The organism is Moorena producens 3L, assembly GCF_000211815.1.
Classification (GTDB): domain Bacteria; phylum Cyanobacteriota; class Cyanobacteriia; order Cyanobacteriales; family Coleofasciculaceae; genus Moorena; species Moorena producens.
Window position 1 is genome coordinate 76,783 of the sequence record NZ_GL890927.1, and the last position, 57,671, is coordinate 134,453.

General features: G+C 44.7%; 46 protein-coding genes and 2 pseudogenes (1 of these 48 running past the window's edge). 25 read left to right on the plus strand and 23 right to left on the minus strand.

Translation table 11 applies throughout. The features are described 5' to 3' along the window. Window positions 1-1,174: DUF1822 family protein (locus LYNGBM3L_RS16015; RefSeq protein WP_207554309.1), on the plus strand; the 1,174-nt coding region annotated here is incomplete at its 5' end. Between the two features lie 189 nt (window positions 1,175-1,363). On the opposite strand, the gene LYNGBM3L_RS45825 is transcribed toward LYNGBM3L_RS16015, so the two are convergent. Further along, window positions 1,364-1,537: a hypothetical protein gene (locus LYNGBM3L_RS45825; protein WP_158026648.1), complete on the minus strand. Its 174-nt coding sequence runs from the start codon at window positions 1,535-1,537 to the stop codon at window positions 1,364-1,366. On the opposite strand from LYNGBM3L_RS45825, the gene LYNGBM3L_RS16025 reads away from it, so the two are divergent. The 3 genes from LYNGBM3L_RS16025 to LYNGBM3L_RS16035 all read left to right on the plus strand — a co-directional run bounded on the left by LYNGBM3L_RS16025 (window position 1,517) and on the right by LYNGBM3L_RS16035 (window position 6,321). Further along, on the plus strand, window positions 1,517-4,006 hold the full coding sequence (locus tag LYNGBM3L_RS16025; protein WP_008185265.1) for a CHASE2 domain-containing protein: 2,490 nt from the start codon (window positions 1,517-1,519) through the stop codon (window positions 4,004-4,006). The two genes, LYNGBM3L_RS45825 and LYNGBM3L_RS16025, sit on opposite strands and share 21 nt — an antisense overlap. A 300-nt stretch (window positions 4,007-4,306) precedes the next feature. Beyond that, on the plus strand, window positions 4,307-5,077 hold the full coding sequence (locus tag LYNGBM3L_RS16030; RefSeq protein WP_008185267.1) for a hypothetical protein: 771 nt from the start codon (window positions 4,307-4,309) through the stop codon (window positions 5,075-5,077). 839 nt (window positions 5,078-5,916) lie between these two features. Beyond that, window positions 5,917-6,321, plus strand: a complete 405-nt coding sequence (locus tag LYNGBM3L_RS16035) for a hypothetical protein (RefSeq protein WP_008185272.1) — start codon at window positions 5,917-5,919, stop codon at window positions 6,319-6,321. Between the two features lie 468 nt (window positions 6,322-6,789). On the opposite strand, the pseudogene LYNGBM3L_RS38455 reads toward LYNGBM3L_RS16035, so the two are convergent. Beyond that, window positions 6,790-7,041: pseudogene (locus LYNGBM3L_RS38455) on the minus strand (BrnA antitoxin family protein); the annotation flags it as partial. A gap of 2 nt (window positions 7,042-7,043) precedes the next feature. Next, window positions 7,044-7,166: pseudogene (locus LYNGBM3L_RS36625) on the minus strand (BrnT family toxin); the annotation flags it as partial. 118 nt (window positions 7,167-7,284) lie between these two features. On the opposite strand from LYNGBM3L_RS36625, the gene LYNGBM3L_RS38460 reads away from it, so the two are divergent. Beyond that, window positions 7,285-7,497, plus strand: a complete 213-nt coding sequence (locus tag LYNGBM3L_RS38460; protein ID WP_131827105.1) for a hypothetical protein — start codon at window positions 7,285-7,287, stop codon at window positions 7,495-7,497. 85 nt (window positions 7,498-7,582) lie between these two features. On the opposite strand, the gene LYNGBM3L_RS16045 is transcribed toward LYNGBM3L_RS38460, so the two are convergent. After that, on the minus strand, window positions 7,583-7,783 hold the full coding sequence (locus tag LYNGBM3L_RS16045; RefSeq protein WP_008185280.1) for a hypothetical protein: 201 nt from the start codon (window positions 7,781-7,783) through the stop codon (window positions 7,583-7,585). A gap of 635 nt (window positions 7,784-8,418) precedes the next feature. On the opposite strand from LYNGBM3L_RS16045, the gene LYNGBM3L_RS40900 reads away from it, so the two are divergent. After that, on the plus strand, window positions 8,419-8,610 hold the full coding sequence (locus LYNGBM3L_RS40900; RefSeq protein WP_131827106.1) for a hypothetical protein: 192 nt from the start codon (window positions 8,419-8,421) through the stop codon (window positions 8,608-8,610). 206 nt (window positions 8,611-8,816) lie between these two features. Here the strand turns inward: LYNGBM3L_RS40900 and LYNGBM3L_RS50415 are convergent, their stop codons facing one another. Continuing rightward, window positions 8,817-9,113, minus strand: a complete 297-nt coding sequence (locus LYNGBM3L_RS50415; protein ID WP_131827107.1) for a hypothetical protein — start codon at window positions 9,111-9,113, stop codon at window positions 8,817-8,819. A 50-nt stretch (window positions 9,114-9,163) separates the two neighbouring features. Here LYNGBM3L_RS50415 and LYNGBM3L_RS16050 point away from each other — a divergent pair, with 50 nt between their 5' ends. Further along, complete coding sequence (locus LYNGBM3L_RS16050) at window positions 9,164-10,012, plus strand: M20/M25/M40 family metallo-hydrolase (protein ID WP_044493468.1); 849 nt, start codon at window positions 9,164-9,166, stop codon at window positions 10,010-10,012. Between the two features lie 62 nt (window positions 10,013-10,074). Here LYNGBM3L_RS16050 and LYNGBM3L_RS43685 read toward each other — a convergent pair whose 3' ends face one another. Further along, window positions 10,075-10,218 carry a hypothetical protein gene (locus LYNGBM3L_RS43685; protein ID WP_154659817.1) on the minus strand — a complete coding sequence of 48 codons (144 nt, stop codon included), beginning with the start codon at window positions 10,216-10,218 and terminating at the stop codon, window positions 10,075-10,077. 441 nt (window positions 10,219-10,659) lie between these two features. Here LYNGBM3L_RS43685 and LYNGBM3L_RS43690 point away from each other — a divergent pair, with 441 nt between their 5' ends. After that, on the plus strand, window positions 10,660-10,800 hold the full coding sequence (locus LYNGBM3L_RS43690; RefSeq protein ID WP_154659818.1) for a hypothetical protein: 141 nt from the start codon (window positions 10,660-10,662) through the stop codon (window positions 10,798-10,800). Between the two features lie 61 nt (window positions 10,801-10,861). Then, complete coding sequence (locus LYNGBM3L_RS16055; protein ID WP_008185288.1) at window positions 10,862-11,380, plus strand: Ntn hydrolase family protein; 519 nt, start codon at window positions 10,862-10,864, stop codon at window positions 11,378-11,380. A 293-nt stretch (window positions 11,381-11,673) separates the two neighbouring features. Here the strand turns inward: LYNGBM3L_RS16055 and psb28 are convergent, their stop codons facing one another. Further along, on the minus strand, window positions 11,674-12,009 hold the full coding sequence (gene psb28, locus LYNGBM3L_RS16060; protein WP_008185291.1) for a photosystem II reaction center protein Psb28: 336 nt from the start codon (window positions 12,007-12,009) through the stop codon (window positions 11,674-11,676). Window positions 12,010-12,491: 482 nt separating this feature from the next. On the opposite strand from psb28, the gene trpS reads away from it, so the two are divergent. Both trpS and LYNGBM3L_RS16070 read left to right on the plus strand, forming a co-directional pair. Then, complete coding sequence (gene trpS, locus LYNGBM3L_RS16065; RefSeq protein WP_008185292.1) at window positions 12,492-13,502, plus strand: tryptophan--tRNA ligase; 1,011 nt, start codon at window positions 12,492-12,494, stop codon at window positions 13,500-13,502. A gap of 279 nt (window positions 13,503-13,781) precedes the next feature. Next, window positions 13,782-14,717 carry a methylenetetrahydrofolate reductase gene (locus LYNGBM3L_RS16070; protein WP_008185294.1) on the plus strand — a complete coding sequence of 312 codons (936 nt, stop codon included), beginning with the start codon at window positions 13,782-13,784 and terminating at the stop codon, window positions 14,715-14,717. A gap of 159 nt (window positions 14,718-14,876) precedes the next feature. Here the strand turns inward: LYNGBM3L_RS16070 and LYNGBM3L_RS16075 are convergent, their stop codons facing one another. From LYNGBM3L_RS16075 to rpoB, 5 genes are all read right to left on the minus strand, one after another. Beyond that, entirely contained in the window at window positions 14,877-16,238 is a 1,362-nt protein-coding gene (locus tag LYNGBM3L_RS16075) for an NB-ARC domain-containing protein (protein WP_008185296.1), read from the minus strand. A gap of 491 nt (window positions 16,239-16,729) precedes the next feature. Next, window positions 16,730-17,152: a hypothetical protein gene (locus tag LYNGBM3L_RS16080; protein WP_008185298.1), complete on the minus strand. Its 423-nt coding sequence runs from the start codon at window positions 17,150-17,152 to the stop codon at window positions 16,730-16,732. A gap of 295 nt (window positions 17,153-17,447) precedes the next feature. Further along, complete coding sequence (locus LYNGBM3L_RS16085) at window positions 17,448-21,389, minus strand: DNA-directed RNA polymerase subunit beta' (protein WP_008185299.1); 3,942 nt, start codon at window positions 21,387-21,389, stop codon at window positions 17,448-17,450. A gap of 218 nt (window positions 21,390-21,607) precedes the next feature. Further along, window positions 21,608-23,485: a DNA-directed RNA polymerase subunit gamma gene (locus LYNGBM3L_RS16090; RefSeq protein WP_008185301.1), complete on the minus strand. Its 1,878-nt coding sequence runs from the start codon at window positions 23,483-23,485 to the stop codon at window positions 21,608-21,610. A 46-nt stretch (window positions 23,486-23,531) separates the two neighbouring features. Next, a complete protein-coding gene (gene rpoB / locus LYNGBM3L_RS16095) occupies window positions 23,532-26,921 on the minus strand; it encodes a DNA-directed RNA polymerase subunit beta (protein ID WP_008185303.1) in 3,390 nt (1,129 codons plus the stop codon). Between the two features lie 298 nt (window positions 26,922-27,219). Between rpoB and LYNGBM3L_RS47495 the strand changes: the two genes are divergently transcribed. Continuing rightward, a complete protein-coding gene (locus LYNGBM3L_RS47495) occupies window positions 27,220-27,393 on the plus strand; it encodes a hypothetical protein (protein WP_229414524.1) in 174 nt (57 codons plus the stop codon). 283 nt (window positions 27,394-27,676) lie between these two features. Here the strand turns inward: LYNGBM3L_RS47495 and LYNGBM3L_RS16100 are convergent, their stop codons facing one another. Beyond that, on the minus strand, window positions 27,677-28,489 hold the full coding sequence (locus tag LYNGBM3L_RS16100) for a TatD family hydrolase (protein ID WP_008185306.1): 813 nt from the start codon (window positions 28,487-28,489) through the stop codon (window positions 27,677-27,679). A gap of 108 nt (window positions 28,490-28,597) precedes the next feature. Next, window positions 28,598-28,921 (minus strand): 30S ribosomal protein S20, encoded by a 324-nt coding sequence (gene rpsT / locus LYNGBM3L_RS16105; RefSeq protein ID WP_008185308.1) that lies wholly within the window; start codon window positions 28,919-28,921, stop codon window positions 28,598-28,600. A 247-nt stretch (window positions 28,922-29,168) separates the two neighbouring features. Between rpsT and hisD the strand changes: the two genes are divergently transcribed. After that, the gene (gene hisD, locus LYNGBM3L_RS16110) at window positions 29,169-30,494 is read left to right on the plus strand and encodes a histidinol dehydrogenase (protein WP_008185310.1); all 1,326 of its coding nucleotides are present in this window, start codon (window positions 29,169-29,171) and stop codon (window positions 30,492-30,494) included. Between the two features lie 94 nt (window positions 30,495-30,588). On the opposite strand, the gene LYNGBM3L_RS16115 is transcribed toward hisD, so the two are convergent. Continuing rightward, on the minus strand, window positions 30,589-31,857 hold the full coding sequence (locus LYNGBM3L_RS16115; RefSeq protein ID WP_008185313.1) for an FIST signal transduction protein: 1,269 nt from the start codon (window positions 31,855-31,857) through the stop codon (window positions 30,589-30,591). A 1,976-nt stretch (window positions 31,858-33,833) separates the two neighbouring features. Between LYNGBM3L_RS16115 and LYNGBM3L_RS36635 the strand changes: the two genes are divergently transcribed. The 6 genes from LYNGBM3L_RS36635 (at window position 33,834) to hpsL (ending at window position 40,665) form a co-directional block, all read left to right on the plus strand. Next, complete coding sequence (locus LYNGBM3L_RS36635; RefSeq protein WP_044493471.1) at window positions 33,834-34,073, plus strand: Calvin cycle protein CP12; 240 nt, start codon at window positions 33,834-33,836, stop codon at window positions 34,071-34,073. Between the two features lie 294 nt (window positions 34,074-34,367). Next, a complete protein-coding gene (locus LYNGBM3L_RS16125; RefSeq protein ID WP_008185315.1) occupies window positions 34,368-34,961 on the plus strand; it encodes a DUF3177 family protein in 594 nt (197 codons plus the stop codon). A 441-nt stretch (window positions 34,962-35,402) separates the two neighbouring features. After that, a complete protein-coding gene (locus tag LYNGBM3L_RS16130; protein ID WP_063747936.1) occupies window positions 35,403-35,702 on the plus strand; it encodes a DUF7734 family protein in 300 nt (99 codons plus the stop codon). 383 nt (window positions 35,703-36,085) lie between these two features. Beyond that, a complete protein-coding gene (gene glmM / locus LYNGBM3L_RS16135) occupies window positions 36,086-37,558 on the plus strand; it encodes a phosphoglucosamine mutase (RefSeq protein WP_008185319.1) in 1,473 nt (490 codons plus the stop codon). Window positions 37,559-38,088: 530 nt separating this feature from the next. Beyond that, entirely contained in the window at window positions 38,089-38,832 is a 744-nt protein-coding gene (locus LYNGBM3L_RS16140) for a glycosyltransferase family A protein (protein ID WP_008185322.1), read from the plus strand. Window positions 38,833-38,913: 81 nt separating this feature from the next. Next, window positions 38,914-40,665, plus strand: a complete 1,752-nt coding sequence (hpsL, locus tag LYNGBM3L_RS16145) for a hormogonium polysaccharide biosynthesis protein HpsL (RefSeq protein WP_008185324.1) — start codon at window positions 38,914-38,916, stop codon at window positions 40,663-40,665. A 106-nt stretch (window positions 40,666-40,771) separates the two neighbouring features. Here hpsL and LYNGBM3L_RS16150 read toward each other — a convergent pair whose 3' ends face one another. Further along, window positions 40,772-41,377 carry a PEP-CTERM sorting domain-containing protein gene (locus LYNGBM3L_RS16150; RefSeq protein ID WP_008185326.1) on the minus strand — a complete coding sequence of 202 codons (606 nt, stop codon included), beginning with the start codon at window positions 41,375-41,377 and terminating at the stop codon, window positions 40,772-40,774. A gap of 1,153 nt (window positions 41,378-42,530) precedes the next feature. Between LYNGBM3L_RS16150 and hpsN the strand changes: the two genes are divergently transcribed. Beyond that, on the plus strand, window positions 42,531-43,511 hold the full coding sequence (hpsN, locus tag LYNGBM3L_RS16155; protein ID WP_008185328.1) for a hormogonium polysaccharide biosynthesis glycosyltransferase HpsN: 981 nt from the start codon (window positions 42,531-42,533) through the stop codon (window positions 43,509-43,511). Here the strand turns inward: hpsN and LYNGBM3L_RS43695 are convergent. After that, window positions 43,468-43,623, minus strand: a complete 156-nt coding sequence (locus LYNGBM3L_RS43695) for a hypothetical protein (RefSeq protein WP_154659819.1) — start codon at window positions 43,621-43,623, stop codon at window positions 43,468-43,470. The two genes, hpsN and LYNGBM3L_RS43695, sit on opposite strands and share 44 nt — an antisense overlap. 565 nt (window positions 43,624-44,188) lie before the next feature. On the opposite strand from LYNGBM3L_RS43695, the gene hpsO reads away from it, so the two are divergent. Beyond that, complete coding sequence (hpsO, locus tag LYNGBM3L_RS16160) at window positions 44,189-45,361, plus strand: hormogonium polysaccharide biosynthesis glycosyltransferase HpsO (RefSeq protein WP_008185330.1); 1,173 nt, start codon at window positions 44,189-44,191, stop codon at window positions 45,359-45,361. 212 nt (window positions 45,362-45,573) lie between these two features. On the opposite strand, the gene LYNGBM3L_RS16165 is transcribed toward hpsO, so the two are convergent. The 6 genes from LYNGBM3L_RS16165 to LYNGBM3L_RS16185 form a co-directional block, all read right to left on the minus strand. Next, window positions 45,574-46,980 carry a glycosyltransferase family 2 protein gene (locus LYNGBM3L_RS16165; RefSeq protein ID WP_008185332.1) on the minus strand — a complete coding sequence of 469 codons (1,407 nt, stop codon included), beginning with the start codon at window positions 46,978-46,980 and terminating at the stop codon, window positions 45,574-45,576. Window positions 46,981-47,236: 256 nt separating this feature from the next. Then, window positions 47,237-49,015: a fatty acyl-AMP ligase gene (locus tag LYNGBM3L_RS16170; RefSeq protein ID WP_008185335.1), complete on the minus strand. Its 1,779-nt coding sequence runs from the start codon at window positions 49,013-49,015 to the stop codon at window positions 47,237-47,239. A 523-nt stretch (window positions 49,016-49,538) separates the two neighbouring features. Beyond that, window positions 49,539-49,718: a hypothetical protein gene (locus LYNGBM3L_RS47500; RefSeq protein WP_229414526.1), complete on the minus strand. Its 180-nt coding sequence runs from the start codon at window positions 49,716-49,718 to the stop codon at window positions 49,539-49,541. Window positions 49,719-49,805: 87 nt separating this feature from the next. Further along, window positions 49,806-50,147, minus strand: coding sequence for a hypothetical protein (locus LYNGBM3L_RS47505; protein WP_229414528.1), 342 nt, complete (start codon window positions 50,145-50,147; stop codon window positions 49,806-49,808). A gap of 22 nt (window positions 50,148-50,169) precedes the next feature. Beyond that, window positions 50,170-50,940, minus strand: a complete 771-nt coding sequence (locus LYNGBM3L_RS16180; RefSeq protein ID WP_008185345.1) for an aspartyl/asparaginyl beta-hydroxylase domain-containing protein — start codon at window positions 50,938-50,940, stop codon at window positions 50,170-50,172. A gap of 291 nt (window positions 50,941-51,231) precedes the next feature. Beyond that, the gene (locus LYNGBM3L_RS16185; protein ID WP_008185347.1) at window positions 51,232-53,058 is read right to left on the minus strand and encodes a fatty acyl-AMP ligase; all 1,827 of its coding nucleotides are present in this window, start codon (window positions 53,056-53,058) and stop codon (window positions 51,232-51,234) included. On the opposite strand from LYNGBM3L_RS16185, the gene LYNGBM3L_RS43700 reads away from it, so the two are divergent. The 4 genes from LYNGBM3L_RS43700 to LYNGBM3L_RS16200 all read left to right on the plus strand — a co-directional run. Then, on the plus strand, window positions 53,047-53,217 hold the full coding sequence (locus LYNGBM3L_RS43700; RefSeq protein ID WP_154659820.1) for a hypothetical protein: 171 nt from the start codon (window positions 53,047-53,049) through the stop codon (window positions 53,215-53,217). The two genes, LYNGBM3L_RS16185 and LYNGBM3L_RS43700, sit on opposite strands and share 12 nt — an antisense overlap. A 266-nt stretch (window positions 53,218-53,483) precedes the next feature. Continuing rightward, window positions 53,484-55,199, plus strand: coding sequence for an aminotransferase class I/II-fold pyridoxal phosphate-dependent enzyme (locus LYNGBM3L_RS16190; protein ID WP_008185349.1), 1,716 nt, complete (start codon window positions 53,484-53,486; stop codon window positions 55,197-55,199). A 478-nt stretch (window positions 55,200-55,677) separates the two neighbouring features. Continuing rightward, window positions 55,678-57,267: a B12-binding domain-containing radical SAM protein gene (locus tag LYNGBM3L_RS16195; protein ID WP_044493448.1), complete on the plus strand. Its 1,590-nt coding sequence runs from the start codon at window positions 55,678-55,680 to the stop codon at window positions 57,265-57,267. 321 nt (window positions 57,268-57,588) lie between these two features. Then, on the plus strand, window positions 57,589-57,671 hold the beginning of the coding sequence (locus tag LYNGBM3L_RS16200) for an SDR family oxidoreductase (RefSeq protein WP_008185353.1). Its footprint extends 763 nt past the window's final position; the window shows 83 of its 846 coding nt (coding positions 1-83); its start codon is at window positions 57,589-57,591; its stop codon lies beyond the right edge, outside the window.

The following is a 57,671-nucleotide window of genomic DNA, read 5'->3' on the forward strand; positions in this document are numbered from 1 at the left end:
ACTCCCTATTATTACTCAACTAAAAATGCTAAATACATCTACAGAACTGATTTCATTTCCAGCATTAACCGAAACCCTAACGCTGGAATTAGAACAACAACAAAAAGCCCTGGATATAGCTAACCAGATGGCAGAAAAATCAGGAATATTAGCTATCTATCTCCAAGAATTAGCCTTACTAGTGTTTGAAGATTGGCTGGAAAAACGGGAGCCAAGTTTACGGGTAGAACGGGCAGCTAATGGGTTAGGATACTCGGAATTATCTCAAGCTATTGCTAAAGCTATTAATGCTGTGTGTAATCTACGAGTAGGAGATTTTAAGATTTGCCTTATTCCTAGCTTGGGATTTAGTGACCCGTTGGTAAATCTGCCTCAAGGGATTGTTACTATTCCCCAATTTACTGCTCATTTTTATGTGGTGATTGCCATTGATGATGACTTAGGTATTGCTGGGATTAAAGGCGTAAATCGATACGACCAGCTAGTCAAAGATATTAGTAATCTAGCTGTTGGCTCTGATCATAATTACGAGCTCCCTTTATCTAGGTTTACTATGAGTGGAGACGACTTACTACTGGATTTACAATGTCTATCTCCTGAGGAAATTCCTTTACCAGAGATACCACAGCGCGAGCCTAATTATGTTAGAGACGTAATCGAAATCCTGAATCAACGAGCGATTAATGTGGGACAATGGTTATATAATCAAATTGATGACCTAGCTCAAGAGTTATCTTGGCAGCTATTACCAGCACCTTCCCCAGCATTGCGGTTTCGTCCTACCCCAGCCCAAGAATTAGCTGAGATTATAACTATTATTGATATCGAAATTCCTGCTGCCGCTGTTCGTAGTTATCGAGATTTTCAACTAGCTGGAATTCCACTGCGCCTTTATGCTGTAACTTGGCAATTACCCCAGTCTGAACCAGAGGGAGATTGGACTATAGTGCTAATCCTGGGAGCTAGCCCAGGTAATACTCCACCTTCGGGGATAAAATTGCGTATTACTGACTTTACCATGGTCTTGGATCAACAGGAATTTACCACTGATGATGACTATTTATTTACTCAGTTTGTGGGAGCTAATCATGAAAAGTTTCTAGCTACAATTACCACTGCTGAGGAAACAGTACAAACCTCGATGTTGTTTGAATTTAAAGGGAGTAGGGAGTAGGGAGGTAAGCTATCAGCTATCAGCTATGAGTTATCAGCTATCAGCTATCAGCTATCAGCTATCAGCTATGAGTTATCAGCTATCAGCTATCAGCTATCAGCTATCAGTTATCAGCTATCAGCTATCAGCTATCAGCTATCAGCTATCAGCTATCAGCTATCAGCTATCAGCCATTGGCCGTAGGCCAAGCTACACCGAAAAGCTTTTGAATAAAATAAGCTGACGGCTGACCACTGACTGCTGACTGCTGACTGCTGACTGCTGACTGCTGACCGCTGACTGCTGACCACTGACCGCTGACCGCTGACCACTGACCGCTGACTGCTGACTACTATAAGTAACATGAAAAGTAAAATTTTTCACCTTAAAGTCATCAAAATCAAGTCAGGTTGTAACTTTGAGTTATCTTGGGAAAACGGTAAGACTATTGCTGCCATAGTAGATTATCCTCAAGACCTTGATCAAGGTTACCAAGACTGGAAATATGCTTACATTAATTGTTACAAAAATTTGCGAGGAAAAGTCCCAAAAAGTGGTAGACTTACCCTTATGAAAGATCCGGCTGGGCTGTTGCGGGAAGCAGAAGCTAGGTTTTTATCAATATTTCATAATTGGTTACGGGATGGAGAGTTATATGAAATTCGTGAGGAAATTGCTAAGGCAGCTACGGATTCGTCTATTAATCGTCGGTATTGGGTTGATATTCTCCTCACCTGTAATTGTCCTGAATTAACTCGCTTACCTTGGGAAGCTTGGGAAATTAGTACTACTACTAGGACGAATTTATCGGGATTCGGAACTATCCGGATTGCTCGGGTTTCTAATACTATCCATGCTGGGATTAGTCATGATAAAATTATTCCTTCAATCCGTCGCCGAGCCAGAGTTTTGGCTATCTTGGGTGATGAAAAAGGATTAGACTTTGAAGAAGACCGCAAGGCGTTAGCTCACCTGTCTAAGCTAGCTGACATAAAATTTATTGGTTGGCAACCAGGAAAAGACTCTACTAGTCTTAAGCAGGAAATTGTTAAGGAAATTGCTAATCCTAGGGGTTGGGATATTTTATTCTTTGCTGGACATAGTAATGAAACTGCCTGTACTGGTGGAGAATTACATATTGCTCCTGATGCTTCTCTAGGAATTAATGAGATTCAACAATCCCTCCAACAAGGGATAGCTAATGGCCTGAAGTTTGCTATTTTTAATTCTTGTGATGGTATCTCGATTGCGGAATCCCTAATTGCTTTAGGGTTACCTCAAGTGGCGGTGATGGCAGAACCTATTCACAATCAGGTGGCTCAAGTTTTTATTGTCCAGTTTCTCAACAGTTTGGCTGAGTATAAGGATGTCCATGAAGCCCTAAGGGATGCTTGTGCTTTTCTTAAAGACCAACAAAATCTTACCTATCCTTCTGCTTACTTAATCCCTACCTTATTTCGCCATCCCCAATCAGTACTGTTTCGCTTGGAACCATTCGGTTTAGGGCACAGTCTCAGAAATTGGTTGCCCACTAAGAAGGAAGCCCTGTGGTTATCGGCATGGTTAACCGTTAGTTTAATCCCGGATTGTCAGGATTTACTGTTAGAATCTCGTCTATTGTTACAGGCTGGTTACCGTCAGGTTACTCAGCAGGTGGAGTGGCAAGCTAATCCTTCTCCAGTTAAGTCTCCAGTTCGGTTAGTTCAAATTGATAACAAGTCTCTTGAACAGGACAAGGTTAAATTGGTTGATGGCAGGTATATGGATTATGGTTACTTAGCAAGTATTTTAGATAAATTAGTTACCAGTAATGCTAGCATAATTGGATTTGATTATATCTTAGATCAAGACCAACAACAGCCCGATAATAGTAAACAGTTACAGCAATCAGTTAATGAAGCGATTAAAAATAATACCTGGTTAGTTTGGGCAGCAATTGAAGCTGATCATCCTGCTGATTATCAGGGAGTGAGTGATAAAATCGCTAACCTCAATCAAACCATGGAGGGAGATATTACAACCTATGATTGGTATGTGGAGTTACCTAGCAATAATTGTGATAAACGTTGTCCGTTTAGCTATTTACTAGTTCTTTCCTATTGTTTAGCTGATCAAGATTCCAGCGCTACTCAATTAGCTATGGGATTACCTCAGACTCAACACAGTAATCAGGATTTTAGAACTTCAGTGATTGATTGGGTTAATGATACCAAGACACAAGCCCATACACAAGTGGCTTGGTTGGGGAGGGTCAAACGTCCTGCGATCGCATATTTCTTAGAATGGTTTCAACCGATTATTGACTATTCCCTGCCTCCAGAGCAGGTTTATCAAAGAATTTCTGCTTGTGAGTTATTAGGCACCTGTTCTGAAGATGCTCTAGCTGATGATATCAGCCTTAACCAGACCATTGTGATTGTTGCTTCAGGAGGATATCAACAAGCAGGAATTGATCAAGAAGGGGAAGATAATCATCTGCTTCCCCTTCCGGTCGCCTTCTGGCGTAGTTCACAGGGTTGGCAAGACTGGTTCGATAGCAAACCATCATTTACTGGTGGTGAAGCCCATAGTTACATTGCCCACCATCTTTTTTCCCAGCATCTGGTGATACCAATTCCTAATGCTTTGATGATTTTGCTAACCGCTGTTTTAGGTAAGGGATTTAGGTTAATTAAACAGAATTCTCCGGAGCAACAGCAATGGTGGTTTAGCAATATAGATAACGCTTGGTTGCTTTATTGGTTAGTTTATTGCTTGGTTTCACTACAAGTTTATATCTCCTTAAAGGTGCTGCTACCTACTTTGATGCCTTTAGTAGTGTTTAGTACCTATAGCGTTACGAAAAGGGAGTAGGGAGTAGGGAGTAGGGAGTAGGGAGTAGGGAGTAGGGAGTAGGGAGTAGGGAGTAGGGAACAATATAGCAATTATTATACTATTACAAAGCTTATCCTGTTAAGGCAAAAGGCAAAAGGCAAAAGGCAAAAGGCAAAAGGCAAAAGTAAATAATAGTTTACTGTAATCAGCTCAAATATACCGTTTTTCATAACTATCATGTACACAATATTTTTTACCAATTTCCGATTCCATATTCCCGATTACCGATTCCCAAAAAACCAATAATTTGTACTTTACCCAATTGAAAAATACTGTATTATGATTAAATTAATCCAAAACAAATCAACCCTGGCACTAACAGTGGTCGTGCTAGTCTGTTCTTCTGCACTGCCCCTTGATGCCATAGTAAAAAGACCTCAGTCTGGTCAGAATTTATCCCAGTTTAAAGGCCAGCTAGTTACCTTAAAATGGGGTGATATCTGGGATATATTGCGACGTGACAAAGGTAAAGGGGGCTCAAGAGGGAGCTCAAGATATGATAATCCTATCGAGCAAACTCTCTGCATGCTCACCCCTGGTCAACTACCAGATCGTGACCCAAATTCTAATCATAAAGGAAGCTTAGAAATTTGGAGTGAGCAACCCCTATTCCTATGGCAAGGAGAAATGAAAGGTATTGAGGTGCGTGAGTATCGTACTGAAAAACAATTGTGGGAGCAACCGTTAGAGCCTACTACTAATAGTATCCTTTATCAAGGGGAGCCTTTAAAACCAGGTAAAGATTACTATTGGCGGAATACAATTCCTTTAGAACAACTTCCTACTAAGAGAAGTTTTCGTCTAATGGATGACGAAAAGCGTAATCAAATCACCACTGACTTAAATGAATTAGAAAGTAACCTGAAAGCTGAAGATGCCAGTGCTGATAAGATTGCTCTGAAACGAATTAACTATTTCATAGACAAACAACTTTGGTCAGATGCATTACGGGAAATTTATCTGATGCCTAATCCTCCGGCTGAGGTAACTGATCTTATTGATAAGATTAACAATAAGGCTCATGATTTTTGTAAGAAGGAGCGTGAATAGCAAGTAGGGTGGGCATTGCTGATTAAGATCATGATTGAACGCGGATCAATGAAATGGGCAATGCCCACCAATCCACCATCATCGTAGGGTGGGCATTGCTGATCAAGATCATGATTGAACGGCGAGCAATGAAATGGGCAATGCCCACCAATCCACAATAATCGTAGGGTGGGCATTGGTTCAGAAACCGGCCATGGGTACCCTGCTTGGTGGGCATTGCTCAGATAAATTTGGGCAGGATTTGGGTAAGTAAACCGGCAATGCCCACCCTACAGAATGCTGAATAATATAGCGCTACACACAATGTAAGCAAGGTATGTAAATTATTTTTGTGATTTTGTCAAGTAGTTCATTTGTTCTATTATTTTGACCTACTCCCCGTTGACCCTGTACTTATATGAAGTTTGATATGAGGTTTGATATGAGGTTTATGAGGTTTGATATGAGGTTTGATATGAGGTTTATGAGGTTTGATATGAGGTTTATGAGGTTTGATATGAGGTTTGATATGAGGTTTATGAGGTTTGATATGAGATTTATGAGGTTTGATATGAGGTTTATGAGTTTGATATGAGGTTTGATCTGAGTTTTTATATGAGTTTTTATATGAGGTTTGATCTGAGTTTTATGAGAATAAGAGATATATAACAGGGCTAGTATTACATTGTTCCAACTAAGAATTAGGAACTGGGGGGAGCAGGTCAAGGGTTGCAGAACAAATGAACTACAGTACCATCACAGCAAGCTTATGTAAACCCATGAGGGGGCTAGAGGTATAGTACAAATGTTCTACATAAGTGACATGCTCCCTGCAATAACCTAAAAAGGAGAAGTTCAAAATGCAAGTAGTCCACAAGGTGTTGAAAGGGATGTTGGTGTTTTGCCTGTCCCTAGTAATGATCGTTGGTAGTGCGCAAGCTGCGGAATGTTATGTCGAACCTCGCTTTATTCTCTTGGCCGAGGGATCTTCTCAGTATATACTAGATGTTATAGATGGGCCAGCATCGTCACTGGATGTCAGCTTTATAAGCTTTGAAGAAGACCAACAAACAATATCATTGATTGTAGATCCACCCGGTCCCCATGATTATGTTGAAAATCTTCCTGTTCCGGGGTATAGCTCTGATCAACCCACTTCTTATGATCACGTGTTTGAAGGTGTGGAGCCATTCTACCAAGTAATAGTTCGTGACGCACTACCATGGGATATATACATGGATGTAGAGGGTTGTCACAAAGCGTAAAAAGTCTAAGGAGCATCCGCAGGTTGCAGATCACAAAGGACTTCCAAAAAATCAAACATTCTACAAACAGAATGATAATTATTGGTAATTAAGGAAGTAAAACCTTTGCCGTAGGGTAGAAAGGTAACGGGGCGATCGCTCCGTTACCTTCTTCTGGCAACTCAACCTTCAATACTCCACTTCTAACCCATATCCACCAACGGCGAGCGTATTCCTCAATGGGACTCGCCGTTGCTTTTTGCTAGGTATTGCCGAGAAACCCGCTCAATAAACCGTTCCACCGTCACCCGCGCCACCGCCTATAGCATGTAGGGTGGGCAGTGGATCAGACAGATCAGATCAGCTGGCAAAGCGCCTAGGTAGGCACTGCCCACCGACGATTAATCACTTTTATCCTAATAACTTACGCTTTAAATCTTTAGATGAAATTCCTTTATCGTTACCGGAGCGATAATTTTCCCATGCTTCTTGAATTTGAACAATTTCTGTTCTAGGAATAGTTTCCTGAACTCCTTCTAATTCTATCAGCTGATGCTGAATGTGCTGACGCAACACCTGATTAATCAAGGTTTGATAATTCCCTCCACCAGACAGATTTACCTGGTCACGAAACCACTCCAAAACATCGTTATCTAAAGGAATTGTGATCCGAGTTTTACCAGATGGCATCGGGTCAATCGCGCCACGCTTACCTTTACTAAAATCATACTCAGCTTCCATCTTCATCCCTCCAGATATTGTTTACGTTCAGTACGAGTGGCTTTGCGAGTTGAAATCAAACGGATTTGATCACCTCGCCAGGTATAGACGACAACTAAAACTCGCCCCAAAGCATCTAACTGAATAATATAGCAACTATATATCCTATAAGGGACAAATTGATCCCCCTAAATCCCCCTTAATAAGGGGGACTTTGTTGAGAAGCGTACCTCATAAATGCGAGAAACACTATATCCAATTTAAATGCGCAACAGCTTACCAGTATTTTTTCCCGATTCCCGATTCCCGATTCCCAATTCCCGATTCCCGATTCCCGTTCCCCTCCTGGGAGGGGTTAGGGGTGGGTTCCGATTCCCGACTCCCGATTCCCGATTCCCTTTTTATATAAGTATAAACAGAAAAAAAAATAGCCGTAGAAATACTATCTACGGCTATTTAAATGATCTATGTCAATGAGTTTCCAAACCAATCCGGACGTGATTTGATGTAATCAAACCGGAGCCTTTGCCAGGGGGGGAAAACCCCCCATAAATTTAAAGTGTTATGGCAACAGCCAATACTTCATCATTTTAGTAATTACTTCCCCTGGAACCTCAGTCGGCTCAAGAGGAGTCCATTCCGCAATCTCTGCATAGCCCAATTTATAAAGCATTTGGATACTATAGATTACTGCTTGACGAGAGCCTTTCAGAGTGTGCTCAACAGGTTGTTTCTTGAAGTTTGGCTTAAAGTCTTTTGACATAGATCAAAACTTGAATTCATCGTGTTAATATGATTATTGTAATGATTATATTTGTAATTGTCAAGGGTTTTAAAAATTTTTTTTTGGGGAGTTTTAGGGGGAATAAAAAAAGCGATCGCTCTTAGCGGAAGCTGAGGCCTTTGGCCACGCTACGCGAACGCTTCATCGCGTAGCGTGACCTTCGGTCAATCCCGTAGGGTCTCTTTGCTGAGAATCCCATAATCATTGGTAAGCGATCGCTTTGGTAATTTTAACTAGTAATTTTAAGGATAGGGCTGGGAGGAGGAAGTAGGGAATAAGGAATAAGGAACTTCAGATATCTTTCCTAATGTTGCCTTTTGCCTGTTATAGCAGTCGCCAGGGCAGTTAGGACATCGACATTAGTCTCACACCCTTTGTAAGCGATGCAGAGGTGCGACCCGTGGCGAATTTAATTCGCCAACGGAAAAAGCACCATTACGGTCTTGGGGGTTTCCCCCATGAGCGACTGCATCAAGAAGCGCAAGAGTTTGACTTCTGACTTCTGACTTATGACTTCTGACTTCTGCTATACCTTTTGCCTTGTGGTCAGGGTGCATCTCCTAAAAGCTGTTTGATATCATGTCCGGATAATTAGTTATCAAAAAACATTACCCTTGAAACCTTACTCCTTTACTTTTTATATGGGAGATGGGGGGCATTTCTTTGGGTCGCAGTCCATCTGCTCAGAATTAAAAAAATTAGAAAGTCTCGAAATCCAGGAGAATCAAGTGTTGGGTAAAACCCATCACCATGTAATGCTGAATCTACCTGGACACGAGAAAAAATATCGGAATAGTTTCATCTAATTATATCCCATAATCAGAGATTTTGACTATAATCAGGTACCCGGAAATCACCTGAGGACATAATTATGCTACTGGTGTAGGGGTGCTGTTGGGACCGTAAGCAATCAGCAATCAGCAATCAGCAATCAGCAATCAGCAATCAGCAATCAGCTATAAGCAATCAGCAATCAGCAATCAGCTATAAGCAATCAGCAATCAGCAATCAGCTATAAGCTTTTGAATAAGCGATGCAGCGCGGTCTTGGGGAGGCAGCGCGGTCTTGGGGGTTCCCCCCATGAGCGACTGCCGTGGTTTCCCCCATGAGCGACTGCATCAAGACAACAGGTAAGCATTAGTTTAATCTGAGTTACGTTAGCTGACCACTGACCACTGACCACTGACCACTGACCGCTGACCGCTGACCGCTGACCACTGACCACTGACCGCTGACCGCTGACCACTGACCACTGACCGCTGACGGCTGACGGCTGACCGCTGACCGCTGAATGCTTACTTGGGACCAAATCCCGAGATGGTAAGATTAGATGATAATCTTCTGCCTGATTACACTGCCTTGGATCTAAAAGAACGTCTAATCACCCACCTCAGCCAGATAGTACGCGATCGCGATCCGTATATGGCATCTGCGGGACATTTCTATGTCCAGGAGTACATCCGCCAGGAATTAGAACAGTGGGGAAGCGTTGAAATTCACAAGTTTCAGGTGTCGGGCAAAACCCATCATAATCTGATTCTGAATCTACCGGGAAAAGAGGCGAGACCGCAACAGTTTGCTCCGATTTTAATTGGCTCTCACTATGATGCGGTACCTGGAAGCCCAGGAGCAGATGATAATGGTACCGGCGTAGCGGTGCTATTGGAATTAGCTAGAGCCTTTGCCACTACTGGGCCTAAACACCCAGTCCGACTGGTAGCATTTGATATGGAAGAGTATGGATTGCTCGGAAGTGCTGCCTATGCTGCCTATTTAAAAGAACAACAGCAACCCTTGCGGTTAATGCTGTCTTTGGAAATGTTAGGGTATTGCGATCGCACTCCCAATTCCCAAACCTACCCACCAGGACTAAAATATTTTTACCCCAATCAGGGGGACTTCATTACCTTAGTGGGAAACTTGCCAACAATCCTTGACTTGAGGCATTTAGCTCGCCGTATCCGCCAAGTGGGGATCCCTTGTCAGTGCTTACCAATACCATCACGAGGGATAATCGTTCGTGAGACCAGGCTCAGTGATCACGCTCCATTTTGGGACCAAGGTTATCGAGCTTTGATGGTAACCGATACAGCATTTCTGCGCAATCCCCATTACCATCAACCAAGCGATCGCATTGATACCCTAGATTTAGATTTTCTCACTGGTGTCTGTCGTGGCTTAATCGCTGGTCTTGGAAATCTTGTCTAGGGGAATCGGGAGTCGGGAAGTTAGAATTTAGAATTTAGAATTTAGAATTTAGAATTTAGAATTTAGAATTTAGAATTTAGAATTTGGAGTCGGGAATCGGGAGTCGGGAATCGGGAGTCGGGAATCGGGAGTCGGGAATCGGGAGTCGGGAATCGGGAGTCGGGAGTCGGGAAGAAGTCTCGAAAACTACTTCTTCCCGATTCCAACACTATTCTCCTCAGCTAATCCTTCCTGGGGTTTGGGTTTCAAAATGTGTTTCTGATAGCGGTTCTGATCTTAATCAGGTACACAGGATTTTTTTCCTGTTTCCTACTCCCGTTTTGATGCAAAGCGCGAGTGGGGGTTTCCCCCAAGACCGCCCTGCATTGAGATGCACCGAGATCAGATCAGCTGGCCACAGGGCGTTAGATCATGTCAGGATAATTACCCTTAATAAAAATCTCCCCTATCTCCCCTATCTCCCCATCTCCCCATCTCCCCACACCTCCCACCGTCCCCACCCTCTCCTTAATTATGGGTATTCAACCAGACTTGATATTAGTAGGCACTGCCTAGGCTGTTTATTATGGGCCTGAGCCCAGAATGGATATCATGCAAGAGATACACTGTCTGATACTATCAGACAAAAAGTGCATGAAGTTTAAGCTATGGCCATCGCACAAAGTGAACACCCTACCCCACACCTCACCCGGTCACCCCACACCCGGTCACCCCACACCCGGTCACCCCAGGCACTGCCCACCCTAGAGGAACTGGTTGCGATGGATAAGGCTAAACTAGTTTGTTAATGACTGCTATATCGGTGCCTGTTTCACCGTAATCATCGACTAAAACCATTAGGAGCAACTTATGAGCGTTGTCGCTGCCAGAAAATACCCTGATCAACTAGTTTTTGCCTCCGATAGCATTCGGCTGTCAGGATACCTCAAGCAAACTCACCGGGTAACTGGGGATGAGTGGGGCAAGCTATTTGAAATCAATAACATGATTATTGGCGGCGTGGGTTATACCATGGAATTGAGTTTCATGCAAATATTTGCCAGAAACCATTCTCCAGCAGCTCCTACGGTTGAGGCTGTTCTCGATTTTATTGTGGAATTTTATAGTTGGGCAAAGGATAAAGACGATACCTTTGGTCGCAGAAACGAATATTTGTTAGCAGTAGAACAGGATATTTTTTGTATCAGTGATGGCTATCTCGTGGATAAAATTAATGAATTTGGTGCCATTGGTGCTGGACAAGATTATGCTCTGACCGCAATGTACTTAGATAAAACCCCTGAAGAAGCGGTAGCGATTGCTAATGAGCTTTGCGTATATTGCTCTCCTCCGATTAATGTGATTACTAAGCAAATCAGCGATATCTGACTTGGGTATAGTGCTGAGTACTAAGCTTTTTAGTAAGCTATCAGCTTATGCGCTACGGGCAGCCGACGCGAACAGCTTTTGAATGAAAGAGGTAAGCCTTCGAATAATGCTGAGTTAAGTCTGCTGTTCGCGCAGCGTGAGCCTTTAGCTCACGGCTGACCGCTGACAGCTGAACGCGCACGCGTGCACGTAGCGCATATGCTTAAGCGTTTTTGAGGGTTGACGCTTGGGTGTAAACCAGACCCTGTAAACCAGACATTAGTACCCAGCACTCAAGACTCAACTTAATACTGTTAGGATTTAGTAAATCCTAAGTCATTTTCTTCACTATACCGTTCCATAAAACGCATGAAACGATCCCACTCTTCTGGAGATTTCATTATGTAAGTTGCTTCTATAGCCATTGGTTCACCATTAACAAATTTGCCATTAACCTTACTGGTAGAAATCTCACCTTCCTCATCAATCATGTACATTCCGGTGATCTCATCCTTAGAGTCTTTATCGTATACTTTAGGCTTGGTAAAAATAAAGGTTGCACTGCCAGTCTGACCAGTTTTGGAGCGAGTCAAACGTACGTCGGGCACAACTTCTTCTTTGATGCCTCTAGAGAACTGAATTTCAGCCATACTATAAGTCCGATTAAGAAAATATTAAGAATCTTTACCCCACTATCTTCTCATCCAAGCTGCCCTAAATGGCAAAAAATTTTAACTGATGGCTGAACTTATGGCTGAAGGTTTCCCTAGGTTAACGACCTAGCAAGTAAGCATTCAGCCGTCAGCCGTCAGCCGTCAGCTTATTTTATTCAAAGGTGCGCTCTTACCATTAAGAATTAAATTCGCCACGGGTCGCACCTAAAAGCACCGATTGCGCTACGCGCACGCTGGGCGAGTAGCGTGTGCTATGGGCATAAACTGTTCGGTGTAGCGTGGCCACAGACCCAAAGCTGATAGCACCTCAAGTAGCGTGCCCGTAGCGCTAATCGCTGATAGCTGAATGCTTACCATAGCAATGGCGAAAATAATCCAAATTTAGCCTAACCAGTGGGAAAATTGGATTACACTGATACCGTTTCGGCAAACCGATTTAAGCAATCACTAGATCATACATGGGTAAACAGCGCGTTCTATCTGGAGTTCAACCAACTGGCAATCTTCACCTGGGTAACTATCTTGGAGCTATCCGCAACTGGGTCGAAGGTCAAAGTCAGTATGATAATCTATTTTGTGTAGTTGATTTACACGCTATTACTGTACCCCATAACCCAGCAACTCTAGCAGAAGATACCTTAAGCATTGCTGCCCTCTACTTAGCCTGCGGGATTGATTTAGAATGCTCTACCATCTTCGTACAATCCCATATCCCTGCCCACAGTGAACTAGCTTGGCTGCTCAACTGCATTACCCCTCTTAACTGGCTAGAGCGAATGATCCAGTTCAAGGAAAAAGCGGTTAAACAAGGGGAAAATGTCAGTACTGGCTTACTGGACTACCCGGTATTGATGGCAGCGGATATTTTACTTTATGATGCCGATCAAGTTCCAGTGGGAGAGGACCAAAAGCAACACATCGAACTGACTCGTAATATCGCTATCCGAGTTAATGACAAGTTTGGCAGTCAGGAGAAACTTGTGCTAAAGTTGCCAGAGCCTATGATCCGAAAAACTGGTGCTCGTGTGATGAGTCTTACTGATGGCAGGCGCAAAATGTCTAAGTCTGATCCATCCGAGTTGAGCAGGATTAACGTGCTTGACTCCCCTGAGGAGATCCAAAAGAAAATCAAGCGCTGTAAAACTGACCCGATTAAAGGATTATGGTTTGATGATCCAGAACGCCCGGAATGTGAGAATCTACTAACTTTGTATACCCTGCTTTCTGGGAAAACAAAGGAAGAGGTGGCTACAGAATGTCGGGATATGGGTTGGGGCAAATTCAAGCCCTTACTCACAGAAGTAACCATTGAAGCGCTCAAGCCGATTCAACAGAAGTATCACGATGTGAGGTCAGAGCAGGGCTATCTTGAGTCGGTGTTGCGAGAGGGGCGACAAAAAGCAGAAGCGATCGCAAACCAGACCTTGTCCAGGGTAAAAACTGCATTAGGGTTCATTGCTGTAACCTAATTCCTGGAGTTGAACCTCCCCATCCGTCGCAGGAATGGGGTATCCTTTGCACAACCACCGTTGGTTGTTATCGACCTGGGCGTAACTTTCCCTGGCCTATGGCCACGCTACGCGAACGCACCGAGGGTAGCTGAGTAGGGTCAATACCCAGTTTTTTTTGAGACCCTTACTTTTTATATTAACACTATTTGAGAGGTAAAATTCATCCCCGACCTTTGAGGACGGGGTATTCTTTTCCCTCTCAAACTCTCCGACTCTGATAAGTAAATACTATAACCAATGACTAACCCTACTAATAACTCGTTTCGCACTGCCGTTGAATCCGGTGAATTTTTGATTACTGCAGAAGTGGCACCCCCCAAGGGGGGTAACGCAGCTCACATGGTCAAAATGGCTCAAACCCTCAAAGATAGAGTCCATGCTATCAATATTACTGATGGCTCTAGGGCAGTCATGCGGATGTCGTCTTGGGCAGCCTCGGTGATTTTACACCAGCAGGGCATTGAACCAATTTGTCAGGTGGCTTGTCGCGATCGCAACCGCATCGCCTTGCAAGCTGACTTGATGGGTATTAATGCTTTAGGTATCGGTAATATTCTCGCCCTAACTGGTGATCCAGTCAAAGCAGGTGATCATCCTGATGCTAAAAGTGTATTTGACTTAGAATCAGTACGCCTATTGCAACTAATTACTAAGCTAAATCAAGGGGTTGATTTCAATGATAAGCCCCTTACTGATCAAGCAACTGATTTATTTACTGGTGCAGCGGTAGACCCCCAGCTCAAGAGTTGGTCAGGCTTACAGAGTCGGTTTGAACGGAAACTAGAGGCGGGAGCACAGTTTTTTCAAAGTCAGCTCATTTGTGATTTTGATCGCCTAGAGAAGTTTATGGTTCAGATTGCTGCTGGTACTAATAAGCCAATTTTAGCAGGGATATTTTTGCTCAAATCCGCTAAAAACGCTAAGTTTATTAATAAAAAAGTTCCAGGGGTTAATATCCCTGACGAAATTATTGATCGGCTAGCAGCAGCAGATAATCAGTTACAAGAAGGGATAAAAATTGCCGCTGAGCAAGTTAAGCTCGCACGGCAACTGTGCCAGGGTGTTCATATGATGGCAGTCCGGCGAGAAGACTTGATTCCCCAGATTTTGGATTTGGCTGGCATTTCGCCATTGCAGAAATCCTCTCCCGTTAATGACTTAGTTTTTAAGTAAGTAAATTTCAGGTCAATTGTTATAGCGCTATGCCCAGGGAACAGGGAACAGGGAACAGGGAATAGGGAATAGGGTAAATATACCTTTTTCTCTCCCCACCCTACCCAAACTTCCCAAACTTCCCACACTCCTCCCTGTTCCCTGTTATCTTTTCTCCTTTTAACTAATACTAAGAATCACCGAACTAACTACAGGGTATAGGGTGAAAAAAGTTTGACTAATGTCTGTGAATGTCTCAATGAGTGAACGCCTCTGGAGGGATTGTAAAACATTGATTAGTTTTGAATCCGAGCTAATGGTCATATCCTGGCGCAATTGTTCCCGGGAAACGGGTACGGGTTTGGTACTTATCCCTAGATACCTGATCACTTCTCTTTCTGACTTATCTAAGCGATTCAACTGTGCAATTAAAATTAACCTGATTGGCTCAGGAACAAATACCTCATTCAAGCTTAAAAATTTCGATACACTGCCATTAAAATATTTTTCAATTGTTGTCGCTACTAGATTTAATGCTAAGGGATTGCCTCGATAACGGGTAATCAAGGTTTCCCATTCTTCTGTATTTCCAAATAACCCGTTATCTACTAAGATTTTCTCAGCTTCTTCTGTAGGTAACCCCTTCAGGGTTAATGAAGCAGTAGTGTTATTTTTTTGCTCCAGTAACTCTAGTTGTAGAAATTTTTCCCAACTGATCAGCAGCAAAGCACTTTGGTGTTTTTCCTGTGCTACTCGTCTAAATAGCTGACCATAATCCTCATAGTTGGCTTGATAGTATCCAGCTATAGCGCCAGGACTTAGAATCTGCTCTGCGTCATCCAGTCCGATCAGACACCGATGCTCTTGTAAACATTTTATCAAGCTAGAAATAAGAGCGTTGATGTCTTCTGGTAAATTGAATGATTGCTGGTGAGATAGGAATTGAATCAGCTCTACTAGCAGTTGTTTCAGGGGTGGAGCATGGCGCAGATTACGCCAAATAATATACTCAAATTCCCCTTGAAGGTTGTTTGCAAGTTTGACAGCAAGAGTGGTTTTACCAATCCCTCCTATACCGAGAATCCCTACTAGTGAGTATTGCTTTTTACTAATCCATTGCTGCAGTTGATTGACTTCATTAGTGCGTCCATAGAAAGCATAAATTTCTGGTGCTTCCCCCCAATCGTGGTGGTACTGAGGCATTTTGTATCCTGCAACTTCTAGCCACTTAGAGACGTCTTTCCAGTTAGTGAGGCTATTTAATTCTCGATTAGTTAGTGCTTCGACATATCGATACAATCCCCTAGTCAGGGCAACAGCGATTGAGTTAGAGCTCCGATGGAGAGTCTCAGCTATTTTTTTTGGGGAGTAGCCACAAAGCAATCCTCTCAAGTACACTTTTTCCACTGATGTAAGTGTGCTTTTATTCTGAGTTTCCCTCTGTTTTTGCTCGCCAATATCTATATATAACTTGTCTAAATCCCAAAGCTTTACTGCTTCTAAAAACAGTTCATCTTCTGGATAAAACGCACCCTGCGCCATTTGCTTGCCTTCCTTGAGATAAAACTTATAAACCCTTACAGACTGAACACTGGATCTAAAGTTTGTATAACGACTAGTACACCGTCTCGGAAATAACTGACTAGTTAAAATCTCCTTGATCTGGCTTGTCTTTGCCCTGTTCTTCCTCTCCGTTAAACTGAGATCATGGAGCATTGTGATTAATCCGTTGGTGGGCAGCAGTGCAAACCCAAGGCTATGGCCAGCTTGGTGAATCGGTTTGCTTCACTGCCCACCCTACATCAAGCTAAGTGGGACAGGGGATGCGGTGCGAATGCGTTCGCGTAGCGTGACCGTAGGTCAATCGCGTTTTCACCAATTGTCTGGTTAACTCAATACCCCACTTTTGTCAATAACTGAGCTGATCAAGGGTTATGTGAGCGAGAGACGCTTTGATTTACCTGTAACCTCTAGCAAGGGAGCATTGAAGCAACAGTGATGGTAGTAGAGATCCGGGTAATGGTCTGGTTTCATCAAAGACAAGCTTTTACTATCTCTAATAAATTTTCTCTGATCTTGCTATCAGTATCAGCGCTAGAATCACTCAGTAAATTTAACAAATTTTCCTTAACTTCCTCTTCTTCTGCTTCCAGCTGTTTTTTCCCTTCTAAGTCTTCTAATTTTTGACGCCATTCTCTACGACTTCCATATGATTCCTTGCTAGCCTGTTTGAGCTTTTCGCTATAATCTTCCTCCGTGTCCAAATCAAAGACAAACATAAAATAAGATATATCTTTTGACATAATCTTATTGGCGATTGCTAAGGCTGATTCATCTGGAGCAACTTGCCAGACCTGTTCAAATACTCTACACAACTCATAAGCCATCGAATTATTACTTTTTTTATAGGCTTCCTGTATTTCCTTGAGTTTTTCACTTTTGCTGACAGTTGTCATGTTTATAACCCCTTCTTCTTATTTTAAGATGAAACTACGTTAGTCCAGCACCGGTGTATTATAAATCATTGGGGGCTATGTGCCCAGGGTGGCGTCCGCACCTTATAATCCCCGTGTAAACCCGATCAGCGCCTGCATCCAGACCTAAGCATACAGCTAGGTTGAAGTCTGGTGATAGGAATGAATCATACTAAATAATACCGTAAGGGCGTCTGATCAAAAGCTTTTAAAAAGCTGATGATCAGACGCCCTTGTTTTTCCCAAGATTTATCCGGGGTAGAGTTCAAGCTTATGGTTAATAATTTCCATTCAAGAGGTCTAAGTTGCTAGGATCAGTAGCCAAATCACTCTCCTCATCTAAGCTGTAAACACGGGCTGTGTTATCATCAAGCAGGTTGCCTTGCTGTAATTCAGTACTATCGGCGGGTTCACCATAGCCATAGACCATGCTACTCCCATGGTCGAATTCCGGTTCTGGATTACCAAGAGTGGGCTCTTGGTAAGAATTGAAACCAGTTCCTGCGGGAATCAGACGCCCAATGATGACATTCTCTTTCAGACCTCTGAGCCAGTCAGATTTCCCTTCGATCGCTGCTTCTGTCAGCACACGAGTAGTTTCTTGGAAGCTGGCAGCAGAGATAAATGAATCGGTATTAAGGGATGCTTTGGTAATTCCCAGTAGTACCGGTGTATATTGAGCTGGCGCACCACCAGTGATGGCCATGGCGTCATTCACTGTCTCAATCTGCCGCAACTCCACGAGTTCTCCTGGTAGCATAGTGGTATCACCACCATCGTCTACCCTCACTTTAGAGGTCATCTGACGAACAATCACCTCAATATGCTTATCAGCAATATCAATTCCTTGAGACTGATACACCGACTGTACTTCATTTACCAAAAATGCTTGTGCTTGTTGCAATCCCTTTAAAGCAGCTTCGTAGACACCTCTTTTTTCGAGACAGTAGTTGAAGAAAATCTCTAAAATTTCATGGGGATTGGCTGGGCCATCGGTGATGGGTTCAGCGGTACCGACTTGCTGACCATCGGAAACAATAGCATTTTGCCCAGGCGAAATCGGGTAATCGGTCACGACTCCGTCTGACTCAATTACCTTGATATCAACGGTTTCGCCTTCTTCATAAATCACCTGGGCTTCTCCAGGACGTCTGGCCAATATACAGGCTTCTTTGGGTTTGCGAGCTTCTAGTAGTTCTTCAATCCTGGGCAAACCTTGGATAATATCCCCTGTCTTAGCCCGTTCAAACACCAGTAGTACCAGGTTATCACCCCGCTGCACCAAATCTGCCTTGTCAATTTGCAAAATTGCCCCCGCAGAAACTCGGTATGGACGAGCCAGTCGCAGGATAACAGAATCATCCGTCACCTGAACCACCTGACCTGATTCTCCAGCGGGTGTCCCTTCCGCTAAGGTGTTGGTACCAACGACCAAATCCCCTACTTTGACTGTGGCAGGAGACGTAATGGGGATTGTGACTCGGTCAGCATCCCTGACCACCAGCACTCGGCGAATGGCTTCTAATCCTTCTTGAATTCCCCGGATTTCACCAGCTTCCTTGCACTGAATTTCTGTTCGAGCAACTACCGCACCTGGAGGAATTTCGTCCCCATAATTTACTAAAATCCGGGTTTTGGTATTACCCCCTAACGGATCTGCATTGGTATCCCGGCGAACCACCAACGACTCCAGGATCACCAGTTGTAATCGCATATCCTCAGAGGCTTCATCCTCAGTACTGACTAACTCAATATCAGCACTCAGCTGGGATGAACTAGAATGGTCACTGCCAGCATCGGGGTTGCTCATTTCCAATACCAACTGGGTGCGGAGTAATTCCACCCCATCCACAGACTTGACCCGTTCTCCATCTTTATAGGGAATGCGTTGGATGGCTCGCAATTGAATCTGGGTTCCTTGGGTCCCTTGGTTGGAATTGTCTTGGGTATTAATGGACGCCTGAGAGGGAACCGCTGGTTCATCTGGTACAGCAAACTCAGTCACTGGCCGCAGCAGCAGTCCCATACCATCAGGTGTGTCAACTGCTTCTCCATAACACAGGTTTTCTACCGTTATCCCTGGCAAATCTTCCGAGCCGGGATAGATCAGGTGACCCTCACTAGTCATGGTCTCTGGTAGGTTCTCCACCAGATGAAATTCCCCAGGCTTAACCACAATTTCCCGGAGGATATCATTTTTTTGGACAACTTCCACTACACCTGACGATTGACAGAAGATATCCTTAACCACTTCTGTGCCTGCTTCCACATATTGACCGTCTTCCACAAGCAGCAGGGAAATATCTTTGTTGACCTCATGGCATTCTTCCGGAATCCAGAGTAAGGTACCGCCTTTGGTAACTTCGTAACCTTGCTTGGCTTTACCCCGTTTAGCCACCTCTACACCAGCATATTTAATAATGCCACCGGTTTTAGTGTAGTATTGGTCATCAATCAGTTCCGCCACCACCTGGTGGTTGAGTACCTTTGTGCCAGGGGTTGCCTTCAGGGAAAAGTGCTGATTATTGGCAGTGTGAATCACATATTGTTCCCGACCCCCCGTGCTTTCCATTCTCACCTGTGATTGATCCAAGCGGACGGAAGCTGTGATAATGTCAATTTCTCTTTTGCCTGGGGTCAGTCGCACCACACCACCATTGAGTGTGACTAATTTGGTTTCCGCCAGTACTGTGCCAATCTCTACAGTATCCCCATTTTTCACCACCGGTTCGGCACCAGGGGGTAGGTTATAGACGTCCCCAGATAAAATCCAGAGCAAACCGCTGCGTTGGGCAATCCGAGTAGTATTACCCTGTCGATCTGTTTTTTCCTCAGGGACTAAGTCGGCAAATAGCACTTCCCCGGCTAAGTCCGATGCCACATCCTTAGCCGCTTTTTCTGTGGAAGGACGGCTTTTACTCAGGGCTACTTCTGCTAACAGATCACCCTTGCTGACTGTTTGCCCATCACTGACTAAGACCAAGGAGCCCGCTGTTAAAGGAAAGGTTTTGGCAGAGCCATTAGTTGGTGCCAAAATCAGATCCCCAGCTAGTTCCACTTGTTGACGCTCGTCACCGTGGCGAGTCCTAACTTGGCGGGTACGTAGGCTTTTGCCAAAGTTTACTACACCCTTAACGGGAGCAGAGAGCTGGCGTGCCACTTCCCCGGTAAACACACCCCCTGTGTGGAAGGTCCGCATAGTCAACTGAGTTCCTGGTTCCCCAATAGACTGGGCAGCAATAATCCCCACCGCTTCGCCCAAATCCACCATGTGCCCATGAGCTAAGCTCCAACCATAGCATCTCTGGCAAACTGACCGCTGGGCTTCACAGGTTAGAGGCGATCGCACCATTACCTCTTTAATACCAGACGATTCAATCTCTTTGGCTAGTTGATCAGATACATCTTGGTTTTGTTTAGCAATTACTTTCCCGGTTTTTGGATGAACCAATTCCTCTGCTACAATTCGACCTAAGAGCTTATCCGCTAGGGAAATTAAAATGCGATCGCCGTCAGTCATGGCTGCGATTTTGATGCCCCGACTGGTGCCACAATCAAGGTCTCGTACAATCACGTCCTGGGAAACATCCACCAGACGACGGGTGAGGTAACCAGAGTCAGCCGTTCTCAGGGCAGTATCCACCAAGCCTTTGCGGGCTCCGTAGGATGAGATAATGTATTCTGTTACCGTTAATCCTTCCCGGAAGTTAGTCTTAATCGGTAGGTCAATAATTTCACCTTGGGGATTAGCCATCAGACCCCGCATACCTACCAATTGCCGCACCTGAGACAAGTTACCCCGTGCTCCGGAAAAAGCCATCATGTACACTGAATTTAGGGGGTTTGTGTCTTTGAAGTTACGGACGACCTCATCTTTGAGAGCCTCAGAGGTGCCGTTCCAGGTATCGATAACTTTTTGAAACCTTTCAACTTCAGTAATTTCACCCCTAGTGAACCGGCCTTCTGTGGCACGAATCATAGCTTCCGCCTCATCTAACATCTGGCGTTTAGCTGGTGGCACTTGCAGGTCATCTACACTGATAGAAACCCCCGCCTGGGTAGCATAGCGAAACCCCAGATCTTTGAGTTTATCGGCCATTTGGGCTGTCCGGGCACTTCCGTATTTGGTATACGCCCAAGAGATCAGCTTTTTTAACCGGCCTTTATCAACAATCCGGTTATAAAAAATCAAGTCTTTTTTAGCTTTTTTATCTGCCATGATGCTTTTGAAGGGGATGAATAATTAAGAATTAAGAATTAATAATTAAGAATTAAGAATCAATAATTAAGAATTAAGAATTAAGAATTAAGAATTAAGAATTAAGAATTAAGAATTAAGAATTAATTCTTTAAAATCCTACATTCTACATTCTACATTCTCTTGAATTTCCTAATTCTCAATTCGCGCATTCTCAATTCTAAATGCTTACCTTTTACCTAGCCCCATAGGGCTTCTTGAATAGTTTTGTTGTAGATGATCCGACCTGCGGTGGTGCGGATGTACTGGGAAATAAGTTCACCATCGGCTGTTTCCCTGACTCGCCGGTTTTTGTAGAGTTTGGTCACCATACCATCGGGTGAAGATTCTTCAGAAATCATCTCCGTGTCTTGTTCGTCTGTGTCAACTATGCCGTCATAGCGGACCCAAATATAGGCATGGAGGTGTACTTGCTTTTGTTCGTAGGCTTTGATTGCATCCTCGAGGTTAGCAAAGTAACGACCTGCTCCCTTGGTGGCATTTGGATTTTTTGCGGTTAGATAATAGCATCCCAAGACCATATCTTGACTTGGTGCTATAATCGGGCGACCTGTTGCTGGTGACAGAATATTGTTCGATGCCAGCATTAACAACCTAGCCTCTGATTGGGATTCTAGGGATAGGGGCACATGTACTGCCATCTGGTCGCCATCAAAGTCCGCATTAAAGGCTGGACAGACTAAGGGGTGCAGTTGAATGGCACGACCTTCTACCAAAATGGGTTCAAAGGCTTGAATTCCTAGTCGGTGTAGAGTTGGGGCTCGGTTTAGCATCACCGGGTGACCTGCAATCACTTCTTCGAGTACGTCCCACACAGTGGGATCTCCCCGTTGAATCAATTTTTTAGCTGCTTTGATGTTATTCACCAAACCCTGACGAATCAGGCGGTGAATCACAAAAGGTTGAAACAGCTCAATCGCCATCTCTCTGGGCAAACCACACTGGTGGATATGCAGGTTTGGACCGACTACAATCACTGACCTTCCAGAGTAATCCACCCGTTTTCCTAGCAGGTTTTGCCGGAAGCGACCCTGTTTACCTTCGATAATGTCAGAGAGGGACTTCAGGGGTCGATTGTTTGCCCCTACGACTGTCCGTCCTCGCCTGCCATTGTCAATCAGGGCATCCACAGCTTCCTGAAGCATCCGCTTTTCATTGCGGACAATGATTTCCGGTGCCAGAATTTCCTGCAACCGGGCTAGTCGATTGTTGCGGTTGATGACTCGTCGATAGAGGTCATTCAAGTCAGAGGTAGCAAAGCGACCCCCATCCAGTTGCACCATCGGTCGCAGGTCGGGGGGAATGACAGGGATGACACTCAGCACCATCCAATCTGGCTGAGCCCCGGTGCCAATAAAGTTGTCAATCACTCGCAACCGTTTGATGAGCTTAGCTCGCTTTTGACCTTTAGAAGCCGCAATTTCTTCTCGCAGCTTTTCTGCGATCGCGTCTAAATCCAAATCCTGTAGGAGTCGTTGCAGAGCCTCAGCCCCAATCCCCACGTCTACCCCAGATAGGTCTGAGTCTTCGCTATAGAGCTGCTCCTCAATTTCCAGCCATTGGTCTTCGGTGAGCAGCTGTTTATAGCTGAGGTTTTCCGCATTACCTGGGTTTAGTACTACGTAGGCGTTGAAGTAGACAATCTGTTCTACATCCCGCAGGGGCATATCAAGCAAAATACTGAGGTAGCTAGGAATCCCTTTGAGATACCAGACGTGAGCCACGGGTGCGGCTAGTTTAATGTATCCCATACGGTGACGCCTTACCCGGGACTCGGTCACTTCTACACCACAGCGTTCACAGACAATACCTCGGTGGCGCACCCGCTTGTACTTACCACAATGGCATTCCCAGTCTTTAGCTGGACCAAAGATCCGCTCACAGAACAGCCCATCCATCTCCGGTTTGAGGGTGCGATAGTTAATGGTTTCTGGCTTAGTCACTTCACCGACCATTTGACCGTTGGGAAGAGTCCTTTCTCCCCATTGACGAATTCTCTCAGGAGAGGCAATACCAATTTTTACGTAGTCAAACCGCTGTTCTATTTGGCTTCTCATAATTTTGTCATTTCCCTATTCACAGACACTCATATAGAGCAACCTTTTAGGGTTGCTCTTCTTCCACCAACTCTTCCTGGTTTAGGGATTCATAGGTTGGTGAGCGTGGTGTTCGATGGCGTTCTGAATCGGTCATTAAATCCACTTCCATATCATTACTACTACCGTCTTCTGTGGTTTCGACTTTGTGAACAGCTATGTCGAGTCCTAAGGATTGGAGTTCTCGCATCAGTACCTTAAAGGATTCGGGAGTACCAGGTCGGGGAATGGCTTTTCCTTTCACAATCGCATTGAGAGCTTCGTTGCGGCCTTGCATATCGTCTGATTTAACAGTGAGCAATTCTTGGAGGGTGTAAGATGCTCCAAATGCTTCTAATGCCCAGACTTCCATTTCCCCAAACCGCTGACCACCTTGTTGGGCTTTACCCCCCAAGGGTTGCTGGGTGACTAGGGAGTACGGTCCGGTGGAGCGAGCATGAATTTTATCATCTACCAAGTGGACTAGCTTGAGCATATAGGCTTGCCCCACTGTGACTGGTTGGTCAAAGGCTTCTCCGGTGCGACCATCGTAGACAGTAATTTTTCCGGCATGCTCCGGATTAAATACCCACTCTTTATCAGGTTGCTCACTGGCTTCTTTAAGCTTGTTATGGACAGTGAGGCGGGATGCTTCTGCACCGTACATTTCGTCGAAGGGAGTAAGCTTAAATCTGACATTCAGGTGTTCCCCAGCCCATCCTAATAGACATTCAAATACCTGACCCACATTCATGCGACTGGGTACTCCCAGGGGGTTTAGTACAATATCTACAGGTGTACCATCGGGCAGGTAGGGCATATCTTCGATGGGCAAAATCCGGGAAATAATTCCCTTATTGCCGTGACGACCTGCCATTTTGTCACCAACCTGGATTTTACGCTTCTGAGCCACATATACACGCACTACCATGTTGGCTCCCGGTGGCAGTTCATCCCCTTGCTCTCTGGTAAATACCCGCACATCTACCACACGCCCTTTTTCACCATTGGGGACTCGCAGAGAATTGTCCCGTACATCCCTAGCTTTTTCCCCAAATATAGCTCGCAACAGTTTTTCTTCTGGTGGCTGGTCTGATTCCCCCTTGGGAGTAACTTTCCCCACCAAGATATCCCCAGCTTCTACCCAGGCTCCAATCCGAATGATCCCGGTTTCATCTAACTGACGCAGGGCATCTTCCCCCACATTGGGAATTTCTCGGGTTATTTCTTCCGGACCTAGTTTAGTCTGTCGCGCTTCTATTTCATACTTTTCAACGTGAATACTTGTGTAGACATCATCGTAAACTAGCCGTTCACTAACCAGGATGGCATCTTCGTAGTTATAGCCTTCCCAAGGCATATAAGCGACTAGAATATTTTGTCCGAGGGCGATTTCACCCCCTTCTGTAGCCGAGCCATCTGCCAGTACCTGACCCCCCACAACTTCATCTCCTACATACACCAAGGGTCGTTGATTTAAGCAGGTATCTTGGTTAGAGCGCTGATACTTTTGGAGGGAGTATTCAATAATTGCTGGGGTTTCTTTTGGTTGAACAGGGCTAGGAAATTCTAACTCATTCTCATTGCCCTTTTCCCCTGGCAGGGCTGGCGTATCTGTGGTGGTTGGATAAGGCTGTAACCGAATTGTGTTGGCATCGACATACACCACCTCACCATCACTGGCAGCCACCACGACCATACCTGAGTCCCGAGCCGCCTGGGCTTCCAATCCTGTTCCCACTAAGGGGCGCTCAGGTCGAAGCAATGGCACAGCTTGCCGCTGCATATTTGAGCCCATCAGAGCTCGGTTGGCATCATCATGTTCTAAGAAGGGAATTAGAGAGGTGGCAACAGAGATAATTTGCACTGGTGATACCGCCACATAGTCCACTTGGTCAGGGGTGGTGGTGGTGAATTCTTGTCGATATCGGACTGGTACAGACTCTCCCAGGATGTAACCTTCCTGATCTAAGGCAATATCTCCTGGTGCTACCCTCAGGTCATCTTCTTCATCTGCAGTCATGTACAAGGGCGGTCGGTCTTTTAGGACTCGCCCATTTTCTACTGGGTAAGAAGGAGTTTCAATAAAACCATAATTATTCACCCGAGCGTGGGTTGCCAAGGAGCCAATCAGACCTGCGTTGGGACCTTCTGGAGTTTCAATGGGGCAAATTCTGCCATAGTGAGATGGATGAATATCCCGCACTGCAAAACCTGCCCGTTCGCGAGTTAACCCCCCAGGACCTAGGGCAGACAGACGCCGTTTATGGGTCAATTCAGCTAATGGATTGGTCTGATCCATAAACTGGGAAAGCTGAGAGGACCCAAAAAATTCCTTAATCGCTGCTACTAGGGGTTTGGGGTTTACCAATGAGGCTGGGGTAAGGGTATCGGATTCTGAAACGGTCATCCGTTCCCGAATAATCCGCTCTAGGCGATTTAGTCCCACCCGCACTTGGTTTTGCAGTAGTTCACCAACAGAGCGAACTCGGCGATTTCCTAGGTGGTCAATATCATCTGTGCTACCAATGTCAAATTCCAGGTTGATTAGGTAATCAATTGCCCCGAGTATGTCTTGGGGGGTCAATACCCTTACCGTGTCAGGAATATTCAGCCGTAGTTTTTTATTGATTTTGTAGCGACCGACCCGACCTAGGTCATAACGCTTCTGGTCAAAGAAACGGGATTCCAATAACTGCTGACCACCACTAACAGTGGGAGGTTCCCCAGGACGCAGCTTGCGGTAGAGCTCCAGCAGGGCTTCTTCTTCACTGGGGTTCCCTTCTTTGTCAAGGGTTTTTTGATAGTAGTCTGGGTGGCGCATAGCATCAATAATTTCACTATCACCAAGCCCCAAGGCTTTTAAAAGCACCTGTGCAGACAGTTTACGGGTTTTGTCGATTCGCACCCAAACTAAGTTATTTTTATCGGTTTCAAACTTCAACCAAGCCCCCCGGTTGGGAATCAAGGAGGCTGAGTAGGTACGACGTCCGTTTTTATCAGTTTCAGACTTGTAGTAAACCCCAGGAGAGCGAACAATTTGGTTAACAATGACTCGCTCAGCACCGTTAATGATAAATGTGCCTCGGTCTGTCATCAGAGGCAAATCACCGATGAATACTTCTTGTTCTTTGATCTCGCCGGTTTCTTTATTAATCAGGCGAGTATGAACGTACATTTGTACGGCATAGGTACTGTCTCGCCGCTTAGCTTCATCTACATCATATTTAGGATACTTCAGCCTGTAGTTTTCACCCAAGAAGTGCAGCTCCATTTTGCCAGTGTAGTCGGTAATCGGCGAGAAGCTATTGAGTTCTTCAATTAGCCCCTCTTCCAAGAACCAGCGAAAGCTAGCACGCTGAATTTCAACTAAGTCTGGCAACATATAGGTGGCTGTTGTGTAAGTCTGATTAGTCATGGGGTCTGTTCTTCACTCTTTTTAAGTCAGCGCCGATTTCGATTCCCTTCCCAAGGCAGTACTTGTACTTGAACAGTTCCTTAAAACTTGGGTTCGAGCTAATAGATACTAGATAAATAGATACTAGATCAACTGTTAGAATTGACAGTCCCACAGATAACGTAAACGTGGAATTCTTAAGCTGAACACCACCGGACCTCAGGTAACCCTAATCTAGGTTTTAGATGTTCATAGCTATGGCTTAGAGTGCCTTCTATCTTCCACTTTTTCTCGAAAGCCATCCGTGGGAATTTAAACCATGTCTATTACTAGATTGAAAGAAACTCAGGCATGGATCAGGAAAACAACCAAAACACTATACTGGACTATACTGGACTTGGAGTACTTGCTGCCGGTGCTAGTTGTGGTTTTTACACTTGTCACCGTCGATATGCCCTGTCCTACACATGGCTTGTGCTTAGCTGGAGGCTAAAACCTTTGTAGGGCTTGTCCTTTGGTTAGTCATATTCAGGATAAACCTGGTAGCATCTGTTCTCTTTTTTGTCAACCCTACTTCGGTAAACCTCTCCCAAAAGTACTATTCAAAGAGTCGGATTATTTCCTGTTATTTCCTCTTCTAGGTGTTACCATAGGTGTTCACAGCAAGCCTAGAAGTCGACCCATCATTCTCTTTCTACTGAACCATAGCAGAGTAGGGGAGTTGAGATTATCAAGAACCCACCTTCAGGTTTTCCCCTTTCAGGTCTGGTTGAGATTTACCCAATCCCTATTTGGGCAGCAGTTGCTGTTGAGAGGCTAAGACCAAAAAGCTGACAGGCATTTTGGGTGGTCTGAGCAGCCAACTCTTCTAGAGATATCCCTCGTAATCGGGCAACGCACTCGGCTACATAGCGAACATAGGCTGGTTCATTTCGTTTGCCTCGCTTGGGTACTGGTGCCAGGAACGGACAATCCGTTTCGATGAGTAGGCGATCGCTAGGTACCATGGTGGCTGATTCTTTTACCTGAGTGGCATTTTTAAAGGTCACAATGCCACTGAAGCTAATGTAAAACCCCAAATCCAAAAACCACTGTGTCTGTTGAGGATTACCTCCCCAACAGTGCATCACACCTCTTATTGGCCCGGTACTTTCCCAAAACTCTTGGAGTATGCCCCTCATTGCAGCAGCAGCGTCACGGCAGTGGATAATGACTGGCAAGCCAAGTTGGTGGGCAATCCCTAGTTGGGCTTTTAACACTTCTATTTGGTATTGTTGGTTCTTTGCTTTATAGAAATCCAAACCCGTTTCTCCGATAGCTACGACCCTAGCATCAGAGCGCCCTAGGGTCAAAATCTGATTTTCCGTTTCGGAAGTCCATTTTTCCGTATCTAAGGGGTGCAAGCCTACCGCGAAGGAGAGTTCGGGAAATCGCTCGGCTAGAGCTTGGATGCCTGTAAACTCAGACGGTTCTACGCAAGAGTGAACTAGACGAACCACACCAGCTTCAAGCCATCGGTGCCTTAATTGCTCTAACTCCGACTCAAAGACATCGAAGTTGATATGGACGTGGGTATCAATCAACTGCATCAATACAGTTTTTAATCTATTTATCTATTTTTAGTTTAATTAACAGCGGTTTTTGCTGAATTACTAATTGCAGCACTTAGCTAAGGTCAGCTGAGTCAGGCAATCTCATCATACAGCAGGTGATTCGGTCACAGTAGCGTTAAGTTGAGCCTCTATAGCTTTGAGCTTTTTGGCAAGACTTGCTTTTTTCCGAGCGCCATTATTGCGATGGAGCACCTTACGCTTGACAGCCTTGTCAATTTTGCTGTATGCTTCTGACATTCGACGTTTGACTTGTTCCAAGGCTTCCGGACTTGGTTGGCGTTCGTACTCTTCTAAGGCAGCACAATAGTTCTTCGTCAGGGTTTTCACCGCTGATTTGTAGGCTTTGTTCCGAATTCGGTTCCGTTCGGCGATTTTTATGCGTTTGAGGGCAGACTTGTTATTAGCCACAGCAGTCTTTACTTAACTTAATTTAGTTTGGGAGTTACCTCCCATAGAAAGTGGTATGATACCAGAAGTAACATCATACCATATATCATAATAAACTAGTATCAACACCCATAGCGTAACCCAAGCATCATCGTCTTTAAGCTATATTCTTAAAGTAAGTCCAGGAAAAATAGACACCTTTGATCAGGAGAAGTGTATAAACCTGGTCTAGGACGAGCAACACTAGCGTGATGGGCACTCCGACTCCATGCTGCGAATCATAACTGAGCAGGCTGAGGCACAAACTGAACTGCGGCGTATCCGCGATCGCACGGCTTCTGACCAAATGCTGAACAAAGAGGCAACTGTAAGGGAAGTTTTACAGGCAGTGAAGCGTAAAGGAGACGTAGCGCTCCTGCACTACACTGAGGAATTTGATCAGCTGAGATTGAGTCGAGAACAACTGCGAGTCAGCGGTTCGGAACTAGATGCGGCTTACCAACAGGTCTCCAAGGAATTACTTGATGCGATTCAATTAGCTGCTGGACAAATTGAGGCATTTCATCGACAACGAATTCCCAAATCCTGGGTGCAATTTGGTGAAGATGATGTGGTTTTAGGCAAGCGCTACACTCCTGTAGATAAGGCTGGACTATATGTTCCTGGCGGTAGGGCGTCCTATCCCAGTACTGTGTTAATGAATGCCATCCCAGCCAAGGTAGCTCAGGTTGACCAAATTGTAATGGTTACCCCACCAAGACCTGATCAAAGCATTAATCCGGCTGTGCTTGTGGCTGCTCAGGAAGCCGGGATTCATGAGATTTACCGGGTAGGTGGTGCCCAAGCAATTGCCGCCTTAGCCTTTGGAACCGAAACCATTCCCAACGTGGATGTGATTAGCGGTCCGGGGAACATTTACGTAACCCTGGCCAAGAAACTGGTTTACGGTATTGTAGGGATTGACTCCCTGGCTGGTCCTTCTGAGGTATTAATTATTGCGGATGAGGAAGCTAATCCAGTTCATGTGGCTGTCGATCTATTGGCTCAGGCAGAACATGACCCAATGGCAGCAGCGATTCTCCTGACCACTGATCCTCAATTAGCCAAACAAGTGCAGGGACAAGTGCAACAGCAACTAAAAGACCATCCACGACGCCTGTTGACAGAAAAAGCGATCGCTCACTATGGTCTAATCGTTGTTGTTGATTCTTTAGAAGCGGCAGCACAACTGTCTGATCAGTTTGCTCCAGAACACTTAGAACTAGAAATTACCCAACCTTGGGACTTACTAGACTATATCCACCACGCTGGGGCAATTTTCCTGGGTAACTCAACCCCTGAAGCAGTAGGTGATTACTTGGCTGGACCCAATCACACCCTACCAACTTCAGGTGCTGCTCGTTATGCTTCTGCCCTAGGTGTGGAAACCTTTATGAAGCACTCCAGTTTGATTCAGTATTCAGACCGAGCCCTCCATAAAGTGGCTGGTGCTATCGAGACTCTTGCTGAAGCAGAAGGTCTACCATCTCACGCTGAATCTGTGCGCTTACGAACTCAGCTTGATGCTGGGGGGTCAAAGGCAGTAGAACAATAATAGAAAAATAATCTAGTTAATGCTCTGCCGGTAGTCAGGTAGTTACTCATTCCCCAGAATGAAGAATTAAGAATTAAGAATTAATTCTTCATTCTTACTCTTTAGCACGGAAAATCCCAAAAACTGAGGTGAAGCCGTGCAAAAACGTACTACTGCCTACTGGACCAATTTCCCCGTTACAGAAGAAGCCAGCCAGCTGAATATCCTTGATGTAACGGTGGAATAGTTGGGAATCAAAATTAGGTTTACCGTAAAGTCCTTCTCCTCGCCCCAGACAGGAAAACATCAAAGCACCAGCAGCTTGAGTGGTGTTAGTTTGCTTTTGATAGTCCTCAAGAAGGAGTGCCAAGTCTTCCTCTGAAGTCTGAGCATCTCTGAGGTGGAACTGAATACGTTGACCGGGTCGAATCCGATCAGCAATAGCGATCGCACCAATCCTCGGATCCACACCTAACAGATTGCGGATCAGAAAGTCTCCCTGACCCAGCTGTTGTTTAAACTCATCTCGGGCAACTCCCACAAAGAGTGAATGTTGTGCCAGCTTACGGTCTGCCTCATCCATACTTTGGATTAACTCGCGCAACACCATTAATGGGGGATGGGATGCTGGCTCACCGCTGGTGATCTTGCCTTGATCGAGGGCTGTCAATTCCAGCAGGATATTCTGGTCTGCTTTAGCCACCTGATAGGTTTCACCGATAGGACGACAGCCTTGAGCCACAATGGTTTCTAATACAACATTGCCGCTTAGAGCAACCCCCACAGTTCCTTCATGGTAGAGAGACTTTGCCAGTTGGGTCTGGTCTTTCAGGCAAAACAAGCCATTCTTAACCATCATAGAGCCACCACTAGCCTGTCCTCCTACCTTGGCTGAGCCTGGATAAGCATAATCCAACCCTTGGAGCAAATCATTAATTTTAGATGACAAGGGATCAGAGAATAAAATAAACTGGGGTTGCTCTTGGGGGGAAATGCCAATCAAGTCCACCCAAGCATCAGGAGGACTATCCAAATCTGGCAAGGCGTCTCCAGGGATATGAAAGCTATGGACACTAACATCAGGCAAACAGGCTAGGCTGAGGCTTAGGGCTGGTCCTTCCTCAACTTCCACAGCCTGACCATTGGTGTTCATCCCAATGATGCCACTCCCACCACAACCAATCAGCACAGGTAAAGACAATCGTTCCTGGAGCAGGGGGATGAGGCGAGGATACTCACTGGCATAGGCAGATGAGATGAACACCAGACCCAAATCTGCTCTTGAAGGCAAAGACTTCTCAAGGCAGTCTGCCACTTCGGCCACTGCCGCTTCTAATGATGCACGGGTTGATAGAGCATTTGCCCACTTGATCACTTTAGCCATCTATTCTACCTAATTCACTCCCGATACCATTGCCTATTGAGGGGATTGGCCACTCCTTAAGGTTTTATAATAACGGTGAACTACCACAGACTTCCACTAAGCCTTACCTGATACTGAGAAGAGGATTGGTTGTGGTAGACTAAACTTAATATAACTTAATCTAAATTACTAGTTATCAAAAAGCTAGCGTTAACGGGGTTATAAACTGTTTTTCTTAAGGCGCGCTTTCCAATGGCCGGGTTTCCCGGCCATTGGAAAGCGCCTCAAAAAATCTGTCTATATCTGCATAACTATGAATAGTTATTGCCATATTAGCCATCCGCTCTACTGCAATTTAAGAGTAACAATTCGTAATATAGTGGGTAAATCAGACAGGCTCCCTTAAATTCCCAGTTCCTCTAACTCGAAGTCCTTCCTCAAGTCAGCCATGGCAAGAAGGATAAGGGCTCAAGGTGAATTCCACCCCAACCACACTACCAAGTTAGCTATGTCAATATCTGTCGATTAAAGGGGGAATTTGACAATCCCCGGTCATTAGACGCGGGGATTCGTTAAGAATCCGTAATCGAATCTTACAGGCGTAGTCAATGCGCCCCTACTGAGTTCCACTTGGTCCAAGCCTTGGGTTCCCGCTACTTTTTTTTGTTGGTTATGCTTTCTAGGTACTACCACGCTTGCCAGTGCGGTACGCTCTGCTTANAGTTACCGTAAGAATAAAGAAGCCTTAATAACAAAGATTTAACCCTTCTATGCATAGCCGACTAACCATAAAGGCTTCTTTATTCTAAGGTTTCGTCAAAGATCTGCAATTATTTACCCGTTCACAAGAGGTGCGACCCGAAGGTGCGACCCAAGGGCGATTTACTCGCCCTTGGGTCGCACCTTGAGCGAATTTAATTCGCCGAACGCGCCCCGCGTCTCCTACGGAGAACGGAAAGCGCACCTGAGGATTAACGCAATGCAATCAAAGAGGGTCGGCATTTCTGAGGTACTAGAATTGCTTCATCACGTAGGCGTTTACCATTACTCACTTCACCATTGTAGTTTTCATGACGGCAGTTAAAACTGCCGCGTCGCGTTTCCTCCCGGAGACGAAACCTTAGAATAGGGTTTGAAGTCTCCGTAAGGATAGGGTCGCCTTATTACAAGAGACTTAACCCTATTTTGCATGACCTACAAACTATAAAGGCGACCCTATCCTAAGGATTCGTCTCTGGCCAAAATCGGCAAAGTTTTAACCCTTTTACCCATAGCCGACTAACCATAAAGGCCAGAGACGAAACCTTAGACAGTGGAGCCTTATAACAATAGCCTTAACCCTTTTACCCATAGCCTGCCGACCATAAAGGCTCCACTGTCTTACGGTAACTTCAAACCCTATTCTGGCGGTAACTTCTGACCCGGATTGAAATCACGGGGCTACCACGCTCCCGCGTTCTTTCCGTGTCAAGAGTTCTAGAAGTGGTGTAAGCTACCAGGGGGTAAGGGGAAATTGGGAAAATCTTAAAAAATAAAGAACAAATTTGTGTTAAAGCAGGTCTTTTGCTTTAACCTAAGAAGTTAAAGTAGCTAAGTAAAGTAGCTAATCAAAGTAGCGCTCTTAGTTAATTCCCTGGTAATTTCTGGTTAATCCGGGATTTCCTAGCTAAGATGCAGGTAATGGACACTAGTCCGATCGTTGTAATGGCCACGACACCTACGAATGACCGCCAGTTCGTAGCCCTGTCCCTAGTAGTTAAGATGAGGGAAACATGTGCTGCTAGCCCAACCAGCCTTTACAACATTGCCGTTCCCGGAAGCGGGACAAACTCCGGCAAACCTTACCCCTGATAGGAGTTGCACAAAACCTAAGTCAACTAAGGTCGTCTTTTCAACGTAAATTACTAGTTATTAAGCCTCCTATCGTTAAGTATTTGCTAAGCGCGGTTGGTTACTACTACCAATCCTATCAGCAAATAAATAGACATCATTAAGTTATAAAGCGAAAGACAGATGAGCGAATTACAAGAGAAATAGACCAAGAGCGTGAACAAGCTAGAGCCGTTTGTGATGCTGAGGGGGCGTCTTCAGCAGAATGTGCAGTAGCTTGGGATAACGTAGAAGAACTACAAGCAGAGGCTTCCCATCAGCGGCAAAATGCCAAGCCCAAAAACTCCCTTGAAGAGTACTGTGATGATAATCCTGACGCAGCTGAGTGCCGGGTATATGAAGACTAGACTCTAGGATTGTTCTGCCAAATACTCTGAATAAGGGTAGCAGGAGTAAATCCCCGATTAGGATTTGCTCCTGCTACCCTTTTTGGTGGCGTTATAGCGCTACGCGCAAGTCCGCAAGTCCGCAAGTCCGCAAGTCCGCAAGTAAGCGATTACTTACGTTTCGGAGTTTAGGAATGTCAAACATCTGAATGCGTAGTGCTATACTGGCCTGATGCTTTCCTTGGCTTTGTTTCTAGATTTCCAGTATGGCCATTGGTGAAATAACATAGATCAAGGTCATTTCGGCAACAAGCAATGCAAGATGAAATTATTCAATTACTGGTTTGGATGGACTACCGTTTGGCAGTTTTGTTCACAGTATTTATCCCCTTGATGCTGCTAATTTGGGCATTTTTCCAGAAAGCAGATGCTATGGTACGCCTGTTGATTATCTATTGGCGTGTTTCCAGTCTCCTAGCGATTACAGTTTACTTGTTGATTGTCGGTTGGCCGATTGCTTATGTGTGTGCTTTGAGCTCCCGTATTCTGATCCCCATCTCCCTGTGGTTTTGGATTGACTTGAATGAGGAGATTGATGATAGGCCCGCTAGTCCCCTGAAGCTAACACTGACATCTTGGCGTTGGGCAATGACTATTTACTGTACTCTGGGGACAATCGCTAGTATTCCATTTCTACGTTGTGCCTTTGTCCCAGGAGCAATCACATCTGGATTTTGTCAGGTGTTGAGGGAGCCGCCTTTGTTATTCAAACAGTATTTCCATGGTGGTTATACCCCTGGATTTTTGGGCTTTATCGGAATGGTGGGATTATTCTTCTATGTCCTTTACTTAAGCTATTTCGTTCTGTTTCGACTCGGCAAACAAGGACGATCAGCTATTGAACCATGAAATGGGTTATGGCTTTGGATTTTGTAGGGCAGTAGCATCTTCTTTGAGACTCCCCACGGCGCTTATGCCGGGGGAGTCTTGGTTCAAAGGAGGTAAGCATTCAGCAGTCAGGGGTCAGCGGTCAGCCGTCAGGTTATTTTATTCAAAAGCTTTTCCCGTAGGGTGCCCATAGCGCATAAGCTGTTCGGTGTAGCATGGGCGTAGCCCATAGGCTGATAGCTGAATACTTACCCCGGTGCGCTTTCCCCATTAAGAATTAAATTCGCCACTGGTCGCACCGCAAAGTAAGGTTGATTAACGGATTCGGAATTCTACTTAACCTACAGGCAAAGCGCTAGATCAGATTTTATGGTCACCACCAGTACGATAAAGCTAAATATATCATTATATCCTGCCAATAGGCAACGCCACAACTAAAAACTCACAACTGAAAACTCACAGATGATGGATTCCATTGGTAGGCGTCTAGAACAATACACCATCAAACGCCCAAAAGAGGTATTGATAGTTACCGCACAGATAGCTGGTGAACAGGATCAAATTGCTATTTTTAAAGGTTTTTCCAGTTCTTTAATGCGTCCGACATCCTTTGACCCAGATGTAGCGGTCTTACCAGCACAGGCAAAGATCATTAGCATAGATCGAGTGGCTGCTCCCTATAATCCACAGTCTCCTCGTTATCTTCAGCAAGGACTGACTTTGGAAACTATGGAAAAGTTGTTGGAGAATGCTGGTGTTTAATTTAGCATCCTGGCTAGGTTGTGGCTGCTAAGTTCCAAGGGAGGAACGTAAATTTTGGTAAAGTTTTGCCTGAAGGCCCTTGGGACCTAAGTGTATTTGGATCTAGTTAGTCAATTTTGATAAAGTCTTGCCAGAAGCCTAACAGGGCTAAATGTACTTGGATCTAGTTAGTCAATGTTTGAGTAAATCTTGGATAAACTCTGGCCAAAGCGCTCACAGGGCTAAATGTACTTGGATCATAATCTGAATGTACTTGGATCATAATCTGATCACAAGCATGTATGGGATCACAACCATAGGTTGGATGTATTGATGGATATCTACCAAAGCAAAATAAAGTGTTATTCTCCACAGTGAGTGTGTAATGTGAGGAAATTGAAATTATGGTTACATCCCCTGTCCGTATCCAGGGATTGGATAGTGCTGAGTTCTCATCCAAGAATCAGCCAATGAACTGCCCCAATGTCAGGTTACCTTGGCAACCCCTAACTCTACCCACAACCCCATTATTCGGTACCGATGGCATTCGGGGACGAGCAGGAACATTGCTCAGTGAAGATTTGGCTTTACAAGTGGGTTTCTGGGCTGGTCTTGTGTTACAGGAATACTCAGCTGTACCAGGACCGGTGATTTTAGGGCAGGATTCACGCAATTCTAGTGATATGTTGGCAACAGCCTTAGCTAAGGGGTTGACTACAGCAGGTCTAGAGGTGTGGCACCTGGGATTATGTCCCACTCCTGGTGTTGCCTACCTGTGCAGTGCCACAAGTGCCATAGGGGGTGTGATGATTTCTGCTAGTCATAATCCTCCAGAAGACAATGGGATTAAGTTTTTTAGCGGGAAAGGCACTAAGCTATCTCAGGAGCTGCAAAAGCATATAGAAGCTGGATTGAGGGGTTTTATTGGTCAGGCTGTAGTGAGTAAAACCCAAGGGAAGTATCACTATCGCCCAGGGTTGGTCACCGATTATGCAGCAGCACTTCACCGTCCTCTGAAAGGAGTGACGAATTTACAAGGCATGAAGATTGTGCTGGATTTGGCTTGGGGGGCAGCAGTGCGACTCTCAGGACAAGTGTTTGAGCAGTTGGGGGCACAAGTGATCTGCTTGCATGACCAGGCAGATGGCGATCGCATTAATGTCAATTGTGGCTCTACTCACCTCGAACCCCTGAAAGCTGCGGTAAAAGAATACCAAGCAGATCTTGGGTTTGCCTTTGATGGTGATGCAGACCGATTGATGGCAGTAGATGCCCAGGGTCGGGAGATCAATGGAGATTACATCCTCTATTTTTGGGGTCAAACCTTACGTGCTGCCCAAAAGCTACCAGAAGACATAATGGTAGCAACGGTAATGGCAAATTTAGGATTTGAACGAGCCTGGAAGCAGTTGGGGGGTAAATTCCTACGGACAGCGGTCGGAGATCAGCATGTCCAAGCTAAAATGCTCCAAACTGGAGCTATGCTAGGGGGTGAGCAATCGGGACATATCATCTGTCACCATTATGGTTTGACTGGGGATGGCATGTTAACTGCTTTACATCTAGCTTCTTTGGTCCGTGAATCTGGGATGACCTTAGGGGAGTTAGTAGACCAAAGTTTCCAGACTTACCCCCAACTGCTGCGTAATGTCAGGGTAGAAGACCGAGAACGCCGACGTGGATGGCAAGAGTGTGAAGCGATCACGAATGCGATCGCAAAAGGGGAAGCAGCCATGGGAGACCAAGGTCGAATTCTGGTTCGTGCTTCTGGTACTGAACCCCTGATCCGGGTGATGGTCGAAGCCGCCAATTCTCAACTTGCTCACCACTGGACATCAGAGTTAGTTAACGTCGTTGAGCGATATTTAGCTAACTGATTGACCAAACTGTTTCCAGCAACTGCTCAGCATATAACTTGCATCGTTAACTTGTATCTTTGTTAACTTATACCGTTTCAGTGATCGGGTTGTGTTGTACGGTTTATGGTTGACGGTTTATGGTTGACGGTTTATGGTTGACGGTTTATGGTTGACGGTTTATGGTTGACGGTAAATCATCAACCCTGATGTGAGTCTCTCTTGAGGAAAACTCCGTGCCTATCTACGGTCACAAACCAGATCGGTGGAAAGCATCAGGAAAAAGGGTTAAAAACCCTGAACTTAATACTTAATAGGGGTGCATAGAAAACTATTGCCAGCATTTTCGTGATAGTTATAGCTGACGAAATGCTTGATTACTTTCAAGGTTCCAATAACGCCATGGCCACCTCACCATAACATTAAAACTCCCGTTACTTTTGCTCAATTAGTCCCGGTGCGCTTTCCGTTGGCGAATTAAATTCGCCACGGGTCGCACCGCAAATTAATGGGAGTTTTTTACCTTGTTTTTCTATCAATAAAGGTTAATCATGCTAGTTTTCGTAATTCCACTCAAGAGTCGAAAGCTTTCCAAATCTTGGGAACATGTATCTAAATTATTTGAACGCTGTGTCAAATCAGTATGTAATCAAACATCATCGGAATTTAGAGTAATCGTTGTTTGTAATGAAAAGCCACAGATTACATTCAGTCATCCCCATATCATTTATCTTCAGGTTGATTATCCTACTCCCAAAGAGCCAAGCCAGAGGGTTAGAGGAAATACAGATAAAGGACGTAAGCTTTTGACAGGATTAACTTATGCTCGTCGATTTGACCCAACTCATGTTATGAATGTCGATGCCGATGATTGTGTTAGCAAACAGTTAGCGGAATTGGTTAGGCAAAATCCTCAGGAAAATGGCTGGTTTATTAATAGAGGTTATAAGTATCGAGATGGAGAAGATTGTTTGTATTTAAAACGAAAACAATTCTATCGAATGTCGGGTACAGCGAACATTCTTAGATGGGATTTACTAGAGTTACCTGAGAAACCTGAATACAATCGCGGTTATGGCTACTACAAGTTTTATATTGATCATGGGAAAGTTAAAAGTATTCTAGCCAACAAGGGAACCCCTCTAAAACCATTACCCTTTTCCGGTAGTGTTTATATCCTTGGTACTGGTGAGAATCTATCAGCAAATGAAGAAAGATTATCCTTTAACATCTTCAATCGAAAGGCGTTGAGCAAATCAATTTGTGATGAATTTGGCTTGTACAAGCTGGCTTGACCATCGCGCAAACACCAATTTCAAATTTATCATGCCAAATTAAGAAATAATAACATCGATAGACAATGGGATGGTTCTGCCATGGTCAAAGGTCGGTCAAAATCTAAGTCATCAAAGAAAGGGAAAACGCCATCTGAGACCACAACCTTAAATCTCAAGCAACAGTTAGCTCAAAAACGCCGAGCGCAACGGGAGCGTAGAGAAATCATCCAAATTATTACTATGACAGCAGCTTTTGGAGCCATTATCGGGGTGTTGCTTGCTCTAGTGGTTGATCCTAAAGCTGGTGCAGCTGCAGTAGCTGGTCTGCCTTGTCTGGTTCTGTCCTATAAATATCCTCGCACAGCACTTTGGGCATTCCTGATCTATATGCCTTTTAGTGGTACAATCATTTACTCCATTGGCAATAGTCCACTGCTGCAGCTGGCTAAAGATGGTATCTATATCCCTGCTTTGATTGGTCTAGTACAACAGTGTAAGCAGGAAAGAAAACCAATCATAATAGCCAAGTCCCTAATGCTACCCTTAGGCATTTTGTGCGCATCAAGTTTGCTGACATTCTTGTTTGCTAATGGCTCCCAGCAACTACTTCCCCCTTGTTCAGATCTACCAGGGATGCGTAGAGGTATAACCTGCGAAGATGGACAGCCGATACTAATGGGAATTTTGGGTTTGAAAGTTTTTTTGGGATACATTCCCTTAATCTTTTGTGCCTACTACCTGATCCGTAGCAAGAAAGAATTACTCTTCCTCTCAAGGATGTTCACAGTTCTGGCTATTATCTGCTGTAGCCTTGCCTTTATTCAGTACATGATGCTGAAAACTGGTAGATGCGCTGGAACCCAATTCAGACACGGGGCTGCCTTATTCAAAGCTTCCCTAGATGCTAGATGTTTTGTGGGTGGGTCTTTGCTGTATAGTCCTCAAGTGGGACAAATCCGCTTACCGGGAACCTTTGTTGCCCCTTGGCAGTGGGGCTGGTTCCTGATTTCTAATGCCTTTTTTAGCTTTGCTACTGCTTTCAGCGACCCCTCAGCTCGTTGGCGGAGTGTTGGTTTAGGTGCCATGGCATCGGTTTTTGTTCTCGCAGTAGTCTCTGGTCAGCGGATTGCTCTGGCTTTGGTGCCAACTGTAACCGTAATCCTGCTCGTTTTAACGGGTCAAGTCACTAACCTTAAACGGTTTTTACCTATTTTGGGAGGATTAGGGCTTTTATTAGGAATTGCGGCAACTGCTTTTCCTGAAGTAGTTCAGGAACGGATAGATAGTTTGATCGGTCGTTGGGAAGCTTCACCAGCGGATGATTTTATCCTTCATCAATTTGCTTTTACCTGGAGTAGACTAAGAGGCTCATTAATTGGTCTGGGATTAGGACGAGCGACCAACTCTGCTCGTGTTTTTGGTAAAACCAGTTTGGTAGAAACTTGGTTTCCCAAAGTGATGCATGAAGTTGGTCCGCTGGGGCTGCTGGCTTTTCTAGTATTTGTAACTGCGATTACTGTACTTACCTTCAAGGCTTACCGCTCAGTGAAAAACAAGGATTTGCGGAGTATCGGTGCCAGCTATTGGGTACTTATTTTGTTTATTAGCTACCAAACCTATTACTATCCCTTGGATGTAGATCCAGTGGCAGTATATTATTGGTTGATTACTGGTGTTATCCTCAAGTTGCCTGAAATAAATCGTCAAGAACAAGAGGAACTAGAGAAACTAGAGGCAGCACAGGCAAACGAGCCTCAACCTAAAAAGAAACGAGGTATCAAGGCATCGAAAAAGGGAAAAGGGAAACGGCAAAAGGCAAAAGGCAGGGTAAGCGCCCTAAAAATTGAGTAAAAATGTGATATAGAGCCAGGATCATGACCATATTAAGCCTTGATTCCTAGCACTATTGCACTTTTTTAACCCAAGTACCACTAGCCCAAAACTGGACATTCATCGATTAATTTGAGTTTGCTGATTTTTTTCGATTCATCAAGATTCCTAAAGAAAACAAACTAAGCCCTAAAATCGTTCCTGGTTCTGGAACAGTGCTAAAAATAATATTCCCTTTTTCGACTAATATTTTGGTATCCGAGGTTGGGTCAACAGCAAAAGTTTCAAAAGTTGTTCCTAAAGCTTGAGCAACAATAGGAACTCCAAAAGTGTTACTTGTAGTGTTAATTGTATCGTTGAAGCTGGTTAATATACCATCTGTAAACGTTAGAAATGGACTGGGAGGTACCACATCACTTTCATCAATAAAAACACTATCAGTGACTAATCCCAAACCTGGTATGTCAAGATAAATTTCAGCCGACGCTTTTAGATCTAAATCGACACCAACTAACTGATTCATCTGGATAGTTTCCACTCCAACCCCAGTGATAGGGGCACTCTCATAGCGAAGGATACCAAAGCCAAGATTATCATTGAGAGTCTCAAGTGTACTAATAAACTCAAATTTCATAGCAGCAGCTTGAGCCAGATTAGGGACAAGAGCAAAAAGACCTAAAATTGCGCCAGTAGTAGTTGTAACTGCTAATGTTTTATAAAGGTTAGGTTTCATGATTTTTGATTCCTATTGAATTGATTTGTGGCATTGACAGGATGAAATAGCGTGGTCAAGCTCCTGATTGACTGACGAAAAATTAGTTTTAGTCGGCGTTCTTGGGAGTTCCCCCCTGAGCAACTGGCTTTCCACTGGGCTTACAGGGGTTCCGCACACAGCCACTCCCCATGAGCAACTGCATCAAGACAGATTGGTTTGATGAGCTATTTTGAAATGTTAGATATCAAGTGCTGACCTTAGGCTTGGTTTCTTTTCTTTTACTGCTTGAGGTTGACAGCTATGAAACCAATTAACTCGTTAATGTTGATGGCTGATTCCTTTCCCAAAAATATTATTATATAGAATCGGGACTAATTTAGCTATTTGAATTCAAATTTATAAAATCTTTAAATAAATAAAGTTAATATTTCCAATTATGAAGTTTTTATAAAAAATACTTTGATGAGAAATAATTCAGAGCAACAGATGAGTAATGGATTTAAGGGACTTTCGTCCTGGGTTAATAGGAGTAGGTAGTAGGGAGTGGGGAGTAGGGGTAAGCAATCTGATGAACAGCCAAGGCATCGGTCTCAAGCACTGCCCACCCTACATGAACTACAAAATAAGCCCAAGTACTGATTATAAAATATAAGTAAATATGATCAAGATATCACTACAAATAGCAATAGGTTAGGAGTTGGCTGTAGCGAACGCATAATCACCACTAAGCCGAAATCCCAAAACCAGATGACGAAGCAGTCAAGGCAGGCAACGCGATGTTCCTTCGGAACCGCTACGCGAACGCATTAAACCTTCACAACCCTGATTAGTTGATTAACCAATTGATTAACCCCTAGCAAACGGGAAAAGGCAAACTACAAACGGTTTTTTGAACCGGTCTCCACGGATAACTGTTCCCTGTACTATGCTGGGACAGCGTTTCTAGCTCCCGTGAGGTACAGATTCAGCAATGAAACCCCTATCTTCTAAGACTCAGGTGTACCTCACCAGCCATGGTAAAGCTGTATTGGTTTTACCTCTTAGCTTAAGAATTGTCTAACTTTCCATAAAACCACGGATGTCCAAGGATAGCATGTTAGTTAAACTGTTATCGATTGTCGGCATCATTAGCAGTTAAATGCTTAAGGACAAAGTACTCACAACAATGACGATGATTTCTGTAATTATCCCTACTTACGGACGGGAAGACCCTTTGCGGGATACCCTAGAAGATGTCCTGAAGCAAGACTACCCTGCTTTTGAAGTACTGGTTGTTGATCAAACTCGAAACCACAAACCAGAGATTCAATCCTATTTAGAGCAGCTGGCTAATACTGGTAAGATTCTCTGGTTCCGGGTTGATTGGGCGAGTTTACCTGGGGCAAGAAATTATGGGGTAAGGCGGGCATCCGGGGACATTATTGTGTTTATCGATGATGATATCAAGATGCCACCGGGGTATTTAACTGCTCACGCTCGTAACTATGAAAAATCCCCAGAGATTGGGGCAGTAGCAGGACGAGTATTTGACCGGATGAAGTTAGCAGAGAAAGGAGCAGCAGTAGATACCCCCACTCCCTCTTACACCATTGAAGACTTGCCTAAAGAGGCCATGGATCCTGGCATTGCATGGTATTACATAGACTTAGTCCATACCGTGAAGCCTCAACGGGTGATCTCAGCCCGAGGCTGCAATATGTCTTTCCGCCGGGAGATTTTTACTAAATACGGGCTGCACTTTGATGAACAGTTCCGGGGCAGTGCGGTTCGTGAGGAGTCGGATTTTTGTTTGCGATTTCGCCGCACTGGTTATCAAATTTGGTATGACCCAGATGCTTGTTTAGTCCATTTAGGGGAAGAAACTGGGGGGTGTCATGATATTAGTACGCGATCGCTTGAGTATCAGTTGACTTTTTATCACAACCATTTCCTGATGGGAATGAAAAACCTTACCCTTAGTGAACAGCTACGGCTGTTTGGTCGTCTATTTGATTGCCACGTCTTAGGGAATCCTCCTTGTAATAAAAGTGGTTCCCCGATCAAAATTATTACCCGCGCTGGTTTCTACATGTTGGGCTTTTTAAAAGCACTTGGTACACGCATCAAATCTATCTGGGATGATGGTCAAATTTATAGTCGGCTAGACCGTTAGAAGGTTGTTCGCCTTTGGCGTTCCCGTAGGGTAGGTTAGTTGGTTGAACGCGATCGCGTGGCCTTTTGGCCAAGGTTAGTTGGTTGTTCGCGTAGCGTGGCCTTTTGGCCAAGGTTAAAAGGTTGAAGCCAGTTTTTAAAACTTAAAACTACGATTAAGTAAACTTAATAAGCTCTTGTATCTTTAATTAAAATATTGAAAATTAATGATTCATAATTCAGGATATTAAAGTCATAATAATTCAAATTTAATGGTATTGTGATAACCAAAACCATAAGTATAGTTTAAGCAAATAAATAACTAAAAATACATTTTGATTTTCCAGGGTTACCGCTCTTGGTTTACTAGTATTAAGTCGTTTTGTAATGCTTCCATAGCTAAGTTTAACTGAGATCTCGCACCATTGTGAGTAATCCTACATGAACTAAGCTGATTGATACTATGGGAACGCCAAGGGCGAACAACCTGCAACCTTAATCCTCCAACCTTAAACCTTCAACCTTAAACCTTCAAGCTTCAACCTCCAACCTCCAACCTCCAACCTTCAAGCTTCAACCTCCAACCTCCAACTTTCAAGCTTCAACCTCCAACCTCCAACCTCCAACCTTCAAGCTTCAACCTCCAACCTTCAACCTCCAACCTTCAACCTTCACCCATTAACTGTCAAAAAATTACCCATGAAAATCTTAGTTGCTAGCCACTCGTATATTGTTGACCTTAACTGCGAGAAGTTACGAACACTCGCTCAGTTAGAACCTAACATTGAGGTAACTGTGGTGGTTCCCCGGCGCTGGCGTCCTGGTGGTGTCCAAAATCGCATCATTGAAACCCAACCCCGTGAAGAAGGTTCATTTCGGGTCGTACCAGTATCTAACTTTAGTGAAAATAATCAGGGACTGCTGACCTTTGGGCTAGATATTATCCCTTTATTGAAACAGTTTCGACCCGAAATTATTCAAGTGGAACAGGGAGCTAAGGCATTAGGTTATGCTCAATTTATTACCCTGAATAAGCTATTGGGACTGAAGGCAAAAAACCTATTTTTTACTTGGTGGAATCTGCCCTACCAGGTAAAATTTCCGGTGTCTGTGTTGGAAGGATATAACTTGCGTCATACCGATGGACTGATTTGTGGAAATCAGGATGGGGTAGAAATCCTGCGACAACATGGTTATAACGGACCAGCTAAAGTAATGCCCCAATTGGGGGTAGATGAAAGCTTGTTTCTTCCCCAAGCTCAGCCAGAGCTAAAACAGCAGTTGGGAATTCAACCCAATGACTTTGTGGTGGGATTTGTGGGACGGTTTGTAGAAGAGAAGGGATTACTGACTTTAGGTAAAGCCCTAGCCGGTTTATCTAGGATGGAGTGGAAGTGGCTGCTGCTAGGGCGTGGTCCCCTCAAGCCGATATTGATGGAAAAGGCGGCAGAATGGGGAATTAAAGACAAATTAATTTGGATTGAGAGTGTTCCCCATGACGAGGTACCTCGTTATATTAATGTGATGAATACTCTGGTGCTACCATCAGAGACTAATTATAAGTTTAAAACCTTAACTAGTGTAGGTTGGAAGGAACAGTTTGGTCATGTGCTGATTGAGGCTATGGCATCTAAAGTACCAGTAATTGGTTCCGATTCTGGAGAAATTCCCTATGTGATTGGGGATGCTGGGTTGGTGTTTCCTGAAAAGAATGAGTCGGAGTTACGACATTGTTTACAGCAGCTAATCAAGCAACCAGAGTTGGCTGAGAAATTAGGATATTTGGGTTATGTACGGGCAATGGAGCAGTATACCAATAAGGCGCTAGCTAAACAGCTGTTGAATTTTTATCAGGAATTAATTGAGAATTGAGAATTAAGAATTAAGAATTGGGAATTAAGAATTAAGAATTGAGAATTAAGAATTGGGAATTGGGAATTGGGAATTGGGAATTGGGAATTGGGAATTGGGAATTGGGAATTGGGAAGTAAGAATTAAGAATTGAGAATTAAGAATTGGGAATTGGGAATTCGGAATTGGGAATTCACCATTTTAGAAATTAATAATTCTTCATTCTTCATTCTTCATTCTTCATTCCCACCTCTATGGACTGTTTTCACCCATTTCAAGCGTTTAGGACGCACAGACATCCGAGCGGTAGTAGCAGCCATCACCAGCATCCAGTGCAATAGATAAAGATTTCCCCTCAAGGTCTGCAAGAAACTAACCAATAGGTTAGAAACACGTAATCTTCGATTTTGATTGGTGCGGCGCAGCCCGACAAACATGCCAATCACTGATAGGGTGACAGTTAGGCCAGTAATGGGGCTAAAAATAGGTAGACGGTTACGGGCAATAGCCATCAAACAGTCTGGTACAGCAGCAGTGGGCAAAAAGTACTGGATGATCAAGTAGGTAAATAAATCTAGAGTTTTCCGCAAACCTAGGCGGTTACTTACAATTAAACGCCAGTAATCTAAATAGCGCTGGTACCCTCCTTCTGCCCAACGGTTCCGTTGATGCCAGAGTGCGATCGCACTGGTAACTCCTTCTTCTTCTACTGGCGGAAAATTGAGAAAGCCAATATCCCACTGATCGAGGTGTAGGCGAATGGTTAAATCTAAGTCGTCGGTGATGGTTTCTTCATTCCAGGCACCGCAACGCTGTAGTGCGGAACGTCGGACAAACTGACCATTGCCCCGCAATTCACCAATCCCACCAACTGCAATACGTTGCTGTTGGAAATAGCTGTCGAGAGCCATTTCTGCCATTTGCCCTCGTGTCCAGAAATTCAGTGGTGCATTTGCGATCGCTTTTCTGACCTGCACTGCTCCCACTCGCGGGTTAGTAAATAAGGGCAAAACCCGCCGTAGCATATCTTTGGGAACTTTAGCATCTGCATCAAATACTGCTACAATCTCCCCTTTAGTTAAACCCAGTACCTGATTGAGTGCCCCTGATTTGCCGCCCCCGGCATTAGCACTCCGGTGCAGTACCTTCAACTGGTCGTATGTTGCTGCTAACTTATCTAAGATTTCTGGTGTTTGGTCAGTACTGTAATCGTCAATTACCCACAGTTCATACTGATTTTTGGGGTAATCTAATTGACACAGAGACTTAACTAAATTACTGATGACAGTTTCTTCATTTTTTGCTGCTACTAGCAGAGACACAAAGGGAAAATCGTCTTTTTCCTCATCTAAACAGGGTTGAGGGGTTTTTAACGGTCGAGCCAGCAAGCACCGTAGGGCATGAATTCCTAATATTGTTGTTAAGCTCAAGCTCACCCAGATCCCCCAAGACACCAAATGCAGTGCTATGGTTATGCACCACACTATGGTTAACACTAAAGCTGCTTTGCGTCGGCGTCCTTCTAGTCCCTGGAAAAATAAGCTAGTTTCAAACTCTTCCTCTGACAAGTTAGACAGCATAGAGCCAAGTTGCTTCAGCTCTTGGCTTGGCGCTTTTTCTGACCAGGAATTCTCCGACATAAGCTATGTACTGCAACTACCAACTAAGGCCACTAATGCCTTATTCTATCCGAAATTGTTACAAAACTATTAAATTCTATCAAGTAAAGTATAGTTTAGGACATAACTCTCATCTGGGGTTTGAAGGAAACAGGTAACATAAACATTTGTTAACCTTTACTTCCACGTAAGGAGTCTGTTCAGGAAGTTTTGAGGGTGAGGGCAAGGTGTTATCTTAATGGTGTTATCTTAATGGTTAATGGCTCAAGCCAATAGCCTAATCCCTATCATTTATAACAGCCAGAGTTCCCGCCATAAAACTCTGGCGACAGGCATGACGCTGAATCTTACCACTAGATGTCTTGGGAATAGTACCTGGTTTGAGCAACAGAGCAGTATGAACCGGCAAATCGTGATGTTGTAATACTGCTCGTCGGATTAACCGGATTAACTCCTTGCTATCAAGGGCATGGTCTTTCGCTCCATTGCCAGGGTCAGAAGCAGCTAGCCGAGTAGATTTCCAATAGCTACGTTCTACCTCAGCAATCACCACTAACTGTTCCTCACCAGCAATATTCACGGAAAATGCTGCCGAACACGTAGGTCTGAGCAAGGAGTGGGTGTTTTCTACGGTCCATTCAATATCTTGGGGATAGTGGTTACGACCATTGATAATGATCAGATCCTTGAGACGACCAGTAATAAATAATTCACCGTCGAGCATGAATCCCAAGTCACCGGTGCGTAGAAATGGCTTTTCCCCCATCGATGCTAGAGTTACGCGAAAGTTTCGTTCGGTTGTTGCCGGTTGATTCCAGTAACCTTGGGCAATGCTTGGTCCTGATACCCAGATTTCTCCCACTTGTCCTGGGTCACATCGGGTCAAGGTTTCAGGATGGACAATTACAATCTGCTGGTCTGGCAGACTTTGACCACAGCCTACGAGGGTAAGGGTACCTTCTTGCTCAACACTAGCTGGCACAACGTGATTTTGCTCCAGTGCTGCCCCCTCAACTGTTCTTAAGACAATTGGGGCACTTTTGACACCACCAGAAACCATTAAGGTGGCTTCAGCCATGCCATAGCAAGGGTAGAATGCTTCTCGGCGGAAGCCACAGGACTCAAATTTAGTTGCAAACCGCTCCAAGATGGCGAAGTTAATTGGCTCAGCTCCGTTAAAGGCCAGGTCCCAACTACTCAAATCCAAGTTTGTTAGTTGTTCTGGCTTGATTTTGCGTACGCATAAGTCGTAAGCCAAGTTTGGTCCTCCACTGCTGGTGGCTCGATAGTGGGAAATCACTTTTAACCACCGAATCGGACTTTGCAAAAACATCAAGGGGGACATCAGAGTAGCTGGAAAACCGCCGTATAGAGGTTGGAGTATACCACCAATCAGACCCATGTCATGGTACATCGGCAACCAAATCACCCCACTGCTGTGGTCGGTGTGCCCAAAATACTTATAGATAGCAGCTGAATTATGGACTAGATTGCTGTGGCTAATCATCACTCCCTTCGGTGCAGCGGTTGAACCAGAGGTGTATTGGAGAAAAGCTAGGGTGCTACCATCTATAGCTGGTTGCTGCCATGATTGAGCTAAGTTGCCGTTAATGTTTTCTGTGGCTAGCCAGTGCAGTGTCTTCAGTTCTGGAGCCTCAGTAAACCGTCGCTCTAAATTAGACAGGATTGCTTGGGTAGTTAGGGCTACCCTTGCCAGGGAATCTTTGACAATTCCCTGAACACGGACAAGGGAGCGGTTGGGTCTAGGAGGATAAGCGGGCACAGCTACAACCCCAGCGTACAAACACCCGAAAAATGCACAAATATAGTCTAGACCAGGAGGATACAGTAGTAGCGCAGTTTCTCCTGGGGAATATATTGATTGCAGGTGGAACGCGATCGCTTGGGCTTGTTGCTCCAACTGTTGGTAAGTCAGACTGACCTGTTCAGTTTCTCCATCCACCAAAAAGGTATATGCGATCGCATCTGGCTGGTTAACTGCTCTGTAGCGCAGGATATCCACTAACGTGGCTGCTTGGAGAATAGTTTGTGACACCTTTTACCCCTGCACTTAAAAACTTACACAAAAAAACTTATTACTTTGTAAGCATTCAGCCGTCAGCTGTCAGCCGTCAGCCGTGAGCTTTTGGCCTTCGTCTTTTGCTGATAGCACCTCAAGTAGCACCATCTGTAGCGCATTAGCTGATAGCACCTCAAGTAGCACCATCTGTAGCGCATTAGCTGATAGCTTACACATTGCCAAACATTACTTTAGCTTGATTCCGACATCACCAAATATCCTGATATTGAGGATTCATAATTCAGTAGCTTCGATTAATAATAATTCATTTTCCGGGAATTTTGAACATAAATTGAACCTAAAAAATAGTACTATATTATGAAATAATCCACCAATTATTCACACTACGCACTTTACACTGACCGCTGATAGCTGATAGCTGATAGCTGATAGCTGATAGCTTAATGGTTACCCCCACCCTCCCCAAACTATTCCCGCAATTCCCTATTTCCTAGTTATACGAATTTGCTGCCCCGAGGCCATCCAAACAACTGTAGTTTTAAAATTTGAATATTTTAAAGCTAAAAGGCTCATCATAAGTTCCTACCCATTCTTGGTTTTTCTCAATCCAGCTGGCGATTGTATTAGCTACTTTTTCAGCAGGAGGAGCATAATTGACTCGGTTAGCTCGGATTTTATAACCTTTTTCATTGAGACGGTTCACTGGTGCCCAAGCCAAGGGACCGCTGATCACACCAGGACGGTAAAGCCTCATGAGGATTTGATGATTGCTGGCGTGGTAAACTATTGGTCCAACACCTGACCATTAATAGTGCAAAGCGATTTTACCAGAATGATAGACTGGACCAAAACAAGAAGGGCTACCATCTGCAATCGAACCAATAGCAACCACATCGAGGGGTCGCTCGCGCTTTAGCTTGGCTGCTTCGAGGGCTACCAATGCTGGCCAACTGTAGTTAACACGGTTCATCGATTCTACTATCTCAACCAGTGGCACTCCTCCATCCCCTACCTCAGTTTCGATTTGTCCTGCATTCAGGATAATCACATCGGGGTCATACTCAAGCCACCTTTGGGCATCCTCAAGGGTTTGTTGTTGAGACACACACAATGTATTGAAATAGTTACCTCTCCCCCCTCGCCCCACACTCGCTCTGTTCCCTATTGATTCATTGTCGAGCAAACACCTTATCTAAACGTTCTTCCCATTTCTTCTGATTAGCCATAGCATCTTGAACGTAGGGTGACCAAGCAATTACTTTAATAAATAATTGATTAATCCATGAAACAGGAAAACGGAGCGGCCTGACAATATCTAGAAATAAAACCACCCGCATCCCATCGGTTTCATTCCATACCTCATGGGGGAAGCTATCATCAAATATCATCGTTTTTCCTTCTTCCCAATAGCGAATGTCGTTACCAACACGAATCCGACAATTTTCCTTCGGTTCAGGAACACGTAATCCTAGAAGACATCTGATTACCCCTTTATAAGGTCCCCTGTGTTCAGGGATATGTTTACCTGGTAATAGGATTGAAAAAAATGCCGTTTTCATACCAGGAATTTTTTCGATAATACGAGTGGTTTCCGGACAGTTTTTACAATTTTGTTTAGATTTAATTCCATAGCCATAAAAGCCATAGGTTTTCCACCGATTATCTGTGCTGGTATACTCACCTTGGTCTGGAGAAATATCCTGGAAGTTGGGTAGACTATCTCTATATTTCAAGACTTGATCGAGCTCTTGGCGAATCGTCATCCATTGGGATTCTAACTCTTCCACCCAATTAAATTTATCAGGATCAAAGAATGTTGAATTACCAATTAATGAAGAATTAGTAATTAACGTTTCCAACTTGTATATAAGTGGTGTACCAATACCATAGATCAGGAAATTCCTCGCTTTTTCCCTAAGAGCGTCTAAAGAACGTTTCATGATTAATTATTAATTTAGCTGCGCTTAGATAAATATATTACCATACCTAATTAGTTTTTTTAATTGTTGCTAAAAAAAATTATAAATTGCTAGTGATGGTCGAAATTAGTAACTGGGAATTAGTAATATTTAACACATTTAATAATTCCAATAACTTAAGCATTCAGCAGTCAGTAGTCAGCAGTGAGTGGAAACCCCCGTGTCTGCCACTGCATCGCTTATTCAAAATCACCGATTGCGCTACGGGCATAAGCTGATAGCTGATAGCTGATAGCTGACCCAATAACAACTCTAGGATTCTGATGAAGCAACATTCAACTGACTCAACAAATCGGTAATGCTACGCTGCTGAAGTTGACTCTGTCGCCATTCACCTACTGCTTCTAAAGTGCCATCAAGAAATCGCAGCCGACATTCCCGACGTTTAATCTTACCACTAGAGGTTTTGGGAATACTTCCGGTTTTCAGCAGCACAATCCCATAAACATCGGCAATATGCTCTTGGGCTACCGCTTGACGAATGGCTGCCACTACTTCATCAACCACTAAGTGTCTCAGGTAACTCCGCTTTATCTCTTGAGCAATAACTAATCGTTCTTCCCCTTCTAAATCTACGGAAAACGCTGCACTAGCGTTGGGTCGCAGGGCTGGATGACTCTTCTCAACAGTGGCTTCAATATGCTGGGGATAGCGGTTGTTGCCCCAGAGGATCATCAATTCTTTGAGGCGACCGGTGATAAAGAGTTCCCCATCTTTTAGGAATCCTAAGTCTCCGGTGCGCAGAAATGGTCCAGTGCCAGTGTCTTTTATATAGGCACCGAATGTGCGTTCTGTTTCCTCTGGTTGATTCCAATAGCCCTTGCCCACACCTAAACCAGATACCCAAATTTCGCCAACTTTATTCTCTGGACACTCTATTAGGGTTTCCGGGTCAACAATTACCAACTGATCATCCAACCAAGGCTGACCACAGCTGACAATCCCTTGTGTTTGCTGTTGGTCTTTAGTAGCAGTTATCACCCGATTCTCTCCTAGGGCACCTTGCTCGACATACTTAATCACAGCAGAGTTAGCTTTCAATCCCCCGGAAATAAATAATGTGGTTTCAGCCATACCGTAGCAAGGGTAAAATGCTTCTGGTCTAAACCCACAAGGGGCGAAGATATTGGCAAACCGTTCTAGGGTTTCGGCTCGAACCGGTTCAGCACCGGAAAAGGCTACCTCCCAACTGCTGAGGTCTAGAGTTTCAATCTGTTCGGGAGTTACCTGACGACATAATAGGTCATAGGCAAAATTCGGACCACCACTGGTAGTGGCTCTGGCTTTATAGCGGGAAATGGCTTGGAGCCAGCGAACTGGTTTTTGAATCAAGGCTACTGGTGACATCAGTATAACCGGAAATCTCCCATAGATCGGCTGGATCACACCACCAATCAACCCCATATCATGAAACAAGGGTAACCAGATTATCGCTTGACTGTTGAGGGTATGCTCGAAGGACTGATAGATCGACGCTGAATTGTGCAGGATATTGCCATGGGTCACCATTACCCCTTTTGGCTTACCGGTGGAGCCTGAGGTGTACTGTAGAAAGGCTAAGCTATCGTGATCTGGGCGCTCGGTTTCAATCCAGTCTGATGCTAGAGACGGGGAAATTTCGTTGGTTTCTATCCAGGACAGTTCAGTTAAGGTTGGAGCTAATTCTGGATTCGAGCTACACTGCTGCTGGATTCTTTTCCATAAGTCCGTGGTAGTAAGCGCTACTGTGGCTTGGGAAGAAATGACCCGCTGCTGTAATTGGGCAATAGCCTGTTTCGACCGGGGGGGATTAGCGGTCACTGCTACAACTGAGGCATACAGACACCCAAAGAAAGCGGCAATGAACTCTAAACCAGCGGTATAGGGGTAGACTAATAAGGCACGGGAGCCAGCGGCAACTAGAGACTGTAGCTGAGCAGCAATGGCTCTGGCCTGTTGATCTAACTGTTGGTAGGTCAACAGGCCAGATTCTGTTTCCCCGTCTGCTAGGAAAGTGTAAGCAATTTGGTTAGGTTGGTTTAGTGCTCTATCGACCACGAGATCGACTAAGTTGGAGTATTTAGGTTTATGGTTTGCCATTATGCGATCGCGGATTATCCCTGGGTAGTTTCCCCTCATACCAAGCCTAGAGGTTACCAGACCCAATCAATCAAATCTGCATCTTACGAAACAGATTTTTCGATGCCAAATAGCTTACCTGTCAAACGCTATCGGCGCAAGAGGGTAGACTTGACTTGATTGATAGAATTTTTCACAAGTTTTAGTAGTTCATGGCAAAATAACCATCAAGTCAACCCCGAAAATAGCAATTCATTGGCTTCAAGAGTGGCAACTAGACCGAAATAAAGGCATAATCTCTGTTTAGAACATTATTAGCTGAGATTGAAGGTTCACAACTAGGCTCAATGATCGAAAAGTCATGGAGGGGTAAGGCCAGACGATCACCCAGTGCCAGTAACTGGAGTTGGGTGATTTAATCTTTTAGTGTGGTGAAGGAGTGCAACATGGAATTGTTGAACCAGGTCTGGAACGGGAAAGAAAGCTCACCGGCTACTTTAGTTACCAGTGATCAGAAATCTACCGTCAGTTCCCCAAAATTATCTCAAGGAGCATCAAGCATTGCCACTTGGTTAGTGTCCAAGCTAGCAGAAGTACTTGAGCTGGATGTCCAAGAAATCGATATTCATCGGGATTTTACCGATTATGGTTTAAATTCTATTGAAGCTGTTAACTTATCCGGAGAGCTGGAGAATTTCCTCGGACATCGGCTTTCCCCAACGCTTTTATGGGATCACAACAATATTGAGGCATTGGCTGAGTATTTGGCCGAATACGTTGCTAAACAACCAACAGGAAACTCACAAGCTCACCTAGAAACCTCGTCAGGGAGGTCAATACGGGAAACGAATGGTCATATATCGGCCAAAAACGGTCTAATTCCAAATCAAGATGTAGAAAAGCTAGACAATCAAGATATCCCACCGGAATACCACCATTTCCACCTATACCCAGAATACCGCAAACTGCAATTGCAACAGGAGGAAATCAAAGCGCTGGGGGTCAACAACCCTTTCTTTACCCCCCAAGAACGGGTAGTCAACAACACCACAGAGATTGGTGGCCGGGAATTGATTAATTATGCCACCTATAATTATCTGGGGATGTGCGGTGACCCAGTTGTTTCTCAAGCAGCAAAGGAAGCCATTGATCATTATGGTACCTCCGCCTGTGCTAGCCGTCTGTTGTCAGGGGAAAAACCCTTACATCGAGAGCTCGAAAAAGAAATTGCTGACTTTATTGGTACTGAGGATAGTATCGTCTATGTGGGCGGGCATGCTACTAACGTAACGACTATTAGTCACCTATTTGGCAAAAACGACCTAATCTTACATGATTCTCTGAGCCACAACAGTATTCTACAGGGATGCATCCTGTCGGGAGCGAGCATTATTGCATTTCCTCATAATGACTGCCAGGCATTGGAGAAAATACTCCAGGAGCGTCGTCACCACTATCAACGGGTACTGATTGTGATCGAAGGGGTTTACAGTACTGATGGTGACATTCCCGACTTGCCCCAGTTCATTGCAGTCAAGAAACGCCACAAAGCTTTCCTGATGGTAGATGAAGCTCACTCCATCGGGGTACTGGGCAAACACGGTCGAGGGGTTGGTGAGTTCTGTGGGGTTGATCCCGCTGATGTAGATTTGTGGATGGGTACCCTCAGCAAGTCCTTCGCTAGCTGCGGTGGCTATATTGCTGGTTGCGCTGCTGTGGTAGAATACCTCAAGTATACCTCCCCGGGGTTTGTCTATAGTGTTGGCATAGCTCCCCCTAATGCAGCCTCGGTGCTGGCTTCCATAAGGCTACTCAAGGCAGAACCAGAGCGAGTTGCACTGTTGCACCAGCGAGCTAAACTTTTCCTAGAATTAGCCCAGAAACAGGGACTGAACACAGGGACCAGTAAAGACTCTCCGGTGATTCCAATTATTGTGGGGGATGCGTTGAAGTCGGTGCAACTCTCTCAGAATCTGTTTAAACGTGGTATCAATGTCCCGTTTATGTTCTACCCGTCGGTGCCACAAAATGCTGCCCGCCTGCGCTTCTTTATCACCTGTAACCATACGGAGGAGCAAATTCGCTTTACGGTGAACACCCTGGCTCAAGAAGTAGCAAAGCTTCAGCAGGACGATAGTACCCAGAAATCACCCTTAGATTAACTATCAAATAGTAGCAATACTGGATACGGTCATAACTTGAGCTAATTGATGATCCCCCCCATCCCCCCTTAACAAGGGGGGGGAAGAGCCTTAACAAGGGGGGGAAGAGCTTCCCCAAAACACCGGGGGGAGAAGAGGCCGAAAGCTCAGTTTAGGCCGCTGCTAAGTATAACTACTGACAGGTAAATCTAAGGGAAAACTGGCAACTTACAGATTAAAAATCCCGTTGGCGAATTGAGTGGGAATTAACTGGGGGATCAGACTATATATATTAGCAAGCCTTAGCAACTAACTAACTCGGGAAAAGTCTCCCACCCCGTTACCTACCTAATATTTACCTAACCTAATAGTTAGTGGCTGACAGGCAATCCGCCAACGACATCTTTCCAACTCTGGTTAAGTTAAGCCAGCTGTGATCAATTGATACATTCTGATAAATCAATTCCGGAAAACCTAACTATCGTTTCAGGTGCCACTTATGCGAGTTTTACTGCTATATCCTCTGTTTCCGAAAAGTTTCTGGTCAATGGAGAAAACCATTGAGTTGGTGAATCGCAAGGCACTGGTGCCACCCCTAGGTTTGGTGACAGTAGCGGCGATATTACCTCAGACATGGTCCTTTAAACTGGTTGACCGCAATGTATGTGAGGTAACGGAGGCAGAATGGGATTGGGCTGAGATAGTGATTATCTCAGGTATGATCGTCCAGAAAAAGGATTTTCTTGAGCAAATTCAGGAAGCTAAGCGCCGTGGGAAAAAGGTAGCCGTTGGTGGTCCTTACCCGACCACCTCACCCCACGAACCTGAAGGGGCTGGGGCAGATTACTTGATTTTGGATGAAGGGGAAATTACCCTACCGATGTTTGTCTCAGCGATTGAACGGGGCGAGAGTCAAGGGGTGTTTCGTGCCAATGGTGAGAAGCCGGATGTGACGGAGAGCCCAATCCCCCGTTTTGATCTTCTCGACCTCGAAGCCTATGACACTATGGCAATCCAGTTCTCTCGGGGCTGTCCATTTCAGTGCGAATTCTGCGATATTATTGTCCTCTACGGTCGCAAACCCCGCACCAAAACTCCCGAGCAGTTGTTAGCTGAACTAGAACGCCTCTTAGAACTGAATTTCCAAGGGGGGATTTTTCTAGTCGATGACAACTTTATTGGCAATAAGCGCAATGTCAAGATTCTGCTGAAAGCCATGAAAGTCTGGATGGCTGAACACGAGTATCCTTTTAACTTCATCACAGAAGCTTCCGTGGATTTGGCTCAAGACCAAGAACTGATCGACCTGATGGTCGATTGTAATTTTAAAGCGGTCTTTTTGGGCATTGAAACTCCTGATGAAGACAGCCTTACCCTGACTAAAAAGTTGCAAAATACTCGGGATTCTCTGAGTGAATCGGTGGATGCAATTACCCAGGCAGGTATCAGGGTGATGGCTGGGTTTATCATGGGCTTTGATGGGGAAAAACCTGGCGCAGGCGATCGCATTGTCCAGTTTATTGAGAAAACGTCGATTCCTATTGCTTTTTTTAGTATGTTGCAGGCATTGCCTAATACTGCTCTGTGGCATCGCCTTGAGAAAGAAGGACGACTTATCGATGGTGGGGCTAATATTAACCAAACGACTTTGCTCAATTTTGTGCCAACTCGGCCTGTGGAAGAAATTGCTCGTGAATATGTGGAGGCGTTTTGGAGACTGTATGACCCAGAGCGATTTTTAAACCGCATCTACAACTACTTGATGAAGCTGGGTCTACCAAGGCATGGTGTATCTCGTCCGATCGATTGGATAACTATCCGGGCGCTACTAACCATATGCTGGCGACAAGGGGTTGTCCGTAAGACCCGCTGGACGTTCTGGAAGAGTCTGTTTAAGCTGATTCAGCAGAAACCGAAAGTGGTCGGCTCTTTCTTTGTACTTTGTGCCTACGCAGAACACTTCCTGGAATATCGCCAAATTGTCCGTGACCAAATTGAGGCTCAGCTGGCTGAATTTATGACTAATAAACCAGCACCTTTACCGGCTAAGAATGAGGAAGTGGCGGTAAGCGAATCCGCGATCGCATAATTCATTCTTTAGGGAACAGCGGATCTGGGAACAGGGCAAAAATTGGTGTACCTGATGACGATCACAACTGCTAGATAAGAGTGCGATCGCAAAACGTTGCGTCAGTCTTGGAATGAATAGGAGTAGAGTGGGCATCCTGCCCGCCCCAAAATAAGGAGGAAACTGGCAAGATGCCAGTTCTACACAAGATGCCAGTTCCACGCCTGATGCCCATTCTACAGGTGCGACCCGACTCCCGATTCCCGACTCCCTGTTCCCTATTCCCTGTTCCCTATTCCCTGTTCCCTTAAAAATTAAGGCTCCTTCGGAATAGACTCAACCATGACCTTCAATCAACAGCACGCTATTATCACAGGGGGTTCCAGTGGGATTGGCAAAGCCACTGCCAAATTATTAGCCCAGAA

Coding starts and splice junctions, on each gene's coding strand:
- LYNGBM3L_RS16070 (WP_008185294.1), top strand. CDS start 13,782: ATGACTAACCCTACTAATAACTCGTTTCGCACTGCCGTTGAATCCGGT.
- LYNGBM3L_RS16090 (WP_008185301.1), bottom strand. CDS start 23,485: ATGAGAAGCCAAATAGAACAGCGGTTTGACTACGTAAAAATTGGTATT.
- LYNGBM3L_RS43700 (WP_154659820.1), top strand. CDS start 53,047: ATGGTTTGCCATTATGCGATCGCGGATTATCCCTGGGTAGTTTCCCCT.
- LYNGBM3L_RS16025 (WP_008185265.1), top strand. CDS start 1,517: ATGAAAAGTAAAATTTTTCACCTTAAAGTCATCAAAATCAAGTCAGGT.
- LYNGBM3L_RS16150 (WP_008185326.1), bottom strand. CDS start 41,377: ATGAAACCTAACCTTTATAAAACATTAGCAGTTACAACTACTACTGGC.
- LYNGBM3L_RS16030 (WP_008185267.1), top strand. CDS start 4,307: ATGATTAAATTAATCCAAAACAAATCAACCCTGGCACTAACAGTGGTC.
- LYNGBM3L_RS16045 (WP_008185280.1), bottom strand. CDS start 7,783: ATGTCAAAAGACTTTAAGCCAAACTTCAAGAAACAACCTGTTGAGCAC.
- LYNGBM3L_RS16035 (WP_008185272.1), top strand. CDS start 5,917: ATGCAAGTAGTCCACAAGGTGTTGAAAGGGATGTTGGTGTTTTGCCTG.
- LYNGBM3L_RS43690 (WP_154659818.1), top strand. CDS start 10,660: ATGGCCATCGCACAAAGTGAACACCCTACCCCACACCTCACCCGGTCA.
- LYNGBM3L_RS16165 (WP_008185332.1), bottom strand. CDS start 46,980: ATGTCGGAGAATTCCTGGTCAGAAAAAGCGCCAAGCCAAGAGCTGAAG.
- LYNGBM3L_RS47495 (WP_229414524.1), top strand. CDS start 27,220: ATGTCTATTACTAGATTGAAAGAAACTCAGGCATGGATCAGGAAAACA.
- rpoB (WP_008185303.1), bottom strand. CDS start 26,921: ATGACTAATCAGACTTACACAACAGCCACCTATATGTTGCCAGACTTA.
- psb28 (WP_008185291.1), bottom strand. CDS start 12,009: ATGGCTGAAATTCAGTTCTCTAGAGGCATCAAAGAAGAAGTTGTGCCC.
- glmM (WP_008185319.1), top strand. CDS start 36,086: ATGGTTACATCCCCTGTCCGTATCCAGGGATTGGATAGTGCTGAGTTC.
- hisD (WP_008185310.1), top strand. CDS start 29,169: ATGCTGCGAATCATAACTGAGCAGGCTGAGGCACAAACTGAACTGCGG.
- hpsN (WP_008185328.1), top strand. CDS start 42,531: ATGATTTCTGTAATTATCCCTACTTACGGACGGGAAGACCCTTTGCGG.
- LYNGBM3L_RS16185 (WP_008185347.1), bottom strand. CDS start 53,058: ATGGCAAACCATAAACCTAAATACTCCAACTTAGTCGATCTCGTGGTC.
- LYNGBM3L_RS16190 (WP_008185349.1), top strand. CDS start 53,484: ATGGAATTGTTGAACCAGGTCTGGAACGGGAAAGAAAGCTCACCGGCT.
- LYNGBM3L_RS16180 (WP_008185345.1), bottom strand. CDS start 50,940: ATGAAACGTTCTTTAGACGCTCTTAGGGAAAAAGCGAGGAATTTCCTG.
- LYNGBM3L_RS16055 (WP_008185288.1), top strand. CDS start 10,862: ATGAGCGTTGTCGCTGCCAGAAAATACCCTGATCAACTAGTTTTTGCC.
- LYNGBM3L_RS16100 (WP_008185306.1), bottom strand. CDS start 28,489: ATGCAGTTGATTGATACCCACGTCCATATCAACTTCGATGTCTTTGAG.
- LYNGBM3L_RS16085 (WP_008185299.1), bottom strand. CDS start 21,389: ATGGCAGATAAAAAAGCTAAAAAAGACTTGATTTTTTATAACCGGATT.
- hpsL (WP_008185324.1), top strand. CDS start 38,914: ATGGTCAAAGGTCGGTCAAAATCTAAGTCATCAAAGAAAGGGAAAACG.
- LYNGBM3L_RS16075 (WP_008185296.1), bottom strand. CDS start 16,238: ATGGCGCAGGGTGCGTTTTATCCAGAAGATGAACTGTTTTTAGAAGCA.
- LYNGBM3L_RS16195 (WP_044493448.1), top strand. CDS start 55,678: ATGCGAGTTTTACTGCTATATCCTCTGTTTCCGAAAAGTTTCTGGTCA.
- LYNGBM3L_RS16130 (WP_063747936.1), top strand. CDS start 35,403: ATGATGGATTCCATTGGTAGGCGTCTAGAACAATACACCATCAAACGC.
- LYNGBM3L_RS38460 (WP_131827105.1), top strand. CDS start 7,285: ATGCGCAACAGCTTACCAGTATTTTTTCCCGATTCCCGATTCCCGATT.
- LYNGBM3L_RS16115 (WP_008185313.1), bottom strand. CDS start 31,857: ATGGCTAAAGTGATCAAGTGGGCAAATGCTCTATCAACCCGTGCATCA.
- hpsO (WP_008185330.1), top strand. CDS start 44,189: ATGAAAATCTTAGTTGCTAGCCACTCGTATATTGTTGACCTTAACTGC.
- LYNGBM3L_RS16125 (WP_008185315.1), top strand. CDS start 34,368: ATGCAAGATGAAATTATTCAATTACTGGTTTGGATGGACTACCGTTTG.
- LYNGBM3L_RS16140 (WP_008185322.1), top strand. CDS start 38,089: ATGCTAGTTTTCGTAATTCCACTCAAGAGTCGAAAGCTTTCCAAATCT.
- LYNGBM3L_RS16080 (WP_008185298.1), bottom strand. CDS start 17,152: ATGACAACTGTCAGCAAAAGTGAAAAACTCAAGGAAATACAGGAAGCC.
- trpS (WP_008185292.1), top strand. CDS start 12,492: ATGGGTAAACAGCGCGTTCTATCTGGAGTTCAACCAACTGGCAATCTT.